This is a genomic window from Paenibacillus sp. BR1-192, from assembly GCF_029542445.1.
GTDB lineage: Bacteria > Bacillota > Bacilli > Paenibacillales > Paenibacillaceae > Paenibacillus_AQ > Paenibacillus_AQ lautus_A.
In genome coordinates, this window is sequence record NZ_CP120718.1 from 2,133,015 (window position 1) to 2,190,685 (window position 57,671).

Here is a 57,671-nt window from a genome sequence, read left to right on the forward strand (position 1 = left end):
CTGGACCGTGCCTATGCGGACAATCTGTGGAGCTTGGACGGGATGATTTCGGAAGAAGCGTTGAAGCATGATATGGATGTCATGATAGAGACCGGAATTTTTAAAGGGGATTATACCTATGATGCCCTGGTGGATATGCAGTTTGTGAACCAATCCAAGAAGTAAACGTAAGAAGATTCCAAATATACGGGCCTGAAGGGGAGAGTTACGATGAAATCTTTGAATCAACTGATGCTGGGAAGCAAAGCGGCGGTGATCGTGGTGGATGTGCAAAACGATTATTGCCATCCGGAGGGGGCATTGCCTAGAGCGGGCTGCGATGTTAGCGGGGTGGCAGAGATGATGCCGCAGCTCCATAAGCTGCTTCATTCCGCCAGGGAGCTGAATGTGCCGATTATCTTCATCCAAACGCTGCATGAAAGAGCGACGGATTCCGAGGCCTGGACGACCAGGTCCTCCGGACGCTCGGCTCAAGTGTGCCGGAGGGGAAGCTGGGGAGCGGAATTTTACGAGATCACGCCCGAGGCGGACGATATCATTGTCAATAAACACCGGTACAGCGCATTTGTGAATACTAGGCTGGATTCGGTATTAAAGACGCTGAAGATCGAGACCTTGATCATGACGGGGGTCAGCACCAATGTGTGCGTGGAATCGACGGCCCGGGACGGCTTCATGCTGGATTATCATATCGTGCTCGCGTCGGATGCCTGCGCGTCGTATTCGCAAACGGCCCATGATATGACGCTGGAGAATATCGAGGGTTATTTCGGGAAAGTTAGTGAGGTGGCGCGGCTTATCGATATTTGGATGGATAAAAAAGCCGAGGAACCGGTGCGGCCGAAATCCGCGGCGCAGCCGGCCATCGGTTAGCTTGCACGGTACGCAGGTTCAAGCAGAGTGGAGCTCTCCGCATGGGGGGCTTTTTCTCTGAGCGGCACCGAAATTCATGAATAAAGCGGGTGAGTCCTGCATGAACAGCACATCAAGGATGATCGTTCAATACACCATATGTTTAGGGGCATTTCTGTCCAATCTGTCGGCCGGCATGTTCAACATCGCGCTTGTAGATATCGCAAGAACATTCGATTCCGGTATCCCCGCGGCACAGTGGATCGTGACCGCATATTTGCTCGTCATCTCCATCCTGCTCCCGGTCATGGGTAAGCTGGGGGACATGCTGGGCAGGCGGAAGATCCACAATATCGGCTATTTCGTGTTTATGGCCGGTGCGCTATGCTGCGCATTGTCTCCTTCCTTAAACGGTCTGATATCTTCCCGGATTCTTCAAGGCATCGGAGCGGCCATGTATCAAGCCACGAATATGGCGCTCATCATCTCCGTGTTTCCGAAGGAACAGCGCGGTAAAGCGCTGGGATTAATCAGCACGTTCGTGGCTGCGGGTTCCATGATCGGTCCGAGCCTTGGCGGAATCTTGATTCAATGGTTTTCGTGGCGGAGCAATTTTTGGCTGCTTACGGCGATCTCGCTGGTTGCATGGATATTCGCGCAGCGTTTCATTCCGAAGGACGAGCCGGATCAAGGCGTGAGCCGGCTGGACGTGCCGGGGGCTGCCTTTTTTGCGATATCCTTGACCGGACTGGTCACGGCCGTGAATTTGGGGGCTCAGTGGGGATGGGGTTCCTGGCAGGTTACGCTGCTGTTCATGATGTTCGGGGCAGGAGCCGCCGCATTCATCGGGTGGTGCCTGTCTTCCCGCTGGGAGCGAAAAGGGAAGGGCCATCTTCCGTTTATGAAGCTGGATCTGTTTCGGGATGCAGGCGTTAGCGTCGGAATCCTCATTACCATCATCACCTATATGGCCGCTTTCTCCGCGCAGCTTGTGCTGCCGGTGTTTTTGCTCAGCGAGCTGGGCATCGAACCTGCGACGGCAGGGCTGATCATGATGGGGTACCCGTTGTCGTTGATCATATTCTCCCCCTTAAGCGGAAGCTTGTCGGACAAGCTGGGGACATTTCCGTTATTGTCTGCCGGCTTGCTGGCCATGACGGCGGCGCTAATCGTGCTGGGCTTTGTATCGCCTGCGTATCCGATCTTCTTCCTGATTCTGCTTATCGTCCTGCTCGGCGGTTCCATGGGCTTGATCACGCCGCCGAACAATTCCCTGGTGATGGGCAGGACGTCCAAAACGGACCTCGGACTGATCAGCAGCATTTTGGCGCTGTCGCGAAATCTGGGGATGATGTTTGGCACGGCGGCGGGAGGCGCCATGCTGGCGCTTCCGGGTCAGGCGGCAGGGGGGCTTATCGGATTTCGGATGATATTTGTGCTGAATACGGCGCTGGTTGCCATCGTTTATATCACGATGCTCATATCGTTTCGCTTCGCCAGGCATAAGGAGACGTTATCTTCGTAAAGGCAGAAAGAAAAAAAGGGTATCCCGCAGTCTGTTCAAGACCTGCAGGATACCCTTTTCCATTTTCGTTTGGCTTACGCGCGGTCCAGGATCGTCTGGAGCGTCGTGCGGTCCAAGCCCTTGACGAGCTTGATCAGAAGCTCTTTGGCTGCCTCGTAGTCGTCCGTGTGGATGATGGACGAAGAGGTGTGGATATACCGGGAGCAAATGCCGATGATGGTGGACGGAACGCCGATGCCGCTTAAATGCACTTGGCCAGCGTCCGTGCCGCCCGGCGACACAAAGTATTGGTATTTGATTTTGTTTGTCTCCGCCGTATCCTGAACGTACTCGACCATGCCGCGATGGGTCAGCATCGTCGGATCGAAGATGCGAAGCAGCGCGCCTTGACCCAATTGGCCGAACTGGCTCTTGTCGCCCATCATGTCGTTCGCTGCGCTGGCGTCCAGACCGAAGAAAATATCCGGCTGAATCAGGTTTGCCGAAGTGCGGGCTCCGCGAAGGCCCAGCTCTTCCTGCACGGTCGCACCGGCGTATACCGTGTTGGGCAGCTTCTCGCCATGGAGCGCCTGGACCAGCTCGATGGCAAGGCCTACGCCGTAGCGGTTATCCCATGCCTTGGCCATGATTTTTTTCGGATTGGCCAGCGGCGTGAATTCGCAGATCGGAACGACTTGCAGGCCGGGACGAATGCCGAACGACTCCGCTTCGGCCTTGTTGTCGGCGCCGATATCGATATACATCGTTTTGATGTCGACCGGTTTGCTGCGCTGCGCTTCATCCAGCAGATGCGTAGGAATGGAGCCGACAACCCCGACGACCGGGCCGTTGTCCGTGATGATCTGCAGGCGCTGGGCAAGCACGGCTTGGCTCCACCAGCCGCCGAGCGGCTGGAAACGAACCATGCCCGCTTCGGTAATGCCGGTTACCATGAAGCCGACTTCATCCATGTGTCCGGCCACCATGACTTTCGGACCTTCATCGTTGCCGCGAAGGACCGCGAACAAACTGCCCAGCCGATCCTGCACGAACTCATCTGTATATGGAGAGAGGGCATCCTTCACCCAAGAACGGAGTTCCCTCTCAAAGCCCGGTGCAGCAGGGAATTCCGTTAATGTACGGAATAATTCCAGTGTTGATTCATTCATGACGAAATCGCTCCTTTAGAAAAGGTATGTAAGAGTTTTTCCTTTTCTAGTATGCCCCTATACATCCGAAAAGTCTACAAAGCCGGCTTCGTCAGGCTGCGTTATATAAATGTAACTGGAACAAGCACCCCCTATCCTGGACGGGAATACGATATAGAAAAACATGTGGATGTTTGTTGTCAGCGGGAAGGGGCAGAATATGAACCGCCATGGGATTGATGGATACGACTATCATGCCGAAGTCCGAGAACTTCTGCTCATTATGGTCTTGTTCATCCTACTCGTCATTTTATTGAAATACATTCTTATATAACGGCCGGCTCTAAACGAATCAAGTCAGTGAGGTTTGAATTTCAGCTTTCAGGATGTTCCTGGAAGCTGATTTTCGCGTTGGCGTCACTATGGCCGGACAAGCCATGATGCGTGGGCGAGAAGGATGATTTTCCAAACATAAAGGGAGATCATTCAAAGCATAATGATATGTGAGTGATATCCATAGCGGCTTTTCAGCGTTTGTTCAAAAGGATTCCATACTTAACCAATTGCGGAGGTGTATTGAAATGTCAGGCTCCAACCAAAAGCCTAAGTCTGATATCACCACGATGAGCTCGGCGGAATATCAGACGATTGCCAAAAAGCATGAGCCTCCCCGCGCCGTGCTTAAAAATTGCTTGCGCGCTTTTTTGGTGGGAGGCCTCATCTGTCTGATCGGCCAATGCATTCAGCGTTTTTTTATGTCCGTATTCGATATGAGCACCACCGAAGCGAGCAATCCCACGGTCGCCGTATTGATCATCCTCTCCGTCATTCTGACGAGCTTCGGCGTATATGACAAAATCGCGCAATGGGCCGGAGCGGGCAGCGCCGTGCCGGTCACGGGGTTTGCGAACTCCATGTGTTCCGCTGCGCTTGAACATCGTGCAGAGGGATTGGTTCTCGGGGTCGGAGCCAGCATGTTCAAGCTGGCGGGCTCCGTGATCGTATTTGGTACCGTGGCTGCGTTCATTATCGGTATCATTTACGCTATTTTCGGCATCGAGGGGAGGTAACGCGATCATGAAGGTGATCGGTCAAACATGGCAGTTCGAGAACAAACCCGTCATTATCAGCACGGGGACGATCGTTGGCCCTGAAGAAGGGGAAGGTCCGCTGGCCAACGATTTCGACTTTGTCTACGACAATATTGAGATCAACGAAAAAACATGGGAAAAGGCGGAACGGAAGCTGCTGGAGGACGCGTCGAGAAAAGCCGTCGAAAAGGCAGGCATCAAGGAAGACCAGCTGCAGTTTTTCGTGGGCGGGGACTTGATGAACCAGATCATCAGCAGTTCGTTTGCCGCCAGACAGATGGGCGTGCCGTATATCGGCGTGTTCGGTGCTTGCTCCACATCGATGGAGAGCCTTGCGGTCGCCTCCATGCTTGTCGATTCGGGCGGAGCCCAGTATGTCATGGCTGGTACGGCCAGCCATAACTGTACCGTCGAGAAGCAGTTCCGGTACCCGACGGAATACGGGTCGCAGAAACCGCCTTATGCGCAATATACGATCACGGGAGCAGGCTGCTCCGTCGTTTCGGACAAGGGAGACGGACCTGCCGTGACGTATGCCACCATCGGCAAGGTGGTCGATCTGGGCATCAAAGATCCGTTCAACATGGGGGCGGCGATGGCTCCGGCGGCGGCCGACACGATCACGAAGCACTTTAAGGACACGGGCCGGCAGGCGAAGGATTATGATCTGATCGTGACGGGCGATCTGGCCTCGGTCGGGCTTCCCATTGCGAAAGACCTCCTGCAGCAGAACGATGTCATCATGGACGGCACGGTATTTGCCGATTGCGGCTTAATGATCTACGACATGGAAAAACAGAAATACGTCAACGCAGGGGGCAGCGGCTGCGGCTGCTCGGCGGTTGTCACCTACGGCCATATTTTGAAACGGATGCGCAAAGGCGAATTGAAAAAGGTGCTGGTCGTTGCTACCGGTGCCTTGCTGTCGCCCCTTTCTTACCAGCAGGGTGAGAGCATTCCGTGTATCGCTCACGCCGTAGCCTTAGAGATGGGAGGATAACAAGATGCAGTTTTTATGGGCGTTTATTATTGGCGGATTGATTTGCGTCATTGGGCAAATTATGATGGACGTTATTAAACTGACGCCGGCGCATACGATGAGTACGCTGGTGGTTGCAGGGGCCATCGCGGACGGCTTCGGATTGTACGAGCCGCTGGTGAAATTCGCGGGAGCGGGAGCCTCCGTGCCGATCACGAGTTTTGGCAACTCGCTTGTGCACGGCGCGTTGACGGAGCTGGGGAGGGACGGCTGGATCGGGGTCGTGACGGGGATATTCGAAGTAACCAGCGCGGGGATATCCTCGGCGATCATTTTCTCCTTCCTGGCAGCGCTGTTCGTTCGTCCGAAGGGATAACACCCTTGAACATCCAGAAGCAAAAGATCTCGGCTTTATGCCGGGGTCTTTTTTTTCTGCCTAATGGGCCTGTAAGAAGGAGAACAACCAAAATATCTCTACGAATGTACTCCGGGACTTCGATCATGTACAATAGTACTAAATTAAGTATTTATTCCCTTACAGGAGGTTAGTCATACATGCCCGTAAGCCAAGAATCCATGAAAATCATTACCTCGGTACGAACCAATCTGGAGTCGTGCCTGCTAGGCAAAGAATTTGAGATCCAATTGCTCCTTACGGCGCTGCTCGCTGGCGGACATGTACTGATCGAAGATGTGCCCGGCACGGGAAAGACCCAACTGATCAAAGCACTAGCGAAATCCATGCAGGGGGATTACCGCCGCATTCAATGCAACCCGGATATCCTCCCGAGTGATATAACAGGCGTTTCCGTTTTCCACCCTCGAGACGAGATGTTTTACTTCCGACCAGGTCCGGTCATGACCAATATTTTGCTGGCGGACGAAATCAACCGGGCCACAACCAAAACGCAGTCGGCCCTGCTGGAAGTGATGGAGGAGCGCAGCGTAACGGTGGACGGGGCTACCCACGAACTCCCGCATCCTTTCATGCTGTGCGCGACCCAGAACCCGATTGATTTTGAAGGCACCTATATGCTTCCGGAAGCGCAGCTGGACCGGTTCATGCTGAAGCTGAGCCTGGGTTACCCTGATGCCGCCACGGAGAAGCAGCTGATGTACCGTTCGCGCGACGGGCAACTGTCGGACAAGCTTCAGCCTGTGACGCATATGGATAAGATTTCATCCATTCAGCGCGAGATTCGCGAGGTATTCATCGGCGAGCCCGTTGCCGATTACCTGCTGAATATCACCCGTTCGACCCGTGAGCACCCTTCCGTTATGCTGGGCGCAAGTCCACGGGCCACCCTGTCCTTCATGAATGCGGTTAAAGCCTATGCCTTCCTGCAAGAGCGGGATTACGTTCTGCCAGATGACGTGAAGACGCTTGCTCCCTACGTACTTTCGCACCGGATCATGCTGCGTCCGGAAGCCAGGCTCGACAATGCGAGTCCGGAGTCGGTGCTTGAGTTTATACTCCGTCAGGTTAAAGTGCCTGTTCAGATGGGGAGATAGGCATGCGCCGCGCGGTTTCGTTATTTTTGAATGGCATGCAGCCGTCCAGACTGGCAGCGGTATTGGCGGTATGGTGCCTATGTCTTTTGTATGTTTTATTCCAGGGAGGGAAAACCTCGCTCATGCTCTTCTCCATGGTCAGCCTTCTGACGGTCTATCTGATCGGCGCGGGTTTTGGCGGGGTCAATCGCGTCAAAGCGCACCGGGTCGTCCTTGGGGGAACGGAGCGCGGTGGAGAACAGCTTCATGCCGGCGAGCAGGTGCGCGTTAAGCTCGAGGTCCATGTCCCGGGGCTGCTGCCGATGCCCTATATGATCGTGCGCGAAGTGCTGCAGAGGCATAACGGAGACTCCTGGTCCTTTGAAGACAGCGTCATTCCGAACCTCCGGGGGGCAGGCAAGCTTGTATTCCAGACGCCTCCGCTCGAACGCGGGCGATATGTTTTTTCCAAGACGGAATGCATAAGCGAAGATATCTTCGGATTGATGGAGCATAAGGGACGCATCGAGGTTCAAACGGATTTCCGCGTTCTGCCGAGAACCATTTATATTCCAAAGTGGCAGCGGAACATTAGGAACTCCAGATTGGGCGGGACGCAAACCACGGTGTCGGCTTCAAGACGGGAAACCACGCAAATTAACGGCGTCCGCGATTATGTATATGGCGACCGGATCTCCCGGATTCACTGGAATGCAACGGCGAAGACCGGCTCGTGGAAATCGAAGGAATTCGAGCATGAGTCCTTCCCCAGAACGATGATCGTTCTGGATTGCGCCGCCGACGGATACGACAATGCCCAGCAATTCGAGCTTGCCGTATCGGCAGCCGCTTCGCTGATCGAATACGGGGCCAAGGAGCATGCGGGGACGGGGCTGTTCACGGCTGCCCAGGAAACCCAAATGTTCGCTCCGGCCGATCACGCCGGGGAACGGATGCGCATGATTCAGCATTTGGTTGACGTGGATTATAACCGGAAGAGCAAGCTGATTGCGTCCCTTGAGAAATCCTATCGCCATTTTCCCAAAGGAGCCTTGTTCCTGCTGATCAGCCCGATGAGCGGCAAAGAGGCTTCTGAGATCATGCGCTGGGTGGAGACCAGAGGGATGAACCCTTGCTTCTTGCAAATCGCTCCTTCCAAAGAAACAGCAAAACGCGATGAATCGATTTCGCTCCTGCAATCCCGGGGGATCTCAAGTTATTCGGTTGCTTCCCTCGATGAGCTTCCGGCTGCGCTTGGAGGTGGTGCATGATGAAGTTATGGCTGGACAAACTATCGACGACCTTCTTCAGCACGTTAACGATGTTGTGGATCTGGATCATGGGGATGCAGTGGGTATCCTTCACGGAAACGATATGGCTGTCGGAAACGACCGCCATCGTTATCGCGGCTCTAACGATTACGGCGGTTACCGAAGCGCTGCTGCCGATCAAGCAGGGTTACCGAGTGGTTCTCCAGTTTCTATTGATCCTGTATTGCGTATACAGTTTGCTGAAAACTTCCGGCAATCCGGTTCCTGTCTTCGGAGCGGAAAGTTTCCTGACCGAAGAACTCCTGTATCTCTTTCCTTATTTATGGTTTGCTATCGCTGCTTGGGCCATGTTCCTCTTTCTTGCCCGCTGGGCCAAAACCAAGGGACGCGTCCTTCTTGTAGTCGGGATCCACGTCATTAGTTTTGCCATTTTGGATTCCTTCACGAAAATCGTGCTGTGGGACGAGATTGCTTGGGTCGTCGGGGCCGGAATGGGCTGGCTCGTATCCAGCCACTTCAACCGGTTCCGCAGACGCTTTCCTCAAGGATGGGTCAATCTGTCGAAGTATCCGTTTAAGATTATCGCCAATATTCTGGTCATTTTCTCATTGATTATCGTGGCCGGCGTGAACATGCCCCACGTGAAGCCGACACTGACCGATCCTTATACGGCATGGAGAGAGTGGAACGGGGTACCGTTATCCGGCGTCGGCACATCGGGGACCGGAACCCTTATCGAGTCGGCGTCCGAAAGCATGTCCGGTTACGGAAGAGAGGATAACGATCTTGGCGGCGGTTTTAATTTTGATTATTCGCCGGTGATGTCGATCACCTCGGAAGAACGCAGCTATTGGCGCGGCGAAACCAGAGCCGTGTACTCGGGCACGGGCTGGGCTGACGGAGCCAGCAGCGGTCGATCCGGGACGGGAGTCGACATCGGCGACGCCTTGCCGGGAGAAGCCGGCACATCCGTACCTACCAAAAAGCTGGAACAATCGGTAACGATGCTGAGCGACACGGTGTATCCGGTCTTGTTCGGGGCCTACAGCGTTCGTCAGCTGGAAAGCCTGGATGAGGACATCGATCCGGACCGGCTCAGCTGGGTGACCGAAGGCGCGGAGATGCATTTGGACGACGTTCGCGATGCGGACTATCCGAAGAGTTATACCTTAACGTCGGAAGTTCCCGTCATCCCGATCGATGAGCTGAGCGCCAGAACTTATGATGAGCTGTATTCCGGCTCGTTCGACGAAGCCTACGTCCAGATGCCGAGAAATTTCCCGGACCGCGTATCGGATCTGGCCGAAGAAATTACGGCGGACGGAGACACGCCGTATGAGAAGGTTATGCTTTTGCAACAATATTTAACGAGCAACTATACCTATACCAACACCCCCGACCTTTCGCTCAAAAAGAGCGACGATTTCGTAGATGCCTTTTTGTTCGAAATCATGGAAGGGTATTGCGATTACTTCTCCACGTCCATGGTGATGATGACTCGGTCGCTGGATATCCCTGCTCGCTGGGTCAAGGGCTACGCCCCCGGCAGGATGACGGCTACGGAATACGTTCCGGTCGACGGTCAAACCTCGATCGAGCCTGATAACTATACCGTTACGAACGCTGACGCCCATTCCTGGGTTGAAGTATACTTCGGCGAGTACGGCTGGGTTCCGATCGAAGCGACTCCGGGATTCAGCATGCCGATTCTGACGGCAGACACCGAGGCTGAGCCCGTCATCGAGGAGGAAGTCGAAGAGGAAGAGAAGGCCGAGGACGAGGCAGCTCCTGCCCCGACTTCTGATAATCCATCATCCGGATGGGTTAAAGTCATAGTAACGGCAGCGGTGGTTGTCATCGTGCTGTGGATTCTGTATATCATGTGGAGAATGCGCATCAGCCTGCGCTTCGCCGGGGCACGGATTCGGGCAGGCAAGCCGCTGACGGCAGCTGATAAGGTGATTGCCGAGACGGAACGCTGGATCCGTTCCGTGCAGCGCAAGGGGTTGGTAAGGCAAGAACATGAAACGCTCCGTGAATCGGTTCGCCGCTGGGCATTTGCGCATCCTGAACTGGAAGCAGAGCTGAGACCGCTGCTGCAGCAGTTCGAGGCTGCCCGTTACAGCCCTGCGGAAGTGAAGGAAGAGCAGTGGCGCTCGGTCCAACAGGATGCCGAGAAGCTGAAGAAGTCCATCAAGAAGGTCCGCATTGTGCCGGACAAACGTCTATCAACGTAATCCAAGAAGACAGACCGCGTCACAAGTGGTTGTTCTTGCGATATCAGGATAGCTTGATATGAATACGTTCTGATATCGGTCATTTCAAGACCGCCCGGTCCGCTTCGACGGCTGCCGGGTGGTCTTTTGCTGGTAAAGATTGCAATCCGGAAAGAAGGAAGGCGCCGGCCGTGATTATTTTTACTAAGGAACCGGAATATGGTATAGTTTTTCGTATGAAATTGAGGTGACGAATTTGTTTGAAATGTTAATCCCAAAGCTCCGTGTCAACACGGTTTTTGATATTAACCTGGAGGAATTATATGAGCAGGGGTATCGTGGAATCATTACCGATTTGGACAATACCCTTGTTGGGGCCAAGGCGCCGCTTGCCACGCCGGAATTGGTCGTTTGGTTCAAAAGAGTGAAGGAGATCGGTTTCCAGCTCATCATCGTCTCGAATAATCAGCTCGAGCGCGTATCTAAATTCGCGACGCCGCTGGACATCCAGTATGTGCATGAAGCCCGAAAGCCAAGCAATACTCCGTTTCGCAAAGCGATGAACATGATGGAGCTCACTCCGGAGAAAACGGTTGTTGTCGGCGACCAGATGCTGACCGACGTATACGGCGGGAATCGGCTCGGCTTGTATACGGTTCTGGTTATGCCCATCGCCATCAACGATGAAGGATGGTTTACCCGCCTCGTCAATCGTCGGGTGGAACGCATCGCCTTGACCCGTTTGCGCAAAAAAGGATTATGGATGGAGGAGGAACCGAAATCATGACGTTGCCTACAGGCGGAGATGACATCAAGAAGTGCAGCGGCTGCGGCATACAGCTTCAGAGCGCTGCACAGGACAAGCCGGGCTATTTGCCGGAGAAGGCTTGGGACCGCGACCCGGTGATTTGCCAGCGCTGTTTCCGTATCAAGAATTACAACGAGGCTTCTTCGGTCGCCGTAGACCAGGATGAATTTTTACGGCTGCTCGGACAGATCGGCGGCAAGAATGCGCTGGTCATTCACATCGTGGATCTTTTCGATTTTGAAGGAAGCCTGATTTCAGGGCTGCAGCGGTTTGTCGGCAACAATCCGGTGATTCTGGCGGTTAACAAAACCGATCTTCTGCCGAAGGTGACCAATTGGAACAAGGTTCTGAATTGGGTGCAGAAGCAGTGCAAGGAGCATGGTCTGAGAACGGAAGACATCGTGCTCTGCAGCGCGAAGAAGAACCAAGGCTTTGAGCGGCTGCTGGAGACGGTTGCGCATTACAGGGGCGACCGGGATGTCTATGTGGTCGGCGCCACGAACGTGGGGAAATCCAGCTTGATCAATCGCCTGATCCGCGACTACAGCGATCTGGACCAGGAGCTGACCGTTTCCCGTTATCCCGGAACGACGCTCGATATGGTCAATATTCCGCTGGATGACGGCCGGTATATTATTGATACGCCCGGCATTGTGTACCCATGGCGCTACAGCGAGCTCGTGAGCCGTGAGGATTTGGGGACGGTCATGCCGGAGAATCCGCTGAAGCCGATGGTATACCAGCTGAACGAAGGGCAGACCCTCTTCTTCGGAGGTTTCGGCCGCTTTGATTTTCTGCAAGGGGAGCATCAATCCTTTACTTGCTTCATCAGCGGCCGGCTCGGCATTCATCGGACCAAGCTGGAACGGGCGGATTCGCTATTTGCGGAGCATGCCGGGGAGCTGCTGTCCCCGCCGACCAAGGAACGGCTTGAAGAGCTTCCGGAATGGACGAGACACGAAATTCGTATTCCTAAGGGTGCGCGCCAAGACGTGTTTATCTCGGGACTCGGCTGGATCAAGATCAACGGTGAGCAGGGAGCGCTTGTAGCGGTTCATGTACCTAAAGGTATCAAAGTCTTGTCGCGTCCATCCCTGATATAAGTGATATATCCCAATGGTAACCGTCCGGCTATCATGGGAGAGGCAGAGGAGAAATGAAAGTGAATCCAATGAACGAGCGTGATTATTTGCTCCTTGGCGTAATGGGGGATCCGATCGGCCACTCGAAATCGCCGGCCATGCATGATGCGGCGATCAACGCCCTAGGTTTGTCAGGAGCGTACGTCCCCCTTCATATTCGTCCGCAGGGCCTGGGCGACGCCATCCAGGCCGTCAAAGCACTGGGATTTCGAGGGGTGAACGTAACGATCCCGCACAAGGTGGAAGTCATGAAGTATTTGGACGTCGTCGATGAAGGGGCGCAGCGCATCGGTGCCGTGAACACCATCGTCAATGACAACGGCAAATTGACGGGTTACAATACGGACGGCATCGGATATGTTCGTTCATTAAAGGATGAAGCCTGTCCCGACCTGAAGGGAAAGCGCATCGTTGTCATTGGTGCGGGCGGTGCCGCAAGAGGCATCATCTATGCCCTTATCGGCGAAGGGCCCGAGAAGATATCCATTGTAAATCGGACGTCCGCCAAAGCATTGGCGCTTGCCGAGGAGTGGAGCTCGCTTGCGGACTTGAGAGGGTACGGAGAGGAACAGGCCGGAGAGGCGTTGTCGGATGCCGATGTCATCATTAACACGACCTCGGTGGGCATGTTTCCCCGGGTTTCGGAGCTTCCCATTCCGTCGGAGTCCATACGTGAAGGGACCGTTGTCAGCGATTTGATCTACAATCCGTTGAAGACCGAGCTGCTGCGGCAAGGGGAGCTTCGGCGATGCACCATACACGGCGGGCTTGGAATGTTCATTAATCAAGGTGCCTATGCATTCGAATATTGGACGGGTCTGACGGCACCCGTGCAGGCCATGAAGGAAGCCGTTCTGACCAGCTTCCAATCCGAGTCTTAATATCTTTGTTTATTGATTAATGCTTATGCAAAAGCTACAATATAGCTTTCGACAAGCGCCAGGTTTTAATAATTGAATGTTTAAGGAGTAATGACCAAGCATGTTAACAGGAAAGCAAAAACGACATTTACGCTCGCTCGCCCATCATCTGGATCCGCTGTTCCAGGTAGGCAAGGGAGGCAGCAACGAGCATCTGATCCGTCACATTTCCGAGGCGATCGAGAAGCGGGAACTCATGAAGGTATCCGTGCTCAACAACTGTCTTGAAGACCCGCGCGAAATCGCCCAGGAGCTTGCTGAAGGAGCCGGAGCCGAGCTGGTGCAGGTGATCGGCAAAACGATCGTGCTTTATAAAGAATCGAAAGACCACAAAACCATCGAACTGCCGTAGGGGGCCGGACGGCTCCAGCTTAGCGGATATTAATAACTCTCTAATTAGGGGAGGTGAACCCGGATGAAGGTGGGGATAATGGGAGGAACCTTCGATCCCATTCATATCGGGCATATGCTCGCAGCCGAATGCGCGCGGGACGCTTACGATCTGGAAGAGGTGTGGTTTATGCCAAGCCACATCCCGCCGCATAAGGAAGATGCCGGCGTAACGGGCCTGATGAGGCTGGAGATGACCGCTGAAGCCATAGCCGGTCATCCGTCGTTTCGCACGTTGGATTGGGAAGTGAAACGCGGCGGCGTCTCCTACACGGTAGATACGGTCAGAGAGCTGCGCGATGCGTACCCCGAGCATGACTTCTACTTCATTATCGGTGCGGATATGGTTGCGTATCTTCCCAAGTGGAACCGGATCGGCGAACTGGCGGAAATGCTGACTTTTATCGGGCTTAACCGTCCCGGAACCGAACTATCGGTGGATGATCTGCCCGATTTTCTGCAAAAGGCGGTTGTCACGGCCGAGATGCCGCTGATCGAAATCTCCTCCACCATCATTCGGAGCCGGGCGGCATCAGGTTCGTCCATCCGTTATATGGTGCCGGACCGAGTATACGATTATATTGTTAGGAGCGGTATTTATGGACTACAGCCGTGATGAGCTCATAGAAGCCGTATCCTCCCAAATGCCGGCCAAGCGCTGGGAGCATACCAAAGGCGTCATGGAAACCGCGGTCATCCTTGCCGGCAGGTTCGGAGCCGACCCGGTTAAGGCGGACTTGGCCGCCATCCTGCATGACGTGGCCAAATACTGGCCCGTGCAGAAGCTTCATCAGATGATGGTGGAGCATAAGCTCTCCGACGAGCTGCTCCATTACGACAAACAGCTTTGGCATGCTGAAGTCGGGGCATTCGTAGCGGAACACGAATATGGCGTAACGGATGCCGAAGTGCTTGACGCCATTCGGTACCATACGTCGGGGCGCATCGGCATGACGCTCCTTGACAAGGTGGTCTGCCTGGCGGATTATATGGAACCGGGGCGGGATTTCCCCGGCGTGAATAATATTCGCGAACTGGCCAACCATAGCCTTGAAGAGGCGCTTGCAGCCGGTTTTGATTCGACGATTGGATATCTGCTCTCGCGCAGACAAATCATTTTTCCGTTGACGGTGCTAGCCCGCAACGATCTAATTAAGCAATTGGAGGCGAATTCATGACGTTGAAACCGAATGAATTGTTAAATGTGGCAGTAGCTGCCGCTGAAGATAAAAAAGCGATGGATATCGTGGTCCTGGATCTCAGAGGGATTTCCCTGATCGCCGACTATTTTGTCATTTGCCACGGTAACTCGGATACCCAGGTTCAAGCGATCGCAACCGAGGTCCGCAAACGGGCTCACGACGAGGGCGTGGCATTGCGCGGACTGGAAGGAATGGATGCTGCCCGTTGGGTGCTGATGGACCTTGGCGACGTGATCGTTCATATTTTTCACCGCGATGAGCGGGAATACTACAACATCGAGCGTCTGTGGTCGGATGCCAAAGTGGTGGAGAACGTATGAGTCTGATTGCCGGCACATTAACGAAACTCGTTGTATCCAGGGAAGTGTCCCCTTACGGTTATTTTCTGGATGGCGGAGATCGGGATGTGCTTCTTCACTATTCGGAGCTTACGGGTAAAATCGAGCCGGGGGATACGATAGAAGTCTTTATATTCTTCGATACCGAAGACCGCCTAGCCGCAACGATGAAGAAGCCGTTCCTAACGCTGGGCGAAACGGCGAAGCTTGAAGTGGCCGACGTCCATCCGCGCCTCGGCTGTTTCCTTGAGATGGGACTTGGCAGGCAGCTGCTGCTTCCGATCCGGGAATTGCCGGAGCTGCGGGAGCTTCACCCGCAAGTGGGAGACCACGTGTTTGTGATCATGGAGCATGATAAGCAAGGCCGGCTGCGAGCGAAACTCGCCGGGGAACAGGAGCTAGCTCCGCTTGCGTTCCATGCGCCGGATTCGTGGAAAGGCCAATGGTTTACTGCCCTGGTGTATAAACCGCTCCAAATGGGCACGTTTGTCATCATCGACGGCGGCGTGGTCGGCTTCGGCGCGATCGGCATGATCCATTCCTCGGAACGGACGCGGATGCTGCGTCTTGGCGAAGAGGTAAAGGTTCGGGTCAGCCATATCCGGGAGGATGGCAGGGTCAACCTGTCCATGGTTCCGCAAAAAGAGATCGGACGGACCGATGATGCAGACCGGCTGCTTGCTTTTCTGAAGGAGCGTCCCGGCCATGCGATGCCGTATTCGGATGAAACGCCGCCCGACATCATCAAGCAGCGTTTCGGCATCAGCAAATCCGCCTTTAAACGCGCCCTTGGCAAGCTGATGAAGGAAGGCCAGGTTACGCAGAAGGACAGCTGGACGTATATGGTCAAAAAAGAGGAGAACTCCGGTTCAAACGAATAACCCGGCAACGCAGGGGAAGCTTCTAAGAAAGTGGTGTCATCATGTTGTCTTACCGCAAGTTTGCTTACGTATATGATCAACTCATGGAAGACATGCCGTACCCGGACTGGATCCGCTTTGCGAGAACCGCCTGGGAGAAGCACGGAATGCCAAAAAGCGTCGTCGAGCTCGGATGCGGGACAGGCAGCATCACCATACCGCTCGTCAACTCCGGTTTTGAGGTAACGGGGATTGACCTGTCAGCGGATATGCTGTCGGTTGCCAGGCGCAAGCTGGAGGGCACGCCTCAGGGACATCGCTTGTTCCGGGAAGGGAGCGTCCGCTGGGTGCAGCAGGACATGCGTTCCTGGGAGCTGCCCGAGCAGGTGGATTCCGTCATTTCATTTTGTGATTGTGTGAACTACCTGCTGGAGGAGAAGGACATCCGCTCCGCTTTTGCAAGGACCTACAACGGTCTCAAGGAAGGCGGCACGTTCCTGTTTGACGTGCATCACCCCAATACGCTGCTGCGATACGACGAAGAGCAGCCATTTGTTCTGGATGAACGGGAAGTGTCCTATATATGGACATGCGACCTGGACGAACGCAGGATGGAGATTGAACACCATCTCTCCATTTTTGCACGGGATGACCAAGACCGAACGATCTACCGCCGCTTTGAAGAAACGCATGTCCAGCGGGGATACGACCCGGAATGGATGAAGGTTGAGCTGATTAAGGCCGGATTCCGGGACGTGAAATGCTATGCCGATTTTGAGTGGACGGAAGCGGGTCAGGATGCATCCAGGCTGTTCTACGTTGCCGTAAAATAAACGAATACCCTATGAGAAGGCACGCTTCTTCGTCTATTCAGGACGGAGGAGGTGCCTTTTTTGGTTATATAAGAGTGCCTAAACTTCGAGTCCGGGCCTCTTCGAAAATCGCTATGGATGCGACGGCTCATCGCGGTCTGTTCTCAAGGGAAACACGTCGATGGACACTGTGCTTGTATCAACGGGAGCTGCATTATATTCAAAGACATTTCTTTTCGGCTTTATTTGACTGTGGTTAAGGTTCATGGGAAGGGATATGGGTTTGCTTTCGGTACTGTGCTACGATGGGGGATAGATAGGATCATCAGATATGAGAGCGCTATCTTTCGGGAGGCTTTTAACCATCCGGAACGCACTGAATGACATCATATGAGTTCAACGTTGGTCAAATGATGCATAAGCTAATAAATTTGGTCGAGAGAGGATGAATGATTATGAAACTGTCCGTATTTACGGTCGCCACCCCTGATTTACTGCCGGAGGAATTGGCCCAAGCGGCGGCGGATGCCGGTATCGAAGGGATCGAGTGGCGCTTCAAGGAGATTCCGGAAGAGGCTGCCGGAGAGAAGCCTTCCTTCTGGCGGCATAACCGCTGCTCCATCGATCCAAACGGCACGCAGGAAGATTGGCTCAGATTTAAGCAAGCAGCCGACAAGCATGGCCGGCGCAGTCTTGCGGTCGTTCCTTATCTGACCTGCGGCGACGTGGAAGCGACGGAGAAGGTCATGCAAGCGGCCAAGCTGGTCGGAGCCTCTTTCATTCGCGTTGGGATTCCGGGATATGACCGAACGCGCAATTACAACGAGCTGTACGACCAGGCGGTCCGTTACCTCCATGAGGTGCAGGATCTCGCTGCCGCTTACGGGGTTAAAGCCGTGGTGGAAACCCATCATCTTACGATCACTCCGAGCGCCGGACTGACGCACCGGCTCGTATCCCACTTCAATCCGCAGCATATCGGCGTGCTGTATGATCCGGGCAACATGGTCCATGAAGGTTACGAGAACTACCGGATGGGCTTGGAGCTTCTCGGTCCCTACCTGGCTCATGTCCATGTGAAGAACGGGGGATATCGAAAAACGCCTTCGAAGGATGGAAGCTCGGCATCCTGGTCCGGAGAATGGGTCTCGCTTGACCAAGGGGCCGTCCCATGGAAGCAGGTCATACAGGATTTGCAGTCGGTCGGCTATGAAGGTTACTACGCAATCGAGGATTTTAGCGGGACGTTTGAATCCAGGGAGATGCTGCTTCGTTTTGCCGAGCAGATGAACATGTGGGCAGACCATAAACAAAGCGTATAGGACACTTATGAAGGAGGCGATAGATATGGAACAGGTAAGAGTAGGGGTTATCGGACTGGGGATGGGTTTTTCGCATGCCAAATCGCTTGCCGCTGGGCGGATTGCGGGGGCGCGGCTTAGCGCCATATGCGACCTCAACCCGGCCAAGCAGGAAGAAGCGAGGGCTACGCTCCCTTCGGACGTGAAAATTTGGAGTGACACGGACGCTATGATCTCTTCGGGAGAGATCGATGCGGTGATTATCGCAACGCCCCATTATGCCCATCCTCAAGTGGCCATCGCGTGCCTGAACAAAGGACTCCACGTCCTGATTGAGAAGCCGGCGGGCGTGTATACGAAGCAGGTGCGGGAAATGAACCGCGCGGCCGAAGCCAGCGGCAAAGTGTTCTCGATCATGTACAATCAGCGCTGCAATCCGCTGTATAAAAAGCTTAGAGAGCTCATCGCGGCCGGCGAGCTCGGCGAAGTGCGGCGAATGAATTGGATCGTCACGAATTGGTACCGCTCACAGAGTTATTACGATTCAGGCGGATGGCGCGCGACTTGGGCGGGAGAAGGCGGAGGCGTCCTGATTAACCAATCTCCGCACCAGCTGGATCTGTGGCAGTGGACAACCGGCATGATGCCGAAAAGAATCCGCGCATTTTGTTCGTTCGGCAAGTACCGGAACATTGAAGTGGAAGACGATGTGACGGCTTATGCGGAATACGAGAACGGCGCCACGGCCGTCTTCATTACGACAACGGGGGAAGCGCCGGGCACGAATCGGTATGAAGTGACGGGAGACCGCGGTAAAATCGTCATCGAGGACGGCAAGCTTACCTTCTGGCGTCTCCGGGTGCCTGAACCGGAGTTCAATCAGCAGTATACCGGGGGCTTCGGCGAACCGGAATGCTGGAAATGCGAGGTGCCGATTTCGGGGGACAATCCGCAGCATAACGGCATCATCCAGAACTTTGCGGACGCCATTTTGCACGGAACGCCATTGATTGCGCCGGGCGAAGAGGGAATCCACGGATTGACCCTGTCCAATGCCATGCATTTGTCCACCTGGACCGACAATTGGGTCGACCTGCCGTTGGACGAAGATCTGTATTACGAGATGCTGCAAGAACGGATAGCGAATTCGTCCACCCGGAAAACGGTCAAGGAGATCGGGCCGGTGGATATGAGCAAGACGTTTGGCGCTTATTAAATTACAATCGGGGAGGCTCTTGGTATGGACCGCAGCAATGGAATGCTCTATGCGCCGGTGGGCAAGGCCCAGCCGGTGTGCAAGCCCGGAGAATTTATTTTTGCAGCCATGTCGCTGGAGCATGGCCATATATACGGCATGTGCAACGGCTTGATTGAGGCCGGGGCGACGCTGAAGTGGGTGTATGACTCAGACCCCGCCAAGGTTGCTGCTTTTTGCAAGGCATACCCGGAGGTTGCCGTGGCTTCCTCCGAGGCCCAGGTGCTGGAAGATACCGAAGTTCATCTGGTGGCGGCTGCCGCCATTCCTTCGGAGAGATGCGAGCTTGGCCTGAAGGTCATGTCGCACGGCAAGGATTATTTCACGGATAAAACGCCGTTCACCACGCTGGAGCAGGTGAACGCTGCACGCGCGAAAGCCGCGGAGACGGGCAAGAAATACATGGTCTATTACAGTGAACGGCTGCATGTGGAGAGTGCCGTCCATGCCGGGAAGCTGATTCAGGACGGGGCGATCGGGCGAGTGGTGCAAGTGATGGGAACCGGACCGCACCGTTTGAATGCGTCCTCCCGCCCGGACTGGTTTTTCCGTCATCAACAGTACGGGGGCATCCTGTGTGACATCGGCTCCCACCAGATCGAACAATTTTTGTTTTATGCGGGATGCCGCGATGCCAAGGTGCTCGGCAGCAAGGTGGGCAATTATGCGAATCCGGAATACCCCGAGCTGGAGGATTTCGGAGATGCAACGCTGGTGGGAGACAATGGAGCCACCAATTATTTCCGCGTCGATTGGCTGACGCCCGGAGGACTTGGCACTTGGGGAGATGGCAGAACCTTTATTCTGGGAACGGAAGGATACATCGAGCTTCGCAAATACATCGATATCGCAAGGCATCCGCAGGGGGATCATCTGTACTTGGTTAACGGTGAAGGAGAGTTTCATATGGAACTCCAGGGGAAAGTGGGCTATCCGTTTTTCGGGGAGCTTATCCTGGACTGCCTGGAACGCACGGAACATGCCATGTCCCAGGAGCATGCCTTCAAGGCCGGAGAATTGTGCGTGATTGCCCAAAATGAAGCCGTGCGTATTCCCTAAAATCATTTATAATAGAGAAAACCCCGTTACGTTGAGGGTTGGGGGTTAGACGACTCCAAAATCGCTAAAGGGGCGATTCTCTAAAATGACCTCATCTGTCGATATGATGCCAGGCTTTGACCGCATGCAGCTTCAAGCGCCGTTCGATCTGACCTACTACAATGAACAGCCGCTGTCGGGAGGGCGGTTTCACTCGCATGCTTTTTATGAAATTTATTATTTCCATGAGGGACGCTGCACGTATTTGATCGGCGATTCCGTGTTCACCCTGAAACCGGGGGATCTGCTCCTGATGAACGGGCTTACGCTGCACTGTCCGAACGTTGAACCCGATTCCAGATATGTCAGGAGCATTTTGCATTTTGATCCGGCCTGGGTCTGCAGGGGGCTTTCGGAGACGGCCAAATCGATATTGCTGGACCCCTTCGAAACGCTGCGGAATCATCGCATGACGCTGACGGGGGAGAACCGGGAAGAATTCGAAGGGATGCTGGCCGATATACACCGCCTGTCGTCCTCCACGGCCGGCTTTCGCCAGGAGCGGATGACCCTTCGAATCCAGGAGATGATGTACGTCATCGCCGATTGGTGCCAGGCCGCCGTGCAGGATCACGACTCGATCTCGGAGAAGGAGCGGCATGTCCAGCATGTCGTCTCGTTTGTCGAGGAAAATTATATGCTGGATTTGACGCTGGAGGGAATCGCCCGCGACATGCATATCACGAAACACTACTTATCCTCCTTATTCAAGGAAGTGACCGGAACGACGGTGTTCAAATATGTGTATCACCGGCGGATCAACCAGGCCAAAATCATGCTTAGGCTCCACCCCCATCTGAGCATAACGGAGATCAGCCAGGCGTCCGGTTTCAAGCATTTGGCCCATTTCAGCCGGATGTTCAAGGCCATGGTCGGGACCACGCCGGAACATTACCGCAGAAGCGGAGAAGAGCTTTCGTTGACTTGACCGCGCTTTTTGGGTATAATAGCCACATTAAAACGGTAATATGAACGCGATGATGAGGATCAATCGTTCCAATTTCGATCATGCAGAGAGCCGGTGTCTGGTGAAAACCGGTTGACGATAGGGATGAACTCGCCTCGGAGCAATGGTGTTAACCCGGCCGTCGGAGGGCTGTATTCCGGCAGAATCGGCCGACGAAGCATCGTCGTCTTATCCGCGATAAGGATGCAAAGGGAGCGAAAGGCAAAGCATGCCTTTGGCTAACTAGGGTGGTACCACGGGAATCTAACCTCTCGTCCCTAGCGATCAACGCTATGGATGATGAGGTTTTTTTGTTTTTTTGGGCAATGGCGCAGGCCTTGCCTCTCGACTGTGAAGGAGGAGCAATGAAGTATGACGGACAATCAACCAACCGGCCACGGCTACCAGCCGCAGGCCATCGAACCGAAGTGGCAGCAATACTGGGATGAGAACAAAACCTTTAAAACGGAAGATTTCTCGTCCAAACCGAAATTTTACGCGCTGGATATGTTTCCGTACCCATCGGGCGCAGGCCTGCACGTAGGTCACCCGGAGGGATACACGGCAACGGACATCGTGTCCCGCTACAAGCGGATGCGCGGATACAACGTGCTTCATCCGATGGGATGGGACGCCTTCGGCCTGCCGGCAGAGCAGTATGCGATGGACACGGGCAAACATCCTCGGGAGTTCACCGTGCAGAATATCGATACGTTCCGCCGCCAGATCAAATCCCTCGGGTTCTCGTATGACTGGGACCGCGAGATCAGCACCACCGATCCGGAATATTACAAATGGACGCAGTGGATCTTTATCCAGCTCTATAAACGCGGCTTGGCCTATGTGGCCGAGGTTCCGGTGAACTGGTGCGAAGCGCTCGGCACCGTGCTGGCGAACGAGGAGGTCATCGACGGCAAGAGCGAACGCGGAGGCCATCCGGTCGTACGCAAGCCGATGCGCCAATGGATCCTGCGCATTACCGAATATGCGGATCGCCTGCTGGAGGATCTGGACGAGCTGGACTGGAGCGAAAGCTTGAAGGATATGCAGCGCAACTGGATCGGCAAATCCACGGGCGCCGAGGTCCGTTTTGACATCGAAGGGTATGATGGTCATCTGGAGGTGTTCACCACTCGTCCGGATACGCTGTTCGGGGCAAGCTACTGCGTCCTGGCACCGGAGCATGACCTCGTGGACAAAATTGCGACAGCCGATCAGCGCGAAGCGGTGAAGGCTTATCAGGATCAGGCAGCACGTAAAAGCGACCTGGAGCGGACGGATCTGGCCAAGGATAAAACCGGCGTATTCACGGGCGCGTATGCCGTCAATCCGGTAAACGGCGCCAAGGTACCGATCTGGATCGCGGATTACGTGCTTGCCGGCTACGGCACCGGTGCCATTATGGCGGTTCCGGGACATGACAGCCGGGACTGGGAGTTTGCGAAGCAATTCGGTCTTCCGATCATTGAAGTCGTTCAAGGCGGAAACGTCGAGGAGGAAGCATATACCGGCACCGGCGCGCACGTGAATTCCGGCTTCCTGAACGGGCTGGATAATGAAGAGGCTATTCAGGCGATGAATGAATGGCTGGAGAAAGAGGGCAAGGGCAAGAAGAAGGTAACCTACCGTCTGCGCGACTGGCTGTTCAGCCGTCAACGCTATTGGGGCGAGCCGATTCCGATTCTGCATCTGGAAGACGGAACGATGAAGACCGTGCCGGAAGATCAGCTTCCATTGCTTCTGCCGGATGTGGACCAGATTAAACCGTCCGGAACCGGCGAATCGCCGCTGGCCAACGTGACGGAGTGGGTGGAGACGGTTGATCCCGAAACGGGCATGAAAGCCCGCCGCGAAACCAATACGATGCCGCAATGGGCCGGCAGCTGCTGGTACTACCTGCGTTACATCGATCCGGATAACCATAACGAACTGTGCTCCAAGGAGAAACAGAAGGAATGGCTGCCGGTTGACCTGTACATCGGCGGCGTGGAGCATGCTGTGCTGCACTTGCTGTATGCGCGCTTCTGGCACAAAGTATTGTATGACCTGGGCGTCGTCGATACGAAGGAGCCTTTCCAGAAGCTGGTCAATCAGGGCATGATCCTGGGGAACAACAATGAGAAAATGAGTAAATCCCGCGGCAACGTCATCAATCCGGACGATATCGTGAACGAGTATGGCGCTGACACGCTGCGCGTATACGAAATGTTCATGGGGCCGCTGGAAGCGACGAAGCCATGGAACACCAACGGCGTTGAAGGAACGCACCGCTTCCTTTCCCGCGTATGGCGTCTGTTCATCGGAGACGACGGTCAATTGAATCCTAAAATCGTGGATGGCGAGGGTACGGACGAATTCAAACGCACGCTGCACAAAACGATTAAGAAAGTGACCGACGACTTTGAGCATCTGCGCTTTAACACAGCGATCAGCCAGTTGATGATATTCATCAACGAGGGGTACAAGAGCGAAGTGCTTCCTCGCAAGGCGATGGAGAACTTCGTCCAACTGCTTTCCCCGCTTGCCCCTCACCTGGCTGAAGAGCTGTGGAGCCGTTTAGGCTACACGGAGAGCGTAACTTACGTGCCATGGCCTGAGTTTGACGAGGCTTGGACCGTAGAGGCAGAAGTCGAGATCGTGGTGCAAGTCAACGGCAAAATCGTGGAACGCGCCAAAATCGCGAAAGACATGGACCAAGAAGCCATGCAACAACATAGCCTCTCCCTTCCAAATGTCAAGCAGGCGCTGGAAGGCAAGAGTATTCGCAAAATCATTGCCGTACCGGGTAAACTGGTCAATATCGTGGCCGGTTAATCGTAAAACCGAAGGCAGCATCCAGTTTGGCCAAATCCTCCTCATACTTGTCGTGTGTGGTTTGGATCAATTGGTAGAACAACCCGTTCAGGTTCGATTCCAGCAGTGCCAGAGCCTGGGCCGTGATGCCTCCGGGAACCGCCACCCGCTTTTGCAGCTCTTCGGGGGAGAAGCCCTCCTCCGTTAGCAGCTTGCCGGTGCCAAGCAGCATTTCGCCGGCTAATGCATTGAGGGACCTGCGGTCGATTCCGGTCATTTCAACGGCAGCGTCGATCCATTTTTCCATGAATAAACTTAAAAAAGCAGGCCCGCAGCTGGAGAAATCGGAAGTGATTCGCGTGTGCGATTCCAGTATCTTGAGCGGCCTGCTGATATAAGACAGGAGGCTTTCTATAAGCTGCCTGTCTTCTTCTTTTATTCGGGAACCATACATGCATAACGATGCTCCGCCTCCGGTGATGTTAGTGATGCTCGGTATGATTTTCGCTACCTTGCAGGGCAGCGATGATTCCAGATGGATCAGTTGGACCGGACTTGTGATGGATATGGCGATTTGCCGGGCTTCGAGCCGATCCTTGATTTCGCCGATGACCGCTTTGAATTCCAACGGCTTGATACATAAAAATAGCAGGTCGCTATGAGAAGCCGTCTCCGTGTTACAGCTGCATACCGTCAGACCGGGATGACGTTTTGCCAACTGCAGCGGCTTTTCTGGGCTTCGGTTGCTGACCCGAATCTGCTCAGGCAGGAGTGCGCCCGATTGAATGAAGGCATCGATCAACAGACTACCCATGCTGCCCGTACCGATAAAACCGACCTTCATGTGTATGTTCCCTCCTTTCGCGCTTTACGGCAGAAATGTACCGTCCTTACGTCTAATGTATGCGGGGAAGATGCCGATTCATGACGGTTTTTCATGCGATTCCGGTGGGGAAGCCGAAGATTATTCCAGAGTTTGTACGAATTGAACTTTGAAGTTAAGGAGAGGTCTTGGATGAAACGGATATCTTTAGGTTGGAGTCTTGCCGCAACGCTTGCGGGCTGCGGGCTCATCTTGTTTGCCGGCGGTACGGAACAGGGGATCGAGGGCTGGCAGCCGTTAAACGAACAGCTGGAGCAAGTCATGACCATGGAGGAGAGCGCCGGTGCGAAGGCGCTTGCTTCCGATTCCCGGGATAAGGATGCGGGAGGGGCTGCATCCCCTTCTGATGCTCGAACGGATTCTGCTGATGCTGCAAAGACCGCTCAGGGTGGACAAAGCGAGCCCGCCACGAACGCGAAGGAACCGGTGCCAAGTCTGGACTCGGCTGCTGCGGCCGGGAACGGCCAAGGAGCGGAAGCCTCACCATCTTCAGCTTCTGATCAGGCAGCCGTTTCGCCGGCTTCATCCCCGACGGAGGCTGTCGGTCAACCGGTCTCTGCCAATGAACCTCCAGCGCTGCCGCCGTCCATTCCGGATCCGTCCGGATTGATCAACGTGAATACGGCGGATGCAGCCACGCTGATGGAGCTGCCCGGCATTGGCGAGGCCAAGGCCAAGGCGATTATCGATTACCGGAATCAGTTCGGCCCGTTTCGAACTCAGGCCGACTTGATGAACGTAAAGGGCATCGGGCCCAAAATGCTGGAGAAGATGAAGCCTTACGTAGGACTTTAGCTATGTGCTACAATAAAGGAGATATTGACAAGGAACAGGTGACAGATGATGAGTGCAGATCAACGTAAAGATTGGGATACTTATTTCATGGATATTGCCTTTATGGTATCTACCCGTTCTCAATGCCCTCGGCGTCATGTGGGAGCGGTGCTGGTGCAGGGCAAGAAGCTGCTCGGGACGGCTTATAACGGCGCGCCGATGGGGGTGCCGGATTGCTCGGAAGCAGGTTGTATGATCGCGGAGGATTATGAATTGGTCGTGCAGGACGGCAAGGAAAGCATGGTGAAGAAGCAGCGCTGCATCCGCACGATTCATGCCGAGCAGAATCTGCTGCTGTTCACGGACCGGATCGACAGGGAGGGCAGTACGGTGTACGTGACAGACGAGCCTTGCTGGACCTGTGCGAACATGCTTGCCAACAGCGGCATTGTCGAGGTTGTGTTCCATCGTCCTTATCCCAAGGACTCCGGCAAGGTGTCCCGCATGATGGAACAGAAGGGGATTTCGTTTCGGCAGCTTGAAGCATACGAGCCGCCGCGCGAAACTTTGATGACGGTAGCGGAATAAATCATGCATTGACGATTGCGAATGATAGGAATAGGAAGTTATGGAGGAAGAACCTTTGACTGCGATTTGCAGGCAAGGGTTCTTTTTTTATTTCGTCAAGAAGGGGATACATTCAATGATGAAACGAAGGCCATTACTTGTGTTTACCGTGTTATGGGTGATCGGCAGCGGTGCTGCATGCCTGTATGACGGATGGAAGCTCGCCGTGATTGCGGTCGGTCTAATTCTTCTATTATTAGCTGTATGCCAGTGGGTGGGCGCAGGGCGCCTGTTTACGATCTGCATGCTGTTCTCATTGAGCGTATCGGGCTCGTACTGGGAATGGCATGATGCGGCGAATGTAAGTGATTTCGAGTCGGTCCTTGCAGCGGAAGAGTCGACTGAACCCATTCCTGTTACTGCGTTCGGGGTGATTTCTTCTCCTGTCGAGGTGGATGGCGACCGGGCTGATTTCCAGGTAACCTTGCAGCGGGCTGATCTGATCCAATCCAATCACCCGGTTGTGCAAAAACAAGCCGATCCGAATGACAGCATGATGCTGAATACAGACGATATCGTTATGGTCCAAGTAAAACTGCTGAATAAAACGGAGCTGGAGATTGTGAACCAATGGCAGCGCGGGGACCGCATACAGCTGAGCGGGGAAATGCAAAGGCCTGGAGTGGCACGCAATTTTGGCGGGTTTGATTACCTTCAGTATTTGCGTACTCAGAAGATTCATTGGATCGTCAAAGTGAAGGGCTCGGACCAAGCGGTGATCGAACCGCCAGACAGCTGGAAATTAAGCCATGTTCTCAGATGGAATGATGCCCTTCGCGACAAGCTTGGAAGCAAGCTGGATCAATTGTACGGCGGCATCCATGCGGGGTATATGAAGGGACTCGTCATTGGCAATCAGGATGACTTGGATCCCGATACATTCATGGAGTTCTCGCGTTTGGGATTGACTCATATTCTTGCGATATCGGGCATGCATGTGGCCGTGGTTGTAGGATGCCTGCTATTCGTATGCACAACCCTTCGAATGACGAGGGAGGCTTCGCTGACTGTGGTGATGTGGCTGATTCCCGTATATGTCCTGCTGACCGGGGCGAGTCCTTCCATCGTGCGCGCGGGCATCATGGGAATGATCGGTTTGTATGCTGCGCGGCGGCGGCTTTTGAAGGATGGGCTGCATATCCTCAGCGTGGCCGCGCTTGCCATGCTGGTGTGGAATCCGTATTTTCTCGTGAACGTCAGCTTTCAGCTGTCTTTCATCGTGACGGCGGGTTTGATGATATTCGTGCCCAAGCTGATGCCGCTGCTGGCATTCTTGCCCCGCTGGCTGGGGGGAACCGTCGGCATAACGGTCGTGGCGCAGCTGATTTCCTTTCCGCTCACCATCTATTACTTCAACCAGGTCTCGCTTATTTCCGTTTTCGCCAATCTGATCCTCGTTCCGGTCATTAGCCTGGTCGTTCTGCCTTTAGGCATGGTGTCTCTGTTGATGGGATGGGTATGGATGCGCGGGGCGGGCTGGCTGGCCGCCGTGACCGAATGGTTAAACCATATCACGTTCCGGATCGTTGAATGGATGAATGGTTCCTCGGTTTTTATGACATTGTGGCCGTCCCCGTCGTTAGCCTGGATACTGTGTTATTTCGTTGTCCTGTACGCTTTGCTGTCCATCCTGAACAAGAGATTCAAGAATCCCGAGGGAGGGCTGAACGGTTCGAATGATACGGAGCCATTGGACGGACGCCCGCCATGGGGCGGTAGAGCAGACTTGTCCGGCGTGGACACGCTGCCGATCGTGGGTCGATTGGCCGGTGCTTTGCGATGGAGAGGCTTCCTTCGTGCCAGTCATCATATCGAACGGTATGCCCCGGGAGCTGCGATAGCCCTGCTGACCGGGATTTTGATTGTTCTGCTGTACAGCGGCTATCAGTCGCCGTCTACGCAAGGGGCGGGACTGGTGCAATTCCTGGATGTGGGACAGGGAGATTCGATATTGGTCACAACGCCTTCGGGCAAGCATGTTCTCATTGACGGTGGCGGGACGGTGAATTTTCGCAAGGAGAAGGATGCCTGGAAGGAAAGGAAAGCTCCGTACGAGGTAGGAGCGAAAGTGGTGGTGCCTTTGTTGAAAAAACGGGGCGTGCACCAGCTTGAAGCCGTCATCATGACCCACGGGGATCAGGACCACATAGGGGGACTCCTGGCTGTTTTGCAGGAAATCCCCGTGAAATCCGTCGTGTTTAACGGGACCTTGACCGAATCCGCTTCCTTCCGGAAGCTGATGTTATCCGCGGTTGAACAGCGCATTCCCGTATATCGGGCAGGAGCGGAATCCGAATGGAGACTTGACGGTCACACGGAGATCCGATTTTTATCCCCTCTTTTCCTAGAAAGTGGAGAAGTCATCAAAGCATTACCGTTGATTAAGGAGCAAAATCATGCTTCACTAGTATTTGTCCTTCAGATGAACGGCAGCCGGGTCTTATTTACGGGGGATACGGATCAAGCAGCCGAACGGAAAATACTGCAGCACCTGGAGGGGCAATCCCAAGATGACCCAGCTGTCGAAGACCGGATCGACGTCATGAAGGTGGCCCATCACGGAAGCAAGACATCCACATCCGCGCCATGGCTGAATGCATGGAAGCCGACGGCTGCGGTAATTTCTGCCGGCGTCAACAATATGTACGGTCACCCTCATCCGGACGTGGTCGGCCGGTTGGAACGTTTTCAATCCATCATCTATCAAACCAATCTTCATGGCGAAATCCAGATGAGGATCAAGAACGGGCATATTGAGACGCGAACGAAGATTCCATAAAGACGCCCGCTGTTCCTGGGACCGGGTTTCGTAGTATGATCTTTATAGGAAAATGCAGCGGATGACTATAATCTTTATATTTGGTATAGTTAGATGAAGTTTCCTGAAAAAATTAATAGGTTACATACTGCAACATTTTTTAATTCTATCCGTCTGTATGTATGCAGGGAGAGGGGGATCCACTGTGGTGGAGCAGGGACTCATAAGAGCCGCTCAATCGGGCGATCGCGACGCTCTAATCACCCTATTGCGAGAAATTGAGCAACATGTTTACCGAACTGCTTATTACATTTTAAACAATGAACAGGATGCCATGGATGCAGCCCAGGAAGCACTGATACGCGTATATACGAAGATCAACTCCTATGAGGAGAAGGCCCAGTTCAAGACTTGGGTCCAGCGGATCGTTACCAACATATGCATCGATAAATTCCGCAGAACGAAGCCGACGGTTTCCATCGATGAGCATGACATGGTGTTTCGGGATCATCTCGACGTGGAAAGGGAAGTGATGTCGGGCTATCTGGCCCAGGATATCCAGGAGGCCATTAACCAACTGCCGGATCATCATCGCACGGTCATTGTCTTAAGGTATTTGCAGGACCTGTCCTACAACGAAATCGCTGATTGTCTGAACCTTCCGCTCAATACGGTGAAATCCTATTTGTTCAGGGCCAGGCAGCAGCTGCAGAATATGCTCCAAGAGCATCAGAAAGGTGGTGTATCAGGATGAATTGCCAAGAGGTGGTGGAACGCATGCACCGCTATTTGGACCGGGACCTTACTTCCGATGAGACGGCCCAAATGTATCAGCATATTGCCGTGTGTCCCGAGTGTGCGGAGACCTTTAACATATTAAAGTCATTAAACAGGGAGCTTGAAGATCTTCCGGCCGTTACCCCGCCTGTCAGTCTGGTAGACGCTATCATGCCTAAACTGGATGCCATCGACCGTGATCGCGAGAGCCTTGTCGCACCTCCGGCCGTGAAAAGCCAGGAGCCTGCCGAAATGATGCCGGACATTCGGCGTCCGCGGCGTGCGGGCAGCTGGTGGAGCACGGTTGGCGGAAGAACGGCGATCGGGGCTGCCGCCGCTGTACTTATTCTCGGCGTCGCTATTTTTAATTATGAACCGAAGATGTTGTCCGATGCGGAGATTCCGTACGAAGAGGCGAGCACGACCAGCGCGGGAGCGAATGAGGATTCGGCCGAGTCGGAGATTCAGGACATGGTTCAGCCGTTTGCCGCCGATGGCGGCGCGGAGACTGGCGGTACGGCGAACGAGGGGAGCGATCCTTCCGCAGGTTTGCGGAGTTCGCCGCCGGAATCGTCGGAATCCGATCCGAACCCGGGCCCGAACGACGAATCCAAGGAGAAGACAGAGCCATTGGATGGGGCTAAAGACACCAGGGAAGATGCAGCAGTCCCCGATGCTCCGGTTCAGAAGAACAATGATGGGCAGCCTCAAGCGCCAGACCAACCTGCAACAAGCAGCAATGAGGTACCCCAAAAAAATGACGCAAGCCCTTCGAACCCTCCGGCCGACGAGCCTGGGCAGAACTCGGAGAGCATGAGCATCCAGACTTCGCCTAATGAAGCAATGGACGTCCAAACCGAGATGGTGCCGCCGATCAGCGACCCTGCCGGCGATGCAGGCGCTGGAAGCACGGAATCTTCCGACCGTTCCACCGGATCGTACCAAGGGCTGGCGATGGTGCCGGAACAATGGCCGTCCCCGGATGGTCTGTACAGAGCCTCCCTGGAGGCCGAATATCTGGTGATCTATCGCCTGCCGTCGGGAGACCAGACTTCAGCTGAAGCGGTCGAAACGGTCGAGAGGATTCCGCTTGGCGGAAGCTGGGTATCCGGTCAATGGTCCGAGGACGGCTTAACGTTCAAGTACAAGGTACAGACGAACAAAGAGCTGGTTGAATCCGTCTACTCCATAGAGAAGGCTCAGCCGCCGGCGTCTGCGGGGCAGAAGCAGCCTAAACCATAGAATTATACAGATATAAATACATTCGGCGCACCAATGCCGGGAGATATGAATACAATATATTAGAGAGAGCATTATACCAACTACCGTCGTATGACCGGCGGCGAGGTGTTTCTAGAGCATGCTTGCCGGCGTTTATATAGATGTGTTGGGACGAAGGGACCTTGCCGCTGCCTACAGCCGAGGTCTCTTTGTTTTCGCGTGGGCGATTTCGTTTTTTATGTTGGACGTCTATCGCATTCGGGCACTGTTTTTTGGTATAGTGTACAGAGTAGAAAGGGGGGACGCCGATGGATGCCAAAGCGGCGGCCAAAGCGGTCAAGCAGGGAGACGTGTCTTCCGTCTATTTGCTGTACGGCAGCGAGAAATTCCAGATGAAGGAGTTCGCCGAATTTCTGGAAGCCCAGCTGATCCCGAAAGAAGACCGGGATTTTGCGCTGGTTCACATGGATTTAGGGGAAGTTCCGATACAAACCGTGGTAGAGGAAGCCGAGACGGTTCCTTTTATGGTTCAGAAAAAACTGATATTCGTCCGGGATACGGCTTTTTTTACGGCTGCAAAAGATAACGGGAAAGTGGATCATCGTCCAGAGGCTTTGCTGGATTATTTGACCAATCCCGCAGATTATAGCGTGATTGTCTTTATGGTGGGGCAGGAAAAGCTGGATGAGCGCAAGAAGGTAGTCAAGGCGGTCAAGAAGTCGGGGGTTGCCCTCTCCTTCATGCCTTTGGGCGGGGACGAACTTCTTCGCTGGGTGGACCAGCAGGTGAAGAAAGGCGGCTGCACGCTGCGCGCAGGCGCGGCGGAAGCGCTTGTTCGGAATGCGGGAACCAGTCTCCAGGCTTTATCGGGTGAAATCGAGAAGCTGTGTTTGTATGCGGGAGACGACGGAGCCATTGATGTTGCAACCGTGGATATGCTGGTGGCGCGCAGCACGGAACAGAATGTGTTTGCGCTCGTGGAGGATATCGCCAATCTCCGATTGGACAAGGCGCTCGGGATCTATTATGAGCTGCTGAAGCAGCGCGAGGAGCCCATCAAGATTGCGGCCCTGATTACCAGGCAGTTCCGAATCATTCTTCAGGTGAAGACGTTATCCACCCAGAGCTACTCGCAGCAGCAGATTGCTTCCCAAATCGGGGTGCATCCTTATGCGGTGAAGATTGCTGGCGAGCAGGCCCGCAAGTTTCAGACGGCACGTCTTGAAGGCATATTGAACCATCTCGCCAATCTGGATTACCAGATGAAGACCGGGGCCGTGGATAAGGTGCTCGGAATCGAGTTGTTTCTGCTGCGGCTTGGCGCGTAAGCGAACCGAAATAAGTCAAGAGCGTACGGGGACGCGCGAGCGGCCGTACGCTCTTTTTCATCTAGAGATCAGAAAGTATGACCTGCAGAGCTAAACCAAGTTGACCCCGCATGAAAAACATCCGCTATAAGCGGTCAATCCTCGGAAGAGTGTGCATCGATGAACGTTTTTCTAATCACAAAAAGCCCTGAGCAGCGTGAACTGTTCAGGGCTTTTTCCATGTCGTATTCAACAAACGTTTCTTACGCTTGGGACGTAAGAGCGTTTAGTCTTTTCGCCAGACGGGATTTCTTGCGGGCAGCTGCGTTCTTATGGATCAGGCCCTTCGTTACGGCTTTATCAAGCTTCTTGGAAGCAGCTTGGAAAGCTACTTTAGCAGCTTCGATTTCTGTACCGTTCAACGCTACGTCAGCAGTTTTAACAGCTGTGCGAAGCGCGGATTTTTGAGAAATGTTAAGCGCGTGGCGTTTGTCATTTGTCTTTACACGTTTAATCGCGGATTTGATGTTTGGCATTACATTCACCTCCTGTAAGGCATTTCAATAGAGCGAAATGATTCACAACTTAAAATATTTTAGCATGGGGGTGGACAAAAAGCAATACTCATTCGGACTTCTGCATAATCTCTCCCCTACTCTCGCACACTACTAGCAATATGAGGAGGAGTGTGAATTTAGATGGATCTGGATCTGCAAAAATACTCGGTCCGAACGGATCTGGCCGTGGAATCAAGAGAACTGGCTGGAGGCACTGGAAGCGCGCCCATTCCCGGGGTTATGGAGGACGTGGTGCAGGAGGACGGAATCAAGATTACAAGGCTGGATGTGGAGAACGATGCTGCCTCTCAGCAGATCGGAAGGGTGAAGGGGCATTACGTCACGTTGGAGGTTCCCGATCTTCGCAAGGGCGATACGGGGCTTCAGGATCAGGTATCCGTTGTCTTCGCCCGCGAGTTTGAAGCTTTCATGTCCCGGATCGGGATTGGACCCAAGGCAAGCGTGCTCATTGTCGGGCTCGGCAACTGGAACGTGACGCCGGATTCGCTGGGACCGCTCGTGGTGGAGAACGTGATGGTGACCCGCCAGTATTTCGAGCTCATGCCGGATCGGGTGGCCCCGGGCTATCGCCAGGTAAGCGCCGTTGCGCCGGGCGTTCTCGGCCTGACGGGTATTGAGTCGAGCGAAACGGTTCAAGGCATCGTGGAACAAACGCGCCCCGAGTTGATCATCGCCATCGACGCACTGGCTTCGCGTTCGCTGGAGCGGGTGAACACGACCATCCAGATTGCGGATATCGGCATCCATCCCGGCTCCGGCGTCGGCAACAAGCGGAAGGGGCTGACTCAGGAGATTCTTGGAGTCCCTTGCATTGCGATCGGCGTTCCGACCGTCTGCTACGCTTCCACCATCGTCAATAATGCGATTGAGCTGATGAAATCCCATTTCGGGGAAGGCGCGCCGGAGACGGGCAAGATTATGGGAATGCTGCACGATATCCCCGAAGGCGAGCGCCTCGCCCTGGTGAAGGAGGTTCTGGAGCCGCTGGGCCATGACCTTATCGTAACGCCTAAGGAGATTGACGAATTTATAGAAGATATCGCCAACATCGTGGCGACCGGCCTGAACGCGGCGCTCCATGAAGCCGTGGATCCCGGCAATGTAGGCGCGTATACCCACTGACCCATAGTAAAAGCTCCGAATCTATCGGAGCTTTTATATTTTTTCCAGGATCTAGTTCTATCGAATCTCCCCGGTTCATAGATTTGAAGTATAAGAGATTACAGAGTCGCGGGAACGGCTGGATGAGGTCGGCATCTCCCGGCGAACCGAGGAGGACATCGCTATGAACAATCGCAAGTTCCGCATCTGGAATATTGCCAGAATGAAACGGAAGGTCATGGAAGGTCTGAGCATGGGGCGTACGTTAATTATACTGATGCTAGGCTCTCTTATATTTTTTATTTTGCTAGGGCTCGGGGGAATGGCGGAACAGCGGATGAATTCCTCGCCCGTGTCGTCGATGAAAGGATTGGCCGCTTCGTTATCCAGCCATTTTTTCATCGATATGATCGGCATGGAGATGCCGCATATGACGGCTTCCAAAGAGACCTCGAGCTTCTCCGGCGAAAAAATGTCCACGTTCGTCTTTGAGCTCCTGACGAGCGTAAACCCGAAGGATCCGAAGAGCCTCCTTGCGGGAGAGCTTCCCGGCATGAAGGCTAATCAACCGGTTCAGCTGTCGCACGGCTCCGGTAACGAGGATGGCGAGGCACCGGCCGATTACCGGCCGGATCCGGCGGAAGAGCAGGCGGAGGGAGAGCCCGCCGAGACCGGGGAAGAGCCGATGCAAGGCGAACAAGGGAACAACGGCAATGAAGGAAAGGGCGAGGATGCTCCGGATCAGGGCGGGAAGGACGATCCCGGCAGCAAGAATGAACCCGGAAGCACCTCCAAGGACGGAAAGACAACGAACGGGAAGAAATCCGTGCTCATCTATCATTCCCACCCGCAGGAAGCGTATAACCCGCTGCTCTCGCATCCATCCGATAATCCGGGGGCGGTATCCCCGACCAAGAACGTCATGCTGGTGGGCAGCTTCCTGAGCAAAAGGCTTGAAGCCAACGGAATCGGCACCCTGCACGACAAGAGCGATTATCAATCTACCGTGGAAGGATATAACTATAACTATTCTTATAAATACTCGCGCCAGATGGCCATGGAGGCCATGTCCCAGAACGACGGCATCAACTATCTGATCGATATCCACCGGGATTCGCAGCGATACAACAAAACGACGGCTACCGTAAACGGCGTCAATTACGCCAAGGTGTACTTCATCATCGGACATGCGAACGAGAACTGGAGACAGAACGAGGCGTTTGCAAGCAAAATCAATGCCAAGCTGGAGAAGTCCTATCCCGGCGTTTCCCGGGGCGTGTGGGGCAAATCGGCGGACCAAGGGAACGGAGAGTACAACCAATCCTTGTCCCCGAACAGCATCCTGATCGAAATCGGCGGCATCGACAATACGAAGGAAGAATTGCAGCGAACGGCCGAAGCGCTGGCCGACATCATCGCCGACGTGTACTGGCAGGAACAAGAAGCCGAGAAGGCCAGTGTGAAAAAAGAGAGTGATCCAGCGAAGAGCAAGTCGGCTTCAGCAGCCAAGGACGGCAGAGATAAAGGTGCCGAGGATAAAGCATCCAAAGCAGGTTGAAGGTTGAAGGAAAAGGTCATGAACGGAGCAGGAATGAAGGGGTAAATCAAGGAGGGGCTTATGATGTCGAGATTGGGAAAACGGTTTGTGGCGCTAATCATATGGACAGGTATCGGCATATTGGTCGGCATGCAGCTTGGAGGGGCCAAAGGGCCGGTGCCGGCCGACGGTACCGGGGGAACGCAGACCGTGGTGCAAGGCCATGTTCAGGATCCGCAAAGCGGTACGGCCCAGGGGAATGGATGGGGAGGGACGCGGAAGCATCCTCCCGCCCCTGAATCCGTCGACCAGGAACCGGACGCCCGTAAGGCGGCAGTGCCCGAATACGAGCCGTCGCCCAGCGACATTCTGCTCCCCGAACGCTCCCAACCGCCTGCCGATGTGCTTGCCGACAAAACGGCCGGACTGCTTCAGCAGCTCTCTGACCAAAGCATCCGCTGGGTCGTGTCGATGTTCGGATCGATTACGGAATAAATTTCGCCTTTATTCTCAGCATTGCTGTGCATCCCCTCAACTGGTATAATAAGTTGATTCAAACATCTGGTGGTTGTTGGGGGTTAGGCATGACAGACGTACAAGTAAGACAACAAAAAATTCGTAATTTCTGTATCATTGCACATATAGACCATGGGAAATCGACGCTTGCCGACCGTATTTTGGAATTTACGGGCGCATTAACTTCGCGTGAAATGCAGGAGCAGGTACTGGATCAGATGGATCTGGAGCGAGAGCGCGGAATTACCATCAAGCTGCAGGCGGTTCGCCTGAACTACAAAGCCGATGACGGCGAGGAGTATATATTGAACCTGATCGATACCCCGGGACACGTCGACTTCACGTATGAGGTATCCCGAAGCCTGGCCGCTTGCGAAGGCGCGCTGCTCGTTGTCGATGCCGCGCAGGGAATCGAAGCGCAGACATTGGCCAACGTATATCTGGCATTGGACAACAATCTTGAAATTTTGCCTGTCATTAACAAAATCGACCTGCCGAGCGCCGATCCCGAACGGGTGAAGCAGGAGGTCGAGGATGTGATCGGGCTCGATGCCAGCGATGCCGTGTTGGCTTCCGCGAAAGCGGGCATCGGAATCAAGGAAATCCTGGAGCAGGTGGTTCAGAAAGTGCCTGCGCCAACGGGTAGTTCCGAAGAACCGCTGAAAGCGCTGATTTTCGACTCCCATTATGATCCTTACAAAGGCGTCATCGTATATGTTCGCGTCATTGACGGCAGCATCAAGGCCGGCTCCAAGATCAAGATGATGGCCACCGGCAAAACCTTCGAGGTGATCGAGGTGGGTGCCTTTAAGCCGCGCATGTCCATCGTGGACGAGCTTAACGTCGGCGATGTCGGTTTCATCGTTGCGGGCATCAAGAGCGTGGGCGATACGCAGGTCGGGGATACGGTAACGGATGCCAAGCGTCCGACGGCCGAGCCGCTCCCGGGTTACCGTAAAATCAATCCGATGGTGTTCTGCGGATTGTATCCAATCGAAACATCGGACTACAACGATCTGCGCGAGGCGCTCGAGAAGCTGCAGCTGAACGATGCATCGCTCAGCTTTGAGCCGGAGACGTCCAGCGCGCTCGGATTCGGCTTCCGCTGCGGATTCCTGGGCCTCCTTCATATGGACGTCATTCAGGAGCGGATCGAACGCGAGTTTAACATACCGCTGATTACGACCGCGCCGAGCGTGATTTACCGCATTACGCTGACGAACGGAGAGCAGATTCAAATCGATAACCCTTCCCATTATCCTGAGGTCGGCAAGGTCGATTATGTCGAAGAGCCTTATGTTAAAGCAGCCATTATCGTGCCGAATGATTATGTCGGAGCGATCATGGAGCTTTGCCAAAACAAACGCGGCGAATTCGTCAACATGGAATACCTGGACACGACGCGCGTCACCATTACCTATGAAATTCCGTTGTCGGAAATCGTGTACGATTTCTTCGATCAGTTGAAATCGAGCACCAAAGGATATGCTTCATTCGATTATGAGCTGTCCGGATACCGCCGGTCCAATTTGGTCAAAATGGACATTCTGCTTAATGCCGAGCAGGTGGATGCCCTGTCCTTTATCGTGCACAAGGACCGCGCCTACCACCGCGGACGGGCGATTTGCGAGAAGCTGCGCGAGCTGATTCCTCGCCAAATGTTCGAGGTGCCGATTCAGGCATCGGTCGGTACCAAGGTCGTGGCCCGCGAAACGGTTAAAGCGATGCGCAAGAACGTGCTTGCCAAATGTTACGGCGGCGACATCTCCCGTAAGCGGAAACTTCTGGAGAAGCAGAAGGAAGGTAAGAAGCGGATGAAGCAGGTGGGCAGCGTCGAAGTGCCGCAGGAAGCCTTCATGGCCGTTCTGAAAATCGACGACAAGTAATAGGAAGCCAATGGCAGGGGAACGCCTTTGAGTTAAAGAGCCGCTCCTTGCCTGTATAGCCTTCTCGATGTAAATGATGGGAAAGCCGATTCTCGGCTTTCCTTTCTTTCATTCCAAGAGGCATAGCGTTATAGTAGAGAAGGAACTTTCAAGAAGTTACTTAAAGTAAGTCATGCCAGAGCGGTATATGAGGGGGCAAGAAAAGAATGACGGCAAACGATCAACGGACGGAAGCGGTGTACATCCATATTCCGTTCTGTACCAATAAATGTTTTTACTGCGACTTCAATTCCTACGTGTTAAAGGATCAGCCGGTAATGGATTATTTGCGAGCGCTGGATAAGGAAATGGAGCTGACCGTTCAGGCTAATCCGCCGGGACGAATCAAAAGCATCTTTGTAGGCGGCGGGACGCCAACCGTGCTGAAGCCGAACGAAATGGAATACTTCTTGCAGAGCGTGAAGCGCCATTTTCCGGAATGGTCCGATAGCATCGAATTTTCAATGGAGGCGAATCCCGGCACCACGGATCTGGAGAAGCTGTCCGTCATGCGCCAAGGCGGGGTGAACCGGATCAGCTTCGGGGTGCAGGCCTTCCAGAACACATTGCTGACCGGCATCGGCAGAATTCACGATACGGATGACGTATACCGAAGTCTCGATAACGCCAGAAGAGCAGGCTTTGACAACATGTCCATCGATCTGATGTTCGGTCTCCCGAATCAAACCTTGGACATGCTTGCGGAAAGCGTGGATAAGGCATTGGAGCTCGAACTCCCGCATTATTCAATCTACAGCCTGAAGGTCGAAGAGAATACGCTGTTCCATACGATGTACCAGCGAAACCAGCTTCCGCTTCCGGATGAGGAGGACGAGCTGAATATGTACCTTCTTTTAATGGAACGGATGAAGGCTGCCGGATATAAGCAGTACGAAATCAGCAATTTTGCGAAACCCGGCTTCGAGAGCCGGCATAATATGACGTATTGGCGCAACGAAGACTATTACGGCCTAGGCGCGGGGGCGCACGGATATGTCGGCCGTCAGCGCCATGTGAACATCAAAGGGGTCAATCCCTATAATGAAGCAGCCAATAAAGGCCTTCCAAGATTGGAGAGCTTTGAGATATCTAAGGAAGAAGCGATGGAGGATTTCCTGATGGTCGGGCTGCGCGTGCTGGACGGCGTCTCGCGCAGCCGGTTCCGGGAGCAGTTCGGGATCTCCATGGAGGATGTTTTTGCCGGTCCGCTGAATAAAATGGTAGGCGCGGGCCTCCTCGATGCCACCGAAGACGGGTATAAGCTGAGCAGCAAAGGCATTTTGTTTGGCAACGATGTGTTTGGCGAATTCATAGGAAGCCTGACGACAAATTAATCTATTGAACTTATATGCGCTCTGTTGTATATTTATTCATAACATGACGGAGCGTGTAAAGGGGTGACGGACAACATGTCGGCGGTATGCAGAAAAGCAAAGTTAGAGGATGTCGAGCCGCTGTATCAGATGATTCAGGGTTATGCCGAGAAGGGGATTATGCTCCCCCGGTCCAAAAAAGTGCTGGAGAAACAAATCGGAGAATTCGTTGTAGCTGAATCCGAAGGGCACGTCATTGGCTGCGGTTCATTGTGTCAGCTGGGAAGCGATTTGGTCGAGATCCGTTCGCTCGGCATCTCGGAAGGATATAAAGGGCAAGGCATCGGCTCCATGCTGGTGGACACCCTTCTGGAAGAAGCGAAACGCCGCGAGCTTCCGAAAGTAATGGCCTTGACGTATGAGGTATCTTTTTTCATCAAAAACGGCTTTGCCGTCGTAGAGAAGGAGATTTTTCCGGAGAAGGTATGGACCGACTGCATCCACTGCAAGAAGCAGCATGCTTGTGACGAAATAGCTGTTCTTAAAGTACTGAACTGACTTGACAATCCTCAGGTCGGTTTGGTATTTTTGTTATATCGGTTAGCACTCGATGGCGATGAGTGCTAACGAAAGCGAAAATGAGCAGTCAGCAAGGAGGGAAGCGACATGTTAACAGATCGTCAGCGCATGATTTTGAATGCCATTGTGGATGACTATATCCGTTCTGCCGAGCCGGTTGGTTCAAGAAGCATTTCCAAGCGAGGGGACGTCGGCTACAGCCCGGCAACCATTCGCAACGAGATGGCTGATCTGGAGGAGCTCGGGTTTCTGGAGCAGCCCCATACTTCAGCTGGACGAATACCGTCGCATAAAGGATATCGATATTATGTTGATCATCTCACGTCGTCGTTTTCCTTGAACCCTGCGGAACTGCATATGATGAAATCATTTTTTGCAGAAAAGCTGAACGTGATGGAGCAGATGATACAGCATACAGCCGGCATCCTGTCTCAAATGACTAATTACACTTCCATCCTGCTGGGACCGGAAGTTTTTCATACGTCTTTGCGCCATTTCCAGCTTCTTCCTCTACATGAGGATCAAGCGGTGGCCATCATCGTTACCAGCACAGGGCAAGTCGAGAACAAGGTTGTTTCGATTCCGCAGGGCGTGTCCGTATCGGAACTGGAGCAAGTGGTAAATCTTCTGAACAAGAAGCTGGTCAATGTGCCTCTATATAAACTCAAGACTCGTTTGTATTCGGAAATTGCCGAGGAAATGCAGCGGCATATTTCACATTATGAGGATCTGATGAGTATGCTGGATATCGCTCTCAACAACGAACCGGATCACCGGGGGGTCTATCTGAGCGGCACGACCCACATGCTGAACCAGCCGGAGTTCAAGGATGTTGATAAGGTTAGGGAAATATTCGAGCTTCTGGAGCAGACTCCCGCACTGATGAAGCTCATGGCACCTGCTCCCGGGGAGCACGGTGTCCAAGTGAAGATCGGCACGGAGAATACGCATGAGGCCATTTCGAACTGCAGTTTGATCACTGCGACGTATTCGATCGACGGCAAAGCGCTTGGTTCGATCGGCATTCTCGGTCCTACAAGAATGGAATATGCACGGGTGATCGGCATCTTGAATGTGTTATCCCATGACCTGACGAAGCTGCTGTCACACTGGTACAAATAAAGGAGTGAGACAGATGAGCCAAGGACAACATAGCCAAGTGGACGGAGACGAGCGTTATTCCACGCTGTTGAACAACAGCAATGCCGTCCGCGCAGTTACGTCCGCCGTAGAAGGCACGCTTGGCCCCAAGGGGCTCGACGTCATGCTGGTTGGCCCGCGCGGCGAAGTGGTCATCACCAATGACGGAGTGACGATTCTGGACAAAATGGATGTCACCCATCCCGCCGCGCGCCTTCTGATTCAGGTGGCTCGGGCGCAGCAGGAGAAAATCGGCGACGGTACCACAACGGCAACCGTGCTTGCGGGCGCCCTCGTGCAGGAAGGGGTATCCCGCATCACGCGCGGGGTGCCCGCTTCCAAGGTGGTTGAGGGCCTGCGCCAGGGAGTCGAGAAATCGATGCAGCTCTTGTCGAAGCGTGTCCGGCTGATCGGCGGATTGGATGATCCGCTGCTGGAACGGACGGTGCATGTCGCCGGGCGTGAACGGAAGGACATCGTGGAGCTGGTTATGCAAGCCGCGCGCAAAGCCGGAATCGACCGTCTGCAGGATCCTTCCTACTCGCTCGCAGACAGTATAATTGCGCTGGAGAATGCCGAGAATGAAGTGTTCGAGGGGGTTCTGCTCCGGCAGCGGCCGATCTTCGCCAGGGAGTCCAAGTCCTACGACGATGCCAGAGTGCTGGTGCTGTATGATTCCCTGGAGCCCGACGACATCGACGAAGAGGCGCTTACAACCGAAGCCGGATTCGCGCAGTATATGGATCTGAGAAAAGTGTTCGCGTCGGATTTGGACAGATTGTCCGAACTATCCGTAAAACTCATCCTCCTCGAAAAGGGCATTCATCCGGATGCGGAGCAGTTTTGCCTGGATCACGGGATGATGGTGGTACCGCGCGTATCGCGTGCGGATCTCCGCAAGGTAAGCGACATGACGGGAGCTACACCGATACGCCGCAAGGCGTTACATAAAGACTCGAAAGAGCTTGCGGCCCTTCTGGGTCATACCCCGCGCGTCGCTTATGATGAAGGCATCGAAAAAATCCGCCTGTCCTGCGGCAGCAAGGACCGCATTGTGACGGTGATCGTCGGGGCAAGCACTTCGGAAGTGGTAGGGGAGGCCGCCAGGATTGCGGGCGATGCCGCTTCGGCACTGCAGGCTGCCGTATCCGGCGGGGTGCTTCCAGGCGGCGGGACAAGCGAACTGGCCGTGTCTTATGAACTGGAACGGATCCGGGAAGCCCAGAAAGGCATGGAAGCCTTCGGCATGGAGGCAGTTTCCGCCGCGCTGCGAAAGCCGATGTCGCAGATTCTTCTGAACGCCGGTTATAATCCGCTTGAGAAGATGGAGGAGGTCCGAGCCGCACAAATCCGAGCCGACTCCGACTGCATGGGGATTGACTGCGACAGTGGGCGGGTTGTCGACTATGAAGAGCTGGGCGTGCTGGATCCGGCCCCGGTCAAACTTCACGGCCTGCGGGCAGCCGGCGAGGTTGCGGCTGCCGTGCTGCGGATTCATCATGTGATCAAGATGAAGGAAATAGGCGAATAACGCTAAGATAGATGAGTTATAGACCGTCTGGTTTAGAATATGAAGGAGGTGAAGGCGTCTTGAATAATGAGCACAAGGATGCCGTTCAAGATACAGTTACAGAAGAAACGATCGAAGAAACTTTGGAAAACACGCCAAACACGGGTGAGAGCGGGTCTCCGGAGGAGGCCGTGAATCCCGAGCAGGAGATTCCCGTAACGGAATCGGCTGATGAAGCCGCTGGTTCGGCCGAGCTTGAGAAGCTTCAGGCCGAGCTGCAGGAGCAGCAGCAGCGTACCCTGCGGGTACAGGCGGATTTCGATAATTTCCGCCGCCGCACGCAGAAGGAGAAAGAGGATCTGGGCAAATATGCTTCCTCCAAACTGATTACGGAGCTTCTGCCCGTCATCGACAACTTTGAGCGTGCCCTCCAGGCATCCGAGGAGAACCCGGAATTTGAATCCTTCTCCAAGGGCGTCAGCATGATCTTCCGTCAATTGGAATCCGTTCTTGCTACCGAAGGCTTGAGCGCAATGAAGAGTGTGGGCGAGCCGTTCAATCCGGAGTACCACCAAGCGATCATGCAGGTGGAGAGCGATGAGTACGAGGAAGGCATCGTGGTTGAGGAAGTGCAGAAAGGGTACATGTTAAAAGATAAAGTATTGAGACCTGCCATGGTTAAAGTGAGCATGTAAACGACTTTCGATAGTCGTTTATCATATAAAAATGATGAATGTCATGCGGGGATTCGCATGAATGAATAAGGAGGAAAATTTTACATGAGCAAAGTTATTGGTATCGACTTAGGAACAACCAACTCCTGCGTAGCCGTCATGGAGGGTGGGGAAGCGGTAGTTATCCCGAATCCGGAGGGTGCCCGCACAACCCCGTCGGTTGTCGGATTTAAGAAAGACGGCGAGCGCATCGTCGGGGATACAGCCAAACGCCAAGCGATCACCAACCCGGATCGCACCATCATTTCCATTAAGCGCCATATGGGCACGAATCACAAAGAATCCATCGACGGCAAAGACTACACGCCGCAAGAAATCTCCGCCATCATTCTGCAGAAGCTGAAATCCGATGCGGAAGCATACCTGGGCCAGCCTGTAACCCAAGCGGTTATTACGGTTCCCGCATATTTTAATGACAGCCAGCGTCAGGCTACCAAGGATGCCGGCAAAATCGCGGGCCTTGAAGTTCTGCGTATCGTCAACGAGCCGACGGCTGCGGCATTGGCTTACGGCATGGAGAAATCCGAAGACCAAACCATCCTGGTATACGACCTTGGCGGCGGTACATTCGACGTTTCCATTCTGGAACTGGGCGACGGCTTCTTCGAAGTAAAAGCAACCAGCGGGGACAACCAACTGGGCGGCGACGACTTCGACCAAGTGATCATCGACTATCTGGTAGCCGAATTCAAGAAAGAGCAAGGCATCGATCTGAGCAAAGACAAAGCAGCCGTTCAACGTCTGAAAGACGCAGCGGAAAAAGCGAAAAAGGAATTGTCCGGCGTACTGACAACAACGATCTCGCTGCCGTTCATCACGGTTGCAGACGGCGTTCCTCAGCACCTTGAGATCAACCTGACCCGCGCCAAATTCGAAGAATTGTCCGCTTCCCTTGTAGAGCGTACGCTTGGACCGACTCGTCAAGCGCTCAGCGATGCAGGTTTGACAGCGAACGATATTCATAAAATCGTCCTGGTCGGCGGTTCCACTCGTATTCCTGCCGTGCAGGAAGCGATCAAAAAATTGACGGGCAAAGAGCCTCATAAAGGCGTAAACCCGGACGAAGTGGTTGCGCTTGGAGCAGCGGTTCAAGCCGGCGTATTGACCGGTGACGTTAAAGACGTCGTATTGCTCGACGTGACCCCGCTGTCCCTCGGTATCGAAACCGCAGGCGGCGTATTCACCAAAATGATCGACCGCAACACGACGATTCCTACAAGCAAATCCCAAGTGTTCTCCACTTATGCGGATAACCAGCCGAGCGTGGAAATTCACGTGCTGCAAGGCGAGCGCGAAATGGCAGCCGGCAACAAAACGCTGGGACGCTTCATGCTCGGAGACATTCCTCCTGCACCGCGCGGCGTTCCGCAAATCGAGGTTACCTTCGATATCGATGCCAACGGGATCGTAAACGTGTCGGCAACGGATAAAGGTACCGGCAAGAGCCAGAAGATCACCATCACGTCCTCCAGCGGCCTGAGCGACGCTGAAGTTGAACAAATGATGAAAGACGCTGAGCTTCATGCCGAAGAAGACCGTAAACGCAAAGAGCTGGTGGAGGCTCGCAACAATGCCGACCAACTCGTGTACACGACCGAGAAAACACTCAAGGACCTGGGCGACAAAGTCGATGCTTCCGAAGTGGAAAAAGCAAACGAAGCGAAAGACAAAGTGAAGAAGGCGCTTGAATCCGATAACCTGGAAGAGATTAACGCTTCGGTAGAGGAGCTTACTCAAATCGTACAGCAGCTGTCCGTGAAGCTGTATGAGCAAGCGGCACAAGAACAACAAGGTGCTGAAGGTGCCGAGTCCGGCGCTCCTAAGAAAGACAACGTCGTGGATGCAGATTACGAGGTTGTTGACGAAGATAAAAACAAAGGTTAATCTGAATAGATTGTATGGGAAGGTCAAAGCTGCGCATCTTCGCACTTTGGCTTTCCTTATGTAAAGAGTAATAAAGAGATTGGGGTGAAACCGTGGCTGATAAGCGTGATTATTATGAGGTGCTCGGTGTCGGCAAGGATGCATCGGACGATGAGATCAAGAAGGCGTACCGCAAAATGGCCCGCCAGTATCATCCGGACGTGAACAAAGCGGCGGACGCGGAAGCCAAATTCAAGGAAGTGAAAGAGGCTTACGATGTATTGAGCGATGGTCAGAAGCGTGCGCGTTATGACCAGTACGGTCATATAGATCCGAACCAAGGCATGGGCGGAGGCGGTTTCTCCGGTGATTTCGGCGGTTTTGGAGATATATTCGATATGTTCTTTGGCGGCAATGGACGCCGTGATCCGAACGCGCCTCAGCGGGGGAACGATCTGCAATACACGATGACGGTTGAATTCAAGGAAGCCGTATTCGGCAAGGAAACGGACATTACCATTCCGAGAACGGAGACTTGCGATACATGTCACGGCTCGGGAGCGAAGCCGGGCACGCAGCCGCATACCTGCTCGGTGTGTAACGGAAGCGGGCAGCAGGAGGTCGTGCAAAATACGCCGTTTGGACGTATGGTGAACCGCCGCGCCTGCTCGAACTGTAACGGAACCGGGAAGATCATCAAAGACCGCTGCTCGACTTGTAACGGCAACGGCAAGGTGAAGAAACAGCGCAAGATTCACGTTCGTGTACCTGCAGGCGTGGATGACGGAGCTCAGCTGCGCATGACGGGCGAAGGCGAAGGAGGATTCCGCGGCGGTCCGGCCGGCGACCTGTATATCGTAATCCGCGTGAAGCCGCATGACTTCTTTGAACGCGAAGGGGACGACATTTATTGCGAAGTGCCGCTTACCTTTGCCCAAGCCGCGCTTGGCGACGAGATCGAGATTCCGACGCTAACCGAGAAAGTGAAGCTGAAGATACCGGCCGGCACGCAGACGGGAACTTTCTTCCGCTTGAAAGGCAAAGGGGTGCCACGGCTGCGCGGTATGGGACAGGGTGACCAGCATGTCAAGGTTGTGGTCATTACGCCTAGCAAGCTCAGCGATGAACAGAAAGAGCTGCTTCGTCAATTCGCTTCGCTTGATGGCGAACAGACCCATGAACAGGAACAGTCCTTTTTTGACCGTGTAAAAAAAGCTTTCCGCGGTGATTAATCCACGATAGGGGTAATTCCCTCATAGCATAGCAAAATAGCAAAAAGCAGCAGGCTCTAAAGGTTTCCCTATCTTTGGCCTGCTGCTTTTTGGTTTGTGGCAGAAGAAGCAGCAGGGATATCCCGCTGCTTTACAGGTTCGTATCGCTCAAGAATAAAAGGTTTGACAATGAAGCAACCTAGGATAGTTCCATCTCGGAAGATGCAATCTTGAATAGGAAATGCAGGTGAATGAAGTGGCAGAGAAAAACATTTTGGCCTATTTCAAAAGTCCGGAAGAAGCCCGGCATGCCGCCCGCAAATTGCAGTCGCTGCGCGTTGCCGATATGTCCATCGACCGGTTTAGCGCCGATCCCGGCGGGGAGCTCAACAATCCGATGAATCCGTTGACAGGCAACATCGCAAGCTTAACAACGATGACCTTAAATGCGGATATTTCGGGGCCGGGAGCCGGAATTCTCGGAGCTGCGGACCCAGCGGCCAGCGGGATGAGCACCGGCGGTGAGGATGGAACCGAAGGCCGGGATATTTTGCTGACGGTTGTACTGGACGAAAGCGTCTTCCCGCAAGCCATGCGGTTAATCGAAGAATCCGGCGGCATGATTTAAGGTTCCAGGCACCGCTCTGAGTGTTGATATCGGAAAGGAGAATGACACCCATGATGAGACGCGTAAAAAAAGGGAAGATCTCGAGCAAAACCGAGAAGATGATTGCGCTGCAGTCCGCCAAGGCGGAGGATGTTGAGTTTTCGGCTATGGAAGCCGATCACGATGATGTGGAAGCGCTGCGCCGAAGCGAGGCAGCGGATGAACGCCAATTGAAGAAAATTTTGGATGAAACCAGCAAAAATGTAGATTAATCGCTACCGATGTGGAATGTGGAAAAGCCCGCTTGCCTTCTTGTAATGGAGGTTGCAGCAGGGCTTTTTTGAATTTGATGAATGACTTTGAAAAGTTATCATGGTATTTTAGTGCAAACTTTGTATCCGGGGTCCTCAATATAGTACAATGATACTTACGTATAAACGAGGAGGAACAATTGCACATGTTATGGCGTGAATTAACGATACATACCACGGAGGAAGCCGTGGAGATGATTACGAATTTCCTGCATGAAGCGGGAGCCGGAGGCGTTTCGATCGAGGAGTCCGGTACTACGAACAAAAAGCGGGACACCTCTCTGGGACAGTGGTTTGACGAGATCGTTCCGTTTAACGATATTCCTGAAGGCCAGGCCGTCATCAAAGGTTACTTCGACGAGACGGTGACGCTGGAAGCGATCCGCGATGAAATAACGCCGCGCGTCAATGAGCTGAAGGAATTCGGTATCGAAACGGGCGAAGTGCGGTATGAGATGAAGACGGTGGACGAGAATGATTGGGCTACGGCCTGGAAGCAGTATTTCAAACCGATCCGCGTCTCCGACAGGCTGACCATCAAACCGACGTGGGAAGAGTACACCCCGGAATCAGAGCACGAGTCCATCATCGAGCTGGACCCGGGCATGGCCTTCGGCACAGGAACGCATCCGACGACTTCGTTATGCTTGCGTACATTGGAGATGGTGATCAAGGGCGGAGAGGAAGTCATCGATGTCGGGACAGGCTCAGGCATCCTCTCCATCGGCGCAGCGCATCTGGGCGCTTCACGAATTCTGGCTCTCGACCTGGATCCGGTCGCGGTATCCAGCGCGACGGAGAACACCCGCCTGAACGGCCTGGAAGACCGGATTACGGTGAAGGAAAGCGATCTGCTCTCCGTACTCACGGATTCGTCCGATGACTCGGATCTGGGCGTGACGCTGCCGGTACAAATCGTGGTGGCAAACATTTTGGCCGAGGTTATTCTGCTGTTCGTGGACGACGTATACCAGGCTCTTCAACCGGGAGGCGCTTATATCGCTTCGGGCATTTACAAGAACAAGGAAGAGATCGTGGAGAAGGCTTTGATTGCTTCCGGTTTCGAAATTGCGGATATTTGCCGCGAGGATGATTGGGTTGCATTCGTGGCGAGGAAGAACTGATTATGGATTTTTTGGACCAACTGCTATTTTACCCGTTGGAGCAGCTTCCTTTTTACCTGATTGCTTTGATCATCGCATTTACCGTGCATGAGTTCTCGCATGCCTATTTCGCCAATAAATTCGGAGACCCGACGGCCAAGCTGCTGGGCAGGGTCACGCTGAATCCGGCGGTGCATTTCGATTTTCTGGGAATTCTTCTCCTGCTGATTGCAGGTTTCGGCTGGGCACGGCCGGTGCCGGTCAATCGGGAGAACTTCAGCAACCCGCGCCGCATGAGCATCATCGTGGCTGCGGTCGGTCCGCTGAGCAACCTTCTCTTGGGAATACTGGGGGCTCTCATTTATGCCGTTTTGTATCAAACAGGGATGATTCCTCCTGTCGGATTAACCAAGACGGATCAAGCGGTGCATTTGTTCTTTAATATCTTTATATTGCTCAATTTCTTTCTATGCCTGTTCAATCTGGTTCCATTGCCTCCGCTGGACGGCTACCGGATTCTGGAGAATGCGCTGCCGCCGCGTCTTAGCGCGAGGATTCAGAAGTTTGAGCAATGGTCGATCCTTTTCTTCCTGTTGATCATACTGTTGCCTGTGTTCCAGGATTATACGATCAAACCCCTGTACGATGCGGCACATGCACTGTCTTCCAAATTTTTGGACATGTTCATTATGATGACCGGCGGTTACCGGCTCTGATTTACTCTGGTCAGTTTACGCGAAAAGTTGTATGATGGGGTTTGGCGATTTTTGAGTTAGGTGAGGATAGAGATGCAGCGATATTTTGTGACTCCCGTACAGTTCGAGGGAGACCGTGTTGAGATTACGGGCGACGATGCCCGTCATATTGCCAAGGTCATGCGAGGCAGGCTTGGCGATAAATTGATCGTGAGCGACGGGGTATCCCGCGAGGCCTTGATGGAGATTGAGCGCATCGATGCAGGCAGCGTGTTTGCCGTTGTGATTGAACCCATGGAGATGTCGCAGGAACCGCGTCTGCAAGTGAGCATTGCTCAGAGTTTGCCGAAAGGCGACAAGATGGAGACCGTCATACAAAAGTGCACCGAGATCGGCGCGGTGTCCTTTGTTCCCTTCCTGTCGGAAAGAACGATCGTTCAGTACGATGCCAAAAAGGAAGGGAAGCGGCTGGAGCGCTGGCGCAAAATCGCGAAGGAGGCGGCTGAACAGGCGCATCGCAACCGGATTCCGTCTGTTGAACAGCCTCTGACGTGGAAAAATCTGCTTGCAGCGTTTTCCGGCTATGATGCCGTATATTTTTGTTATGAAAAAGAGCAGGGTTCCCAGCTGAGGGACGTGCTGAAGCCTTTTGCAGAGCAGGCGCTGCGTGAATCGGCCAAGCCTGCCAGCTTGCTGCTGGTCGTTGGGCCCGAGGGCGGCTTTACGGAAGAGGAATGCCGAGCGGCCGAAGCTGCGGGAGCCGTAGCCGTGGGACTCGGAAGGCGGATCCTTCGCTGCGAGACCGCCGGCATGACGGCGCTGGCCTGCGCACTATACGAATCTGGAGAAATGGGGGGCGTTTGAACATGCCATCCGTAGCGTTTTATACGTTGGGTTGCAAAGTCAATTTTTACGATACCGAGGCCATCTGGCAATACTTCAAGAATGAAGGCTACGACCAGGTGGACTTCGAACAAACCGCTGATGTTTATTTGATTAACACCTGCCACGTTACCAACACAGGGGATAAGAAGAGCCGCCAGATGATCCGGCGCGCGGTTCGCCGAAATCCCGAGGCGATCGTGGCCGTAACGGGCTGTTATGCCCAAACCTCGCCGGCGGAAATTCTGGATATCCCGGGCGTGGATCTCGTCATCGGGAACCAGGATCGCGAGAAAATCATGGATTTCATTCATGACATCGAAAAGACGCGCCAGCCGATTAACGCCGTGCGCAATATCATGAAGACCCGGGTATTCGAGGAAATGGACGTACCGGATTTCGCGGAACGTACTCGCGCATTTCTGAAAATTCAGGACGGATGCAACAACTTCTGCACGTTCTGCATCATCCCTTGGTCCCGCGGTTTGTCGCGAAGCCGTGATCCGAAGAGCATCATCAAGCAGGCGCATCAGCTGGTCGGAGCGGGTTATAAGGAAATCGTGCTGACCGGTATCCACACCGGCGGATATGGGGATGATCTCGAGGATTACAGATTGTCCGATCTGCTGTGGGACCTTGACCGGGTTGACGGTTTGGAACGGATCCGCATCAGCTCCATTGAAGCAAGCCAGATCGATGAGAAGATGTTGGACGTGCTGAACCGCTCCAGTAAAATGTGCCGCCATCTTCACATTCCGCTCCAAGCGGGGGATGATACGGTACTGAAACGGATGCGCCGTAAATATACGACGGAAGAATTCTATAACAAGATGGGCCTGATTCGTCAAGCGATGCCGGATGTGGGCATTACGACGGACGTCATCGTCGGCTTCCCTGGCGAAACGGATGAGATGTTCCGGAACGGATATGACCTGATGAAGGCGATTCAATTCTCGGAAATGCATGTATTCCCGTATTCGAAGCGTACCGGCACGCCGGCGGCACGAATGGAGGATCAGGTGGACGAGGAAGTGAAGAATGCGCGTGTGCACGAACTGATCGACTTGTCGGAGCAGCTCCAGCTGGCTTATGCCGAACGTTTTGTGGGCCAGGTTCTGGAAGTGATACCCGAGCGTGAATACAAGGGAGCCCCTAATGGCGGAAAGATGCAGGGGTACAGCGATAATTACCTGCAGCTTGTATTCAACGGATCGCCTGATCTCGAAGGCAAGCTGTGCCGCGTAAAAGTAACCAAAGCCGGTGTAAATGAATGCGAGGGCGAACTCCTCAGCGTCATGGATCATGGATTAAAGGCAGCTGCCCAGTAATATTCCATAGCGGCCATACCAGACAAGGATTTCATTTCCTGGCTACCGGAAGTGGAGTCCTTGTTGTACATGAAGGAGGAACAGGACATGGCATATACACAAATTTCCGCGGGCGGCGTTGTATACCGTTATCTTGAAGGGGCGCTTCAGATCCAGCTCATCTTGGACCGTTATGGAAAAACCTCGCTTCCCAAAGGCAAGATGGAAGCCGGTGAAACCGTCGAGCAGACGGCTCTCCGAGAAATACGCGAGGAGACAGGTATAGTCGGATCCATCACTTCTCCAGTGGACATTATTGCATATAAATACCATCATCCCGAATTCGGCCTGGTCGACAAGGAAGTTCACTACTACCTCGTTAAGGCGGAAGGAGGCATCCTAAAACCCCAAATCGAGGAAATCAACGGGGTGGACTGGTTCGAGCCTCTTGCCGCATGGAGGAAGCAGCGGAGCAACGGGTACAATAACAACGATATCATCCTGCGTAAAGCGCTGATGCTGCTTGAAGTCGCTATTCCGGCGGATGAAGATATGAAATTCTAGGACGGCAACCGCTTGTTCCAGAAAGGCAGATAGCATAGAGGAAGCGCGATCAGCGAGCATGCGATGTTAAACAGGGTTTGCGCATGGGCGATTTGTCCGGCCGGATCTGCGGCTAACCATCCGGATACGGCGGTTAATCCCGCTGTGAACGGAATGAAGAGCAGGACTCCGCCGATATTAAGCCCCAAATGGGACCAAGCCACGAATCGTCCGGCGCGGCTGCTGCCAATCGCCGCGATGAGCGCCGTCACGCAGGTACCGACATTGGAGCCCAGGACGATCGCGACGCCGATCTCGGGAGGCAGCGCTCCGCTGGCGGCGAGCCCCATAGCCATGGCGATGACGGCGGCACTGCTGTGCATCAAAGCCGTCAGGATCGCACCGGCTGCAATGCCCCAGAGGACGCTTTGCGAGGCGTAGTCAAGGAACCATTGGAACAAACCGAGGCTTTGAAGGGTCGGCCCAATGGATTGCATGATTTGTATCGCGAGCAGCACCAGCGAAAATCCGGCGACAGCAAGGCATAAAAATTGGCTGCGGATCAATTGGTTTTTTAACTTGTCGTGACTCGCAGGTACGCGCTCGCTGACAAGAACGGCTCCGACCCACAGCATCAGCGAGAGGACAAGCAGAGGCATGGCGGCTTGTCCGATCTGCAGGCTGATGAGTTCGGTGGTTACCGTCGTGCCGATGTTCGTGCCGAGAATAACGCCCAAGGTACCGGACAGGCTTAACAATCCGGCATTGGCAAAGCCTATCGCCAGCACGGTTACGGCGGTGCTGCTCTGCAGCAGGGCCGTAACCGCCGTGCTGGCAACCATGCCTTTCAGGGGCGTGGATGTCGCTTTGTGGAGCCACTTATGCAAGAGCGGTCCGGCCCAGCGCTGGAGGGCGACCTCCATGACCTTCATGCCGAACAGGAACAGGACAAGACCATAGCAGACGGGAAACCAGAGCGTGGATAGCATGATGTTCTCCTTTTTGTAAAATAAGGTGGGAGCGCAGTTTCCAGCAAAGCCGAAAGTCATCGGTCATCGCAAGAAAACGATCTCTTCACGCGGTCGGGTAACTGTGAAAGCACGTCGGTCGACGTTTTTCTTAATTACGTATATGACCCTTGGCGGACATGCATGCCTATTGCAATAAACCAGAGGATAACTTTAAGGAGTGAAATTCAGTGCCATCGGTTATTTTGGAGCGCAGTCGAAAAAAGAGACTGGAGCAGGGGCACCCTTGGGTGTATAAAAGCGAGATTGCTTCTGTCGAGGGCGAGCCCGAGCCGGGCGATATCGTATCGGTGTTCAATCACCAAGGCCGTTTTCTTGCCTCCGGGTATTACAATCAGTTATCACAAATCACCGTGCGCACCGTTTCGTATGAACCGGTCGAGGCGATGGACAAGGCTTTTTTCGCAGCCAGATTCCAGGAATGCCTGAAACACCGGGAGCGGTTTATCGGAGACGAGAATGCTTACCGGCTGGTATACGGCGAGGCTGATTTCCTGCCGGGGCTGATCGTGGACCGTTTTGCCGACGTGCTGGTCGTGCAGCTACTGACGCTGGGCATGGACCGATGCCGTGCGGACATCGTGGACGCGCTTGTCGAAGTGGTACAGCCGAAAGGAATTTACGAGCGCAGCGACGTTTCCATCCGGGAACTGGAAGGGCTGGAACAGCGCAAGGGAACTCTTTACGGGGAGTGTCCCCGTCACGTCGTCGTGACGGAGAACGGCTTGAAGATCAAAGTGGATATCGAAGAGGGTCAGAAGACCGGATATTTCTTTGATCAGCGGGAGAACCGGGCATCCATCAAACCGTTAATGACCGGTTGGGGAAGCCGGAGCGGGATTACGCTTCAGGCCGTGGAGCGGGAAGGTGAGACGAAGACCCTGCCGGTGAACAAAAGCGGAAAAGAAGTTACGTTCCCGTATTGGGACGGCGCAACGGTGTTGGAATGCTTTTCGCATACGGGCAGCTTCACGCTGCATGCATGCAAGTACGGCGCCAAGAAAGTCACCTGCCTCGACATATCGGAGCATGCCATCGAAAGTGCCAAAGAGAACGTGGAATTGAACGGATTCCAGGATCGCGTGGAATTTGTGGTGGATGACGCCTTCCAATATTTGCGCAGCCAGGTAAAGGGTTTGGAAGAGCGCGAGCTGCGCGCCCAAGGGGATCAGAAAGTGGATACCTCGAAACCGTTGACCGCGGGCGGGGGGCGATCCTGGGACGTGGTCATTCTGGACCCGCCGGCGTTTGCCAAAACCAGGTCGGCCGTCAAGGGGGCTTGCCGCGGGTACAAGGACATCAACCTCCACGGCATGAAGCTGGTCAACGAGGGCGGATATCTGGTTACGGCAAGCTGCTCGTACCATATGCGGCCGGATTTGTTCCTGGAGACGATCCAGGATGCGGCGAAGGATGCCGGCAAAATTCTGAGATTGGTGGAATGGCGTGCGGCCGGCAAGGACCATCCGCAAATTCTTGGGGTCGACGAGGGACATTATTTGAAATTCGCCGTCTTTGAAGTGCGCAGCAAATCAAAACTGTAAACACCCCAGCTTGGCGGTTCATGTAGAGGATCTTGCAATGGTGGATAACCACGATGGCAGGGTCCTTTTTCATATGTCCGAAATCGTTGGGAATGGGAATGAAATCCAAACGTATGTTCCACCAATCAGGACTTATGTTATACTAGTAATCAGCATCTTTTTGATAGAGTCGAACCATCACGCAAGATTTGACATACATTTTTGATCTTGAACTACTAGATTCAAAGGGCATGATTTCACCGGATCAGCAGCTGGTTTTGAAGGTGAATGAGTCTCTTTCGGCAAGATGTAAAGGAGGCATAGCATGGGCGTTCAATTTGTTATCGGCAGGTCGGGCAGCGGCAAGAGCACGTCGATCCGCCAAGAGATGATCGAACGGTTGGAGCATAATCCCAAGGGGGATCCGATGATCCTGATCGTTCCGGAGCAAGGGTCCTATGAAGCGGAGCACGCGCTCGTCAATGCGGGAGGCATTCGCGGCATGATGCGCGCGCAGGTGCTAAGCTTCCGCCGTCTGGCTTACCGCGTCATGCAGGAAACCGGCGGAGCCGCTAAAGTGGCGATCAGCGAGGAAGGCAAGCGGATGCTGCTGTATAAAATTCTGCGGAGGCGCAAGGAAGAGCTCCACATGTTCGGCGCCTCGGGAGAGCAGCATGGCTTTGTCGGCAAGCTGAGCGAGCTGTACACGGAAATGAAGCGCTATTGCATTGACGCCTCATGCGTGGAGGAGCAGCTGGGACAGATGGTATCGGGCTCCGGGAATTCACCGATGCTGCGGCGGAAGCTGGAGGACATCGTAACGGTCTTTCGCGATTTCGAGCTTGAAATTTCACGGTTTTACATGGATGAGGAAGACACGCTGGCCTCATTGGCTGAGGGTGTGGCCGAATCGGAATATATCAAGCGTGCCGACATCTGGATCGACGGCTTCCACGGCTTTACGCCGCAGGAGTACCGGGTGCTGCGGGAGATCATCGCACACGCCAAGCGAGTCACGATCGCGCTGACGCTGGACAAGCCTTACAGGAACGGGACGGTTCCGCATGAGCTGGATCTCTTTCATCCTACTGCGGTGACGTACATAAAGCTCAAAGGGATTATCGATGAGATCGGGCTGGAGGCGGAGCACCGCATTCTTCATCCCGATGTTCTGCCGCGGTTTCAGGAATCTCCCATGCTTGCCCATCTTGAGCGCGGTTATGATCGGAAGAGACGCTGGGCGGAACCGGATGAAGGCCCGGACACAGCGAGCAGTCCAAACCGCGGGGGGAAAGGTCTGCTTTTACACGCTGCCAGCCATCGCCGGGCCGAAATCGAAGGAGCTCTGCGCGAAATGCTGCGGCTGGCACAGGAGGAAGGGGCAAGATACCGCGAAATGGCTGTTTTTGTCCGGAATATGGGGGACTATGAGCATCTGATGGGTCCTTTGTTCAGGGAATACGGCGTTCCTTATTTTCTCGATCAGAAGCGGAGCGAGCTTCACCATCCGCTGGTCGAGTTCATTCGCTCTGCGCTTGATGTCATCGGTCGCCGGTGGCGTTATGAGGACGTATTCCGCTGCGTGAAGACGGATCTGCTGCTGCCGCTGGACGGTTCGCTTACCCGCGAGGACATGGACCGTCTGGAGAACCATGTGCTGGCCTCCGGAATCCAGGGCACGCGCTGGACGGACGGCCGTCCCTGGAAGGGAGTTCCAAGCCTTTCTTTAGAAGAGGGGGAAAGCGAGATCCGCAATCAGGACGGCATGGCGGCGATCGAGTACGCTAGGAAGGTGATAACGGAACCGCTGCATGCGTTCGAGAAGCGGATGAAAAAGGCTGCGAGCGCGATGGATCAGAGCACCGCGGTCTATCGGCTGCTGGAGGAGTGCGCTGTGCCCGAGAAGCTGGAGCTGTTAAGCCGGGCCGCACTGGATGCCGGGCGTCCTGAGGAAGCCCGGGAACATCGCCAGGTATGGGGTGCCGTGCTCGGCTTGCTCGACCAAATCGTCGAGATGATGGGCGCGGAGAAGCTAAGCACCGAATTGTTTACCGGCGTGCTGGGTACGGGACTTACGGAAATGAAAATGGCTCTTGTGCCTCCGTCTCTGGACCAGGTGCTCATCGGCAGCATGGACCGGACGCGGACGGGCGGGGTGAAATATGCATTCCTTCTCGGCATTAACGACGGCGTGCTCCCGGCCCAGTTCCAGGATGACGGCATCCTGACGGAGCCGGAACGGGTTCATCTTGAAGACCGCGGGCTGGAGCTTGCCCCGAGCATATCCCGAAGACTGCTGGATGAACGGTTTCTGATCTATAATGCGCTGACTTCGGCCAGCAAACAGCTGTGGGTCAGCTACCCTGCGGCGGATGAGGAAGGCAAGCCGTTACTGCCATCCGAGGTGGTGCGGCATCTGAAGCTGATGTTCCAGCTGGAAGAGGAGCCTTTGTTTCCAAGGCCGCATGCCGGGCAATCGGCCCTTGAGCAGGAGGGTTATGCGGTCCGTCCAGACAAGACGCTTGCTTATTTAGCGGGCCGGTTTCGCGACTGGAGGAATGGGGAGGAGATCCCGGATTTGTGGTGGCATGTTTACAACTGGTATGCGGAGCAGCCGGGTTTGCGGCCCCGCCTTACGACCATGCTCTCCTCCTTGTCTTACCGGAATGAAGCCCGGCCTCTCAAGCTGGAAACCAGCAGACAGTTGTACGGAACGAAGCTGCGGACAAGCGTATCCCGGATGGAGCGCTTTGTTGCCTGCCCGTTCTCCCATTTTGCCTCCCATGGGTTGAAGCTGAGAGAGCGGCAGCTGTACAGGCTTCAGGCTCCCGACATCGGACAGCTGTTCCATGCTGCCTTGAGCAGCATGGCCGTCAAGTTCCAATCGCAGCATCGAAGCTG

53 protein-coding genes and 1 other annotated feature (2 of these 54 cut by a window edge) are annotated in these 57,671 nt (G+C 54.1%); of the genes, 49 read left to right on the top strand and 4 right to left on the bottom strand.

The window, feature by feature from the left end; all coding sequences use genetic code 11:
• From P0X86_RS09145 to P0X86_RS09155, 3 genes are all read left to right on the top strand, one after another.
• A protein-coding gene (locus tag P0X86_RS09145) for an ABC transporter substrate-binding protein (protein ID WP_192569255.1) crosses the window boundary here: on the top strand, positions 1 to 165 show its final stretch. The gene continues 879 nt to the left of window position 1, outside the view; the window shows 165 of its 1,044 coding nt (coding positions 880–1,044); its start codon lies off the left edge, out of view; it ends in the stop codon at positions 163 to 165.
• A 45-nt stretch (positions 166 to 210) separates the two neighbouring features.
• Positions 211 to 873, top strand: coding sequence for a cysteine hydrolase family protein (locus P0X86_RS09150; RefSeq protein WP_096773011.1), 663 nt, complete (start codon positions 211 to 213; stop codon positions 871 to 873).
• Between the two features lie 100 nt (positions 874 to 973).
• A complete protein-coding gene (locus P0X86_RS09155; RefSeq protein ID WP_192569253.1) occupies positions 974 to 2,377 on the top strand; it encodes an MFS transporter in 1,404 nt (467 codons plus the stop codon).
• Positions 2,378 to 2,451: 74 nt separating this feature from the next.
• Here P0X86_RS09155 and P0X86_RS09160 read toward each other — a convergent pair whose 3' ends face one another.
• Positions 2,452 to 3,525, bottom strand: a complete 1,074-nt coding sequence (locus tag P0X86_RS09160) for a M42 family metallopeptidase (RefSeq protein ID WP_009592187.1) — start codon at positions 3,523 to 3,525, stop codon at positions 2,452 to 2,454.
• 560 nt (positions 3,526 to 4,085) lie between these two features.
• Here P0X86_RS09160 and spoVAC point away from each other — a divergent pair.
• From spoVAC to leuS, 20 genes are all read left to right on the top strand, one after another.
• Complete coding sequence (spoVAC, locus tag P0X86_RS09165; protein ID WP_015734151.1) at positions 4,086 to 4,574, top strand: stage V sporulation protein AC; 489 nt, start codon at positions 4,086 to 4,088, stop codon at positions 4,572 to 4,574.
• Between the two features lie 7 nt (positions 4,575 to 4,581).
• Positions 4,582 to 5,595 (top strand): stage V sporulation protein AD, encoded by a 1,014-nt coding sequence (spoVAD, locus tag P0X86_RS09170; RefSeq protein ID WP_096773012.1) that lies wholly within the window; start codon positions 4,582 to 4,584, stop codon positions 5,593 to 5,595.
• 4 nt (positions 5,596 to 5,599) lie between these two features.
• Positions 5,600 to 5,950, top strand: a complete 351-nt coding sequence (gene spoVAE, locus P0X86_RS09175) for a stage V sporulation protein AE (protein ID WP_015734153.1) — start codon at positions 5,600 to 5,602, stop codon at positions 5,948 to 5,950.
• A gap of 179 nt (positions 5,951 to 6,129) precedes the next feature.
• On the top strand, positions 6,130 to 7,086 hold the full coding sequence (locus tag P0X86_RS09180; protein ID WP_009592163.1) for an AAA family ATPase: 957 nt from the start codon (positions 6,130 to 6,132) through the stop codon (positions 7,084 to 7,086).
• 2 nt (positions 7,087 to 7,088) lie between these two features.
• Entirely contained in the window at positions 7,089 to 8,336 is a 1,248-nt protein-coding gene (locus P0X86_RS09185; protein ID WP_192569252.1) for a DUF58 domain-containing protein, read from the top strand.
• The gene (locus tag P0X86_RS09190) at positions 8,333 to 10,573 is read left to right on the top strand and encodes a transglutaminase TgpA family protein (RefSeq protein ID WP_277748349.1); all 2,241 of its coding nucleotides are present in this window, start codon (positions 8,333 to 8,335) and stop codon (positions 10,571 to 10,573) included. The genes P0X86_RS09185 and P0X86_RS09190 overlap by 4 nt, the downstream gene beginning before the upstream one ends.
• Positions 10,574 to 10,808: 235 nt before the next feature.
• Positions 10,809 to 11,339 carry a YqeG family HAD IIIA-type phosphatase gene (locus P0X86_RS09195; protein WP_015734156.1) on the top strand — a complete coding sequence of 177 codons (531 nt, stop codon included), beginning with the start codon at positions 10,809 to 10,811 and terminating at the stop codon, positions 11,337 to 11,339.
• A complete protein-coding gene (gene yqeH / locus P0X86_RS09200; RefSeq protein ID WP_119849350.1) occupies positions 11,336 to 12,463 on the top strand; it encodes a ribosome biogenesis GTPase YqeH in 1,128 nt (375 codons plus the stop codon). Before P0X86_RS09195 ends, yqeH begins: the two co-directional genes overlap by 4 nt.
• A gap of 53 nt (positions 12,464 to 12,516) precedes the next feature.
• Positions 12,517 to 13,383 (top strand): shikimate dehydrogenase, encoded by an 867-nt coding sequence (locus P0X86_RS09205; RefSeq protein WP_192569250.1) that lies wholly within the window; start codon positions 12,517 to 12,519, stop codon positions 13,381 to 13,383.
• A 100-nt stretch (positions 13,384 to 13,483) separates the two neighbouring features.
• A complete protein-coding gene (yhbY, locus tag P0X86_RS09210; protein WP_009592173.1) occupies positions 13,484 to 13,774 on the top strand; it encodes a ribosome assembly RNA-binding protein YhbY in 291 nt (96 codons plus the stop codon).
• 63 nt (positions 13,775 to 13,837) lie between these two features.
• Positions 13,838 to 14,428, top strand: coding sequence for a nicotinate-nucleotide adenylyltransferase (nadD, locus tag P0X86_RS09215; RefSeq protein ID WP_090911900.1), 591 nt, complete (start codon positions 13,838 to 13,840; stop codon positions 14,426 to 14,428).
• Positions 14,412 to 14,990: a bis(5'-nucleosyl)-tetraphosphatase (symmetrical) YqeK gene (gene yqeK, locus P0X86_RS09220; protein ID WP_015734160.1), complete on the top strand. Its 579-nt coding sequence runs from the start codon at positions 14,412 to 14,414 to the stop codon at positions 14,988 to 14,990. The genes nadD and yqeK overlap by 17 nt, the downstream gene beginning before the upstream one ends.
• On the top strand, positions 14,987 to 15,334 hold the full coding sequence (gene rsfS / locus P0X86_RS09225; protein ID WP_009592160.1) for a ribosome silencing factor: 348 nt from the start codon (positions 14,987 to 14,989) through the stop codon (positions 15,332 to 15,334). Before yqeK ends, rsfS begins: the two co-directional genes overlap by 4 nt.
• Positions 15,331 to 16,233, top strand: a complete 903-nt coding sequence (locus P0X86_RS09230; RefSeq protein WP_096773020.1) for a CvfB family protein — start codon at positions 15,331 to 15,333, stop codon at positions 16,231 to 16,233. The genes rsfS and P0X86_RS09230 overlap by 4 nt, the downstream gene beginning before the upstream one ends.
• A 41-nt stretch (positions 16,234 to 16,274) precedes the next feature.
• Positions 16,275 to 17,045: a class I SAM-dependent DNA methyltransferase gene (locus P0X86_RS09235; RefSeq protein ID WP_009589238.1), complete on the top strand. Its 771-nt coding sequence runs from the start codon at positions 16,275 to 16,277 to the stop codon at positions 17,043 to 17,045.
• Positions 17,046 to 17,479: 434 nt separating this feature from the next.
• Positions 17,480 to 18,346: a sugar phosphate isomerase/epimerase family protein gene (locus P0X86_RS09240; RefSeq protein WP_277748350.1), complete on the top strand. Its 867-nt coding sequence runs from the start codon at positions 17,480 to 17,482 to the stop codon at positions 18,344 to 18,346.
• 25 nt (positions 18,347 to 18,371) lie between these two features.
• Positions 18,372 to 19,541, top strand: a complete 1,170-nt coding sequence (locus P0X86_RS09245) for a Gfo/Idh/MocA family protein (RefSeq protein ID WP_277748351.1) — start codon at positions 18,372 to 18,374, stop codon at positions 19,539 to 19,541.
• A gap of 24 nt (positions 19,542 to 19,565) precedes the next feature.
• A complete protein-coding gene (locus tag P0X86_RS09250) occupies positions 19,566 to 20,639 on the top strand; it encodes a Gfo/Idh/MocA family protein (RefSeq protein ID WP_277748352.1) in 1,074 nt (357 codons plus the stop codon).
• Between the two features lie 85 nt (positions 20,640 to 20,724).
• Entirely contained in the window at positions 20,725 to 21,606 is an 882-nt protein-coding gene (locus P0X86_RS09255) for an AraC family transcriptional regulator (RefSeq protein ID WP_096773023.1), read from the top strand.
• 40 nt (positions 21,607 to 21,646) lie between these two features.
• Positions 21,647 to 21,907, top strand: a binding site (T-box leader).
• Positions 21,908 to 21,996: 89 nt separating this feature from the next.
• Complete coding sequence (gene leuS, locus P0X86_RS09260) at positions 21,997 to 24,438, top strand: leucine--tRNA ligase (protein ID WP_277748353.1); 2,442 nt, start codon at positions 21,997 to 21,999, stop codon at positions 24,436 to 24,438.
• On the opposite strand, the gene comER is transcribed toward leuS, so the two are convergent.
• Positions 24,419 to 25,261: a late competence protein ComER gene (gene comER / locus P0X86_RS09265; RefSeq protein WP_277748354.1), complete on the bottom strand. Its 843-nt coding sequence runs from the start codon at positions 25,259 to 25,261 to the stop codon at positions 24,419 to 24,421. The two genes, leuS and comER, sit on opposite strands and share 20 nt — an antisense overlap.
• Before the next feature lie 171 nt (positions 25,262 to 25,432).
• On the opposite strand from comER, the gene P0X86_RS09270 reads away from it, so the two are divergent.
• From P0X86_RS09270 to holA, 6 genes are all read left to right on the top strand, one after another.
• On the top strand, positions 25,433 to 26,095 hold the full coding sequence (locus P0X86_RS09270; protein ID WP_277748355.1) for a ComEA family DNA-binding protein: 663 nt from the start codon (positions 25,433 to 25,435) through the stop codon (positions 26,093 to 26,095).
• 48 nt (positions 26,096 to 26,143) lie between these two features.
• Positions 26,144 to 26,662 (top strand): deoxycytidylate deaminase, encoded by a 519-nt coding sequence (locus tag P0X86_RS09275; RefSeq protein WP_009590851.1) that lies wholly within the window; start codon positions 26,144 to 26,146, stop codon positions 26,660 to 26,662.
• 115 nt (positions 26,663 to 26,777) lie between these two features.
• The gene (locus P0X86_RS09280) at positions 26,778 to 29,480 is read left to right on the top strand and encodes a ComEC/Rec2 family competence protein (RefSeq protein ID WP_277748356.1); all 2,703 of its coding nucleotides are present in this window, start codon (positions 26,778 to 26,780) and stop codon (positions 29,478 to 29,480) included.
• Positions 29,481 to 29,664: 184 nt separating this feature from the next.
• Positions 29,665 to 30,213 carry an RNA polymerase sigma factor gene (locus tag P0X86_RS09285; RefSeq protein ID WP_009590814.1) on the top strand — a complete coding sequence of 183 codons (549 nt, stop codon included), beginning with the start codon at positions 29,665 to 29,667 and terminating at the stop codon, positions 30,211 to 30,213.
• Positions 30,210 to 31,478, top strand: coding sequence for a zf-HC2 domain-containing protein (locus tag P0X86_RS09290; RefSeq protein ID WP_277748357.1), 1,269 nt, complete (start codon positions 30,210 to 30,212; stop codon positions 31,476 to 31,478). The genes P0X86_RS09285 and P0X86_RS09290 overlap by 4 nt, the downstream gene beginning before the upstream one ends.
• A 287-nt stretch (positions 31,479 to 31,765) precedes the next feature.
• Complete coding sequence (gene holA / locus P0X86_RS09295) at positions 31,766 to 32,785, top strand: DNA polymerase III subunit delta (RefSeq protein ID WP_277748358.1); 1,020 nt, start codon at positions 31,766 to 31,768, stop codon at positions 32,783 to 32,785.
• A 242-nt stretch (positions 32,786 to 33,027) separates the two neighbouring features.
• Here holA and rpsT read toward each other — a convergent pair whose 3' ends face one another.
• Entirely contained in the window at positions 33,028 to 33,300 is a 273-nt protein-coding gene (gene rpsT, locus P0X86_RS09300) for a 30S ribosomal protein S20 (RefSeq protein WP_009590780.1), read from the bottom strand.
• A 162-nt stretch (positions 33,301 to 33,462) separates the two neighbouring features.
• Between rpsT and gpr the strand changes: the two genes are divergently transcribed.
• The 18 genes from gpr (at position 33,463) to P0X86_RS09390 (ending at position 52,240) form a co-directional block, all read left to right on the top strand.
• Positions 33,463 to 34,464 carry a GPR endopeptidase gene (gpr, locus tag P0X86_RS09305; RefSeq protein ID WP_015734174.1) on the top strand — a complete coding sequence of 334 codons (1,002 nt, stop codon included), beginning with the start codon at positions 33,463 to 33,465 and terminating at the stop codon, positions 34,462 to 34,464.
• A 163-nt stretch (positions 34,465 to 34,627) separates the two neighbouring features.
• Entirely contained in the window at positions 34,628 to 36,001 is a 1,374-nt protein-coding gene (locus tag P0X86_RS09310; protein WP_277748359.1) for a stage II sporulation protein P, read from the top strand.
• A gap of 60 nt (positions 36,002 to 36,061) precedes the next feature.
• Positions 36,062 to 36,475, top strand: a complete 414-nt coding sequence (locus P0X86_RS09315; RefSeq protein WP_277748360.1) for a hypothetical protein — start codon at positions 36,062 to 36,064, stop codon at positions 36,473 to 36,475.
• An 89-nt stretch (positions 36,476 to 36,564) separates the two neighbouring features.
• Positions 36,565 to 38,382 carry a translation elongation factor 4 gene (gene lepA / locus P0X86_RS09320; protein WP_036666087.1) on the top strand — a complete coding sequence of 606 codons (1,818 nt, stop codon included), beginning with the start codon at positions 36,565 to 36,567 and terminating at the stop codon, positions 38,380 to 38,382.
• Positions 38,383 to 38,588: 206 nt separating this feature from the next.
• Positions 38,589 to 39,755, top strand: coding sequence for a radical SAM family heme chaperone HemW (gene hemW, locus P0X86_RS09325; protein WP_096773030.1), 1,167 nt, complete (start codon positions 38,589 to 38,591; stop codon positions 39,753 to 39,755).
• A gap of 75 nt (positions 39,756 to 39,830) precedes the next feature.
• Positions 39,831 to 40,292 (top strand): N-acetyltransferase, encoded by a 462-nt coding sequence (locus P0X86_RS09330; protein WP_036666086.1) that lies wholly within the window; start codon positions 39,831 to 39,833, stop codon positions 40,290 to 40,292.
• A 108-nt stretch (positions 40,293 to 40,400) separates the two neighbouring features.
• The gene (gene hrcA / locus P0X86_RS09335; protein ID WP_015734180.1) at positions 40,401 to 41,435 is read left to right on the top strand and encodes a heat-inducible transcriptional repressor HrcA; all 1,035 of its coding nucleotides are present in this window, start codon (positions 40,401 to 40,403) and stop codon (positions 41,433 to 41,435) included.
• A 13-nt stretch (positions 41,436 to 41,448) separates the two neighbouring features.
• Positions 41,449 to 42,984 (top strand): TCP-1/cpn60 chaperonin family protein, encoded by a 1,536-nt coding sequence (locus P0X86_RS09340; RefSeq protein ID WP_096773031.1) that lies wholly within the window; start codon positions 41,449 to 41,451, stop codon positions 42,982 to 42,984.
• A 59-nt stretch (positions 42,985 to 43,043) separates the two neighbouring features.
• The gene (gene grpE / locus P0X86_RS09345) at positions 43,044 to 43,658 is read left to right on the top strand and encodes a nucleotide exchange factor GrpE (protein WP_096773032.1); all 615 of its coding nucleotides are present in this window, start codon (positions 43,044 to 43,046) and stop codon (positions 43,656 to 43,658) included.
• An 84-nt stretch (positions 43,659 to 43,742) separates the two neighbouring features.
• Positions 43,743 to 45,581 carry a molecular chaperone DnaK gene (gene dnaK / locus P0X86_RS09350; protein WP_009590812.1) on the top strand — a complete coding sequence of 613 codons (1,839 nt, stop codon included), beginning with the start codon at positions 43,743 to 43,745 and terminating at the stop codon, positions 45,579 to 45,581.
• Positions 45,582 to 45,673: 92 nt separating this feature from the next.
• Positions 45,674 to 46,792 carry a molecular chaperone DnaJ gene (gene dnaJ, locus P0X86_RS09355; protein ID WP_009590783.1) on the top strand — a complete coding sequence of 373 codons (1,119 nt, stop codon included), beginning with the start codon at positions 45,674 to 45,676 and terminating at the stop codon, positions 46,790 to 46,792.
• A 235-nt stretch (positions 46,793 to 47,027) separates the two neighbouring features.
• Positions 47,028 to 47,399 (top strand): hypothetical protein, encoded by a 372-nt coding sequence (locus tag P0X86_RS09360; RefSeq protein ID WP_176502366.1) that lies wholly within the window; start codon positions 47,028 to 47,030, stop codon positions 47,397 to 47,399.
• Between the two features lie 50 nt (positions 47,400 to 47,449).
• Entirely contained in the window at positions 47,450 to 47,650 is a 201-nt protein-coding gene (locus P0X86_RS09365; RefSeq protein ID WP_009590798.1) for a YfhD family protein, read from the top strand.
• A 185-nt stretch (positions 47,651 to 47,835) separates the two neighbouring features.
• Positions 47,836 to 48,813, top strand: coding sequence for a 50S ribosomal protein L11 methyltransferase (gene prmA / locus P0X86_RS09370; RefSeq protein ID WP_009590801.1), 978 nt, complete (start codon positions 47,836 to 47,838; stop codon positions 48,811 to 48,813).
• A 2-nt stretch (positions 48,814 to 48,815) separates the two neighbouring features.
• A complete protein-coding gene (locus P0X86_RS09375) occupies positions 48,816 to 49,508 on the top strand; it encodes a site-2 protease family protein (protein WP_119849328.1) in 693 nt (230 codons plus the stop codon).
• A gap of 72 nt (positions 49,509 to 49,580) precedes the next feature.
• A complete protein-coding gene (locus tag P0X86_RS09380) occupies positions 49,581 to 50,351 on the top strand; it encodes an RsmE family RNA methyltransferase (RefSeq protein ID WP_277748361.1) in 771 nt (256 codons plus the stop codon).
• Between the two features lie 2 nt (positions 50,352 to 50,353).
• Positions 50,354 to 51,697 (top strand): tRNA (N(6)-L-threonylcarbamoyladenosine(37)-C(2))-methylthiotransferase MtaB, encoded by a 1,344-nt coding sequence (mtaB, locus tag P0X86_RS09385; protein WP_096773034.1) that lies wholly within the window; start codon positions 50,354 to 50,356, stop codon positions 51,695 to 51,697.
• Between the two features lie 87 nt (positions 51,698 to 51,784).
• On the top strand, positions 51,785 to 52,240 hold the full coding sequence (locus P0X86_RS09390; RefSeq protein ID WP_277748362.1) for an NUDIX hydrolase: 456 nt from the start codon (positions 51,785 to 51,787) through the stop codon (positions 52,238 to 52,240).
• Here P0X86_RS09390 and P0X86_RS09395 read toward each other — a convergent pair.
• Complete coding sequence (locus P0X86_RS09395) at positions 52,237 to 53,208, bottom strand: Na/Pi cotransporter family protein (protein WP_096773036.1); 972 nt, start codon at positions 53,206 to 53,208, stop codon at positions 52,237 to 52,239. The two genes, P0X86_RS09390 and P0X86_RS09395, sit on opposite strands and share 4 nt — an antisense overlap.
• Before the next feature lie 209 nt (positions 53,209 to 53,417).
• Between P0X86_RS09395 and P0X86_RS09400 the strand changes: the two genes are divergently transcribed.
• Positions 53,418 to 54,791: a class I SAM-dependent rRNA methyltransferase gene (locus P0X86_RS09400; protein WP_277748363.1), complete on the top strand. Its 1,374-nt coding sequence runs from the start codon at positions 53,418 to 53,420 to the stop codon at positions 54,789 to 54,791.
• Between the two features lie 304 nt (positions 54,792 to 55,095).
• On the top strand, positions 55,096 to 57,671 hold the 5' portion of the coding sequence (gene addB, locus P0X86_RS09405) for a helicase-exonuclease AddAB subunit AddB (protein ID WP_277748364.1). It continues 955 nt past the right edge of the window; only the first 2,576 of its 3,531 coding nucleotides appear in the window; it begins with the start codon at positions 55,096 to 55,098; its stop codon lies beyond the right edge, outside the window.

Excerpts from the sequence above, each read along its gene's own strand:
- P0X86_RS09150 (WP_096773011.1), top strand. The coding sequence starts at position 211 with ATGAAATCTTTGAATCAACTGATGCTGGGAAGCAAAGCGGCGGTGATC.
- P0X86_RS09155 (WP_192569253.1), top strand. The coding sequence starts at position 974 with ATGAACAGCACATCAAGGATGATCGTTCAATACACCATATGTTTAGGG.
- P0X86_RS09160 (WP_009592187.1), bottom strand. The coding sequence starts at position 3,525 with ATGAATGAATCAACACTGGAATTATTCCGTACATTAACGGAATTCCCT.
- spoVAC (WP_015734151.1), top strand. The coding sequence starts at position 4,086 with ATGTCAGGCTCCAACCAAAAGCCTAAGTCTGATATCACCACGATGAGC.
- spoVAD (WP_096773012.1), top strand. The coding sequence starts at position 4,582 with ATGAAGGTGATCGGTCAAACATGGCAGTTCGAGAACAAACCCGTCATT.
- spoVAE (WP_015734153.1), top strand. The coding sequence starts at position 5,600 with ATGCAGTTTTTATGGGCGTTTATTATTGGCGGATTGATTTGCGTCATT.
- P0X86_RS09180 (WP_009592163.1), top strand. The coding sequence starts at position 6,130 with ATGCCCGTAAGCCAAGAATCCATGAAAATCATTACCTCGGTACGAACC.
- P0X86_RS09185 (WP_192569252.1), top strand. The coding sequence starts at position 7,089 with ATGCGCCGCGCGGTTTCGTTATTTTTGAATGGCATGCAGCCGTCCAGA.
- P0X86_RS09190 (WP_277748349.1), top strand. The coding sequence starts at position 8,333 with ATGATGAAGTTATGGCTGGACAAACTATCGACGACCTTCTTCAGCACG.
- yqeH (WP_119849350.1), top strand. The coding sequence starts at position 11,336 with ATGACGTTGCCTACAGGCGGAGATGACATCAAGAAGTGCAGCGGCTGC.
- P0X86_RS09205 (WP_192569250.1), top strand. The coding sequence starts at position 12,517 with ATGAAAGTGAATCCAATGAACGAGCGTGATTATTTGCTCCTTGGCGTA.
- yhbY (WP_009592173.1), top strand. The coding sequence starts at position 13,484 with ATGTTAACAGGAAAGCAAAAACGACATTTACGCTCGCTCGCCCATCAT.
- nadD (WP_090911900.1), top strand. The coding sequence starts at position 13,838 with ATGAAGGTGGGGATAATGGGAGGAACCTTCGATCCCATTCATATCGGG.
- yqeK (WP_015734160.1), top strand. The coding sequence starts at position 14,412 with ATGGACTACAGCCGTGATGAGCTCATAGAAGCCGTATCCTCCCAAATG.
- rsfS (WP_009592160.1), top strand. The coding sequence starts at position 14,987 with ATGACGTTGAAACCGAATGAATTGTTAAATGTGGCAGTAGCTGCCGCT.
- P0X86_RS09230 (WP_096773020.1), top strand. The coding sequence starts at position 15,331 with ATGAGTCTGATTGCCGGCACATTAACGAAACTCGTTGTATCCAGGGAA.
- P0X86_RS09235 (WP_009589238.1), top strand. The coding sequence starts at position 16,275 with ATGTTGTCTTACCGCAAGTTTGCTTACGTATATGATCAACTCATGGAA.
- P0X86_RS09240 (WP_277748350.1), top strand. The coding sequence starts at position 17,480 with ATGAAACTGTCCGTATTTACGGTCGCCACCCCTGATTTACTGCCGGAG.
- P0X86_RS09245 (WP_277748351.1), top strand. The coding sequence starts at position 18,372 with ATGGAACAGGTAAGAGTAGGGGTTATCGGACTGGGGATGGGTTTTTCG.
- P0X86_RS09250 (WP_277748352.1), top strand. The coding sequence starts at position 19,566 with ATGGACCGCAGCAATGGAATGCTCTATGCGCCGGTGGGCAAGGCCCAG.
- P0X86_RS09255 (WP_096773023.1), top strand. The coding sequence starts at position 20,725 with ATGACCTCATCTGTCGATATGATGCCAGGCTTTGACCGCATGCAGCTT.
- leuS (WP_277748353.1), top strand. The coding sequence starts at position 21,997 with ATGACGGACAATCAACCAACCGGCCACGGCTACCAGCCGCAGGCCATC.
- comER (WP_277748354.1), bottom strand. The coding sequence starts at position 25,261 with ATGAAGGTCGGTTTTATCGGTACGGGCAGCATGGGTAGTCTGTTGATC.
- P0X86_RS09270 (WP_277748355.1), top strand. The coding sequence starts at position 25,433 with ATGAAACGGATATCTTTAGGTTGGAGTCTTGCCGCAACGCTTGCGGGC.
- P0X86_RS09275 (WP_009590851.1), top strand. The coding sequence starts at position 26,144 with ATGAGTGCAGATCAACGTAAAGATTGGGATACTTATTTCATGGATATT.
- P0X86_RS09280 (WP_277748356.1), top strand. The coding sequence starts at position 26,778 with ATGATGAAACGAAGGCCATTACTTGTGTTTACCGTGTTATGGGTGATC.
- P0X86_RS09290 (WP_277748357.1), top strand. The coding sequence starts at position 30,210 with ATGAATTGCCAAGAGGTGGTGGAACGCATGCACCGCTATTTGGACCGG.
- holA (WP_277748358.1), top strand. The coding sequence starts at position 31,766 with ATGGATGCCAAAGCGGCGGCCAAAGCGGTCAAGCAGGGAGACGTGTCT.
- rpsT (WP_009590780.1), bottom strand. The coding sequence starts at position 33,300 with ATGCCAAACATCAAATCCGCGATTAAACGTGTAAAGACAAATGACAAA.
- gpr (WP_015734174.1), top strand. The coding sequence starts at position 33,463 with ATGGATCTGGATCTGCAAAAATACTCGGTCCGAACGGATCTGGCCGTG.
- P0X86_RS09310 (WP_277748359.1), top strand. The coding sequence starts at position 34,628 with ATGAACAATCGCAAGTTCCGCATCTGGAATATTGCCAGAATGAAACGG.
- P0X86_RS09315 (WP_277748360.1), top strand. The coding sequence starts at position 36,062 with ATGATGTCGAGATTGGGAAAACGGTTTGTGGCGCTAATCATATGGACA.
- lepA (WP_036666087.1), top strand. The coding sequence starts at position 36,565 with ATGACAGACGTACAAGTAAGACAACAAAAAATTCGTAATTTCTGTATC.
- hemW (WP_096773030.1), top strand. The coding sequence starts at position 38,589 with ATGACGGCAAACGATCAACGGACGGAAGCGGTGTACATCCATATTCCG.
- P0X86_RS09330 (WP_036666086.1), top strand. The coding sequence starts at position 39,831 with ATGTCGGCGGTATGCAGAAAAGCAAAGTTAGAGGATGTCGAGCCGCTG.
- hrcA (WP_015734180.1), top strand. The coding sequence starts at position 40,401 with ATGTTAACAGATCGTCAGCGCATGATTTTGAATGCCATTGTGGATGAC.
- P0X86_RS09340 (WP_096773031.1), top strand. The coding sequence starts at position 41,449 with ATGAGCCAAGGACAACATAGCCAAGTGGACGGAGACGAGCGTTATTCC.
- dnaK (WP_009590812.1), top strand. The coding sequence starts at position 43,743 with ATGAGCAAAGTTATTGGTATCGACTTAGGAACAACCAACTCCTGCGTA.
- P0X86_RS09365 (WP_009590798.1), top strand. The coding sequence starts at position 47,450 with ATGATGAGACGCGTAAAAAAAGGGAAGATCTCGAGCAAAACCGAGAAG.
- prmA (WP_009590801.1), top strand. The coding sequence starts at position 47,836 with ATGTTATGGCGTGAATTAACGATACATACCACGGAGGAAGCCGTGGAG.
- P0X86_RS09375 (WP_119849328.1), top strand. The coding sequence starts at position 48,816 with ATGGATTTTTTGGACCAACTGCTATTTTACCCGTTGGAGCAGCTTCCT.
- P0X86_RS09380 (WP_277748361.1), top strand. The coding sequence starts at position 49,581 with ATGCAGCGATATTTTGTGACTCCCGTACAGTTCGAGGGAGACCGTGTT.
- mtaB (WP_096773034.1), top strand. The coding sequence starts at position 50,354 with ATGCCATCCGTAGCGTTTTATACGTTGGGTTGCAAAGTCAATTTTTAC.
- P0X86_RS09390 (WP_277748362.1), top strand. The coding sequence starts at position 51,785 with ATGGCATATACACAAATTTCCGCGGGCGGCGTTGTATACCGTTATCTT.
- P0X86_RS09395 (WP_096773036.1), bottom strand. The coding sequence starts at position 53,208 with ATGCTATCCACGCTCTGGTTTCCCGTCTGCTATGGTCTTGTCCTGTTC.